The organism is Paraburkholderia suaedae (assembly GCF_040812055.1).
In the GTDB taxonomy this organism is placed as follows: domain Bacteria; phylum Pseudomonadota; class Gammaproteobacteria; order Burkholderiales; family Burkholderiaceae; genus Paraburkholderia.
Genome location: NZ_JBFOAH010000026.1, coordinates 1 through 57,671 on the forward strand (window position 1 = coordinate 1; position 57,671 = coordinate 57,671).

The window sequence follows — 57,671 nt, forward strand, 5'->3', positions numbered from 1 at the left end:
GATACTTTTGCCTGCAGGCAGATTCCTCGGAACCCGCCCACCGCATCGCGCATCAAGCGCCCACACTTATCGGCTGTTAGTTTTTAAAGATCGATCCGCCTCACGTGGCGCAGCACCTGCTTCAACTACCCGGCACTGCGTTCCGTTCTGCGTCGCTGCATCTGCAGCGGAGAAGCGAGATTATGGAGAACGGCCTGCGACCCGTCAACCCCTATCCGCGAATTTCTTTAGGAAACGAACGCCCCGTCTTGCAGCGGTGTGTCGCCGTCCCAACAGCACCCCAATCTAGTTAGACCTCCGAACTAACTTGGATGTTCGTCAGGAAATCGAAACGGAATCAACCAGGCAATCCACCGCCCTCGCGCGCAATTAAAGTTTGCGTCGCCCCGGCCGTCAACAGAGTTATCCCGCCACTCAAACAATTACCTGCCATGCATCATGATGTCGCGGACCACGTCGACGAAAACTCGCCTTCCGCGCTATCGCCGGCGCTCAGTCCGGTAGCGGTGCCCGTTGGCACGCCCCTCGACTGGCCGATCGTCGACAGCGACGGAACGTTGCTTTTCGCTAGTGGGACCATCCTCGCGACCACGCACGAGCGTGATTTCCTGTTCGGCAACTTCCATCCGCAGCGCGGCGATCTGCCGGACACGGCCGGCCAGGCGCCGACCAATAGCGCGCAGCCGACCGATTCGAGCAATTCGCCGACACTCAGGGACATGCATCTGGAAATAGGCGCATTGATCGGCATGCGTTCGCAGCTTGGCAGCGGCGCGCCAATGCAACCGTGCCGCATCATCGGCTACGCGCCGAATCAGGCGCTGTTCGTCACGCCGCCGATGCACGATGGCCGCACGCTGCCGCTCGCGCCGGGCGAAAACATCGAGATCGTCGCAATCGCGAGCCACGCGGTGTTTCGCTTCGTCTGCACGGTGGAAGCGCTCTGCCGCACGCCATTCGACTACGTCGTGCTGTCGAAGCCCGGCGCGATCCGCCGGCTACGCGAGCGCAAGTCGATCCGCGTTCGCGCACACCTGGCGGTGCGCTTCGCTCTCGGCGAGACGGGTGAATCGTACGAAGGGCTCGGCTGCGCGAAAGGCATCAGCGCACTCGGCATGTCGTTGAGCGCTTCGTGGACCGTGGGCGCGGTGGGTGAGCGGCTGCGGGTTGCCTTCCGCCTGAAGTCGGCGGACCTCGACATGGAAATAGAGACCAGCGCGATCATTCGCAATGTGCAAAAAGGCAGCGCGCCAGGCGAGCCTTCGCATCACGGGCTAGAATTCGATCGACTCGACGCGGCTCAGCAGATGGCGATGAAGGTCTACGTATTCGATCGCCAGGACGACGTGCTGTACTGGTCGAACGGCTCGAAATAGATGGCGCGGGAACGATCGGCGGCGCAGTCCACGCACCGCTCGGCTGCTCAACCAATCAGTTCTTCGGGAGCAAAGCACCGCGCGCCCCACTCGCCGGCGATCGCCGCACAGCGTCCTAGCGGGATCATCTCGCGTTCGAAATCGACGAATACGATCTCGTCCGCCGCGCGCGGGCGAGTTGGCTCGTCGCGTGTGCGGCCGTCGGTCAAGATCCACAACCAGCGCTGCTGGGCTGGCCTGAGTCTCGCACGACGTTCGAGCAACTGCGCCGCCCGGCCAATGCCGGCACCCAGCGGCGTGCCGCCGCCGCCGCCCACCGGTCTGAGCCACCGCTCGTTCCACCAGCGCGGTACAGCAGGGCCGAAGCGCACGTCCGCGCCGGCACCGCCGAAACAGATCAGCGCAGCCTCGTGGCGCGCGGCGCTCGCACGGTCGAACAGCGCGATCAGCAGACCCTTGGCGAGCGCGAGGCGCTGCTGCGCCAGCATGGAGCCGGAGCAGTCGAGCACGAAGCAATGCAACACACCGCCGCGCGGCGCCTCGCGCACGAAGCGCAAATGCTCGGCATGCAGTGTCTGCTGTCGCATGGCGGCGAGCGTCTGCGGCCATGCGATGCGTGTGCCTGGCTGGCCGCGCGAATCGACCCGCAAACGGCCGAGTGCATCTGCGCCTGCGCGTTGTTGCCATCGAAAACCGCTGCGCGAGTCAGCGGCGGCGCCCTTCCGATGGCTCAGCGTTTTTTTGCGTCGAGCGGCAACACGCGTTTGACGTGCGTGGTCGCGGCGGGTTCGGGTGGCAGGTAGCCCCAATCGTTCTCGCCCTCGACGGCGGGCGACCGCGCGGCTTCTAGCGCAGACGCAGCCGAATGGTCCGCGTTGGAAGCCGTTTGCCGATCTGCTGCGCCGTCACGCGCGTCGCTCTCCGCTGGCCCGTCATCCTGACGACGCTGCCGGCGCCGATGCATCAGCACGGCTTCAGCAACGCACTCCACGTGCCGCACCGTCACCGCCCCCGCCTGCTCCAGTGCGGCCAGCGCACGCGCGGCGCGCAGCATCACGAGATCGGCGCGCAAGCCATCCACGGCCGCGTCGATGCACAACGCGCTGACGTGCGCGTGCACCGCGTCGTCGAACGCGAGTTGCGGCAGCGCGTTGCGCGCCGCCCGAATCCGCTCAACGTATTGCGCCTGCTGCTGCGCGTAGCCGGTGCGAAACGCTCGCGGATCGAGATCGAACGCGAGCCGCGCTTTCACGATCGCCTGGCGCACCTGTGGCTCGAAGCAATTCTGCAACGCCACCATCAAGCCGAAGCGGTCGATCAATTGCGGCCGCAACTCGCCTTCCTCGGGATTCATCGTGCCGATTAGCACGAAGCGCGCGTCGTGGCTGTGCGACACGCCGTCGCGTTCGACGGTATTGACGCCACTGGCCGCGGCGTCGAGTAATGCATCGACGAGCGCGTCCGGTAGCAGGTTGACTTCATCGACATACAGCACGCCCTCGTGTGCTTTCGCAAGCAGGCCCGGCGAAAAACCCACGGCGCCATCGCGCAACACCGTTTCGATATCCAGCGTGCCGATCAGCCGATCCTCGCTTGCGCCGAGCGGCAGGTTCACCAGTTGCCCTTGCGGCAACAACTCGGCGAGCGCACGCGCCGCGGTCGACTTGGCCGTACCGCGCGGCCCGCTCACGAGCACGCCGCCCAGCCCGGGATCGATCGCGGCGAGCAGCAGCGCCTGTTGCAACGGCGCCTGACCGATCAGCGCGGCAAACGGAAAAGCGGGCCGCTGGCTGGGCCGCCCGTTCACCTGCTGGATTGCTGCCGGCTCTGCTGCATTCATGTCTGGCTTCCTTCCATATACTGCTCGCTAGCAAGCAGATGCTGTTCGACCTGCAACCGATAGTCGCCCGGCGCCTGCCACAAACCGCGCTGCATCGCTTCGAGCAAACGCTCGCAGATCGAATGCAACGCATGCGGGTTGTGCCGCTGCAAGAACTCGCGAGTATCGGCGTCGTTCAGGTAAGCATCCGTGACGAGCCCATATTGATGATCGGCGATCACGCGCGCGGTCGCGTCGTAACCATACAGATAGTCGACGGTCGCGGCGATCTCCGCCGCGCCCTTGTAGCCGTGACGCTTCGCGCCATCGAGCCATTTCGGGTTGACCACGCGCGAGCGGATCACCCGCGCGATCTCCTCATGCAGCGTGCGCACGCGCGGCGCGGCCGGGTTGCTGTGATCCGCGTGATAGACGCTCGGCTGACTGCCGGCCAGATGCCGCACCGCCGCGACCATGCCGCCCTGGAACTGGTAATAGTCGTTCGAATCGAGGACGTCGTGTTCGCGATTGTCCTGGTTCTGCAGCACTACGTCGAGCGCGGCGAGACGCGTGCCGAACGCATGGCGCGCCTCTTCGCCTGCGCTCTTTTGCGTGTACGCATAACCGCCCCACGCCTGGTACGCATTGGCCAGATCCGCATCGGTTTGCCATTGCCGGGTGTCGATGAGTTCCTGCAGACCCGCGCCATACGCGCCGGGCCTCGCGCTGAACACGCGCCAGCCGGCGCGCTTGCGCGCCTCCCCGGCGTCCATGCCACGCGCGACGAGCGCATCGCGCTCGCGCTGCACGCGTGCGCGGATCGGATTCAGCGCTTCGGGTTCGTCGAGTTCGGCGACGGCCTGCACGGCGGCGTCGAACAGGTGCATGACGTTCGCAAACGCGTCGCGAAAGAAGCCCGACACACGCAACGTGACGTCGATACGCGGGCGGTCGAACGCTTCGATCGGCATGATCTCGAAGTCGGTCACGCGATGACTGCCGGGCGCCCATTTCGGCCGCACGCCCAGCAGCGCGAGCGCCTGTGCGATGTCGTCGCCGCCGGTGCGCATCGTCGCGGTGCCCCACACGGAGAGCCCGATTGCACGCGGATAATCGCCGTGTTCCTGCAGATGCCGCTCGATCAACTGCTGCGCGGATTTCAGTCCAAGCGACCATGCGGCTTGCGTCGGAACCGCGCGCGTGTCGACCGAATAGAAATTGCGGCCGGTGGGCAGCACGTCGGGCCGCCCGCGCGATGGCGAACCGCTCGGCCCCGGCGGTACGAAGCGTCCTTCGAGCCCGCGCTTGAGCTGCAGCATCTCCTGCGGACCGCATGCATCGAGCCGTGGCAGTACATCGTCGCGCAAACGTGCGAGCACCGCTTGGGCTCGCGGCAGCGTTCCGGCTTGCGGTGTTTCGCGCGGTGTCGAGCACGGCGGCGTGTCGTCCCCATCGCGCCGCTCGCCGCAGACGCCGCTCAACATGCGCGCCGCGAGCAGTTCCAGCCGCTCGTGCGTATCGCCGCAGTGCCGCCACGGCGCATCGCTCACCTGCTGCAGCACTTGCGGCCTAGGCCCTTCCCACACTGCCGACCAATCCACCGACAACGGATCGAACAGATGATCGATGCGCAGATCGCGCGCGAGTGCGTCGATCAAGCCGGCTTTGCCGCCTTGTCCGTCGCCGACCGGAAAGCGCGCCAGCGCGAGCAGCGTATCGCGCCGCTGCACGCCGCCCGGCGACTGCCCGAACGTGTGCAAGCCGTCGCGAATCTGCGCTTCCTTCAGCTCGCACAGCCACGCATCGACGCGCGTGAGCAGCGCGTCCTCGTCGTCTTGCCCGTTCGGCGCAGCGAGGCTCAGCTCGTCGTGCAGCCTGTGCTCGACGATGGTCGCGAGAATCGTGCGTCGCAACAGCTTCGAGCGGCGCGGATCGACCATCATTGCTTCGTAGTACTCATCGACCTGGCGTTCGAGGTCCTGCAACGGCCCGTAGCTTTCCGCGCGCGTGAGCGGCGGCATCAGATGATCGATGATGACGGCCTGGGCGCGGCGTTTGGCCTGGCTGCCCTCGCCCGGATCGTTGACGATGAACGGATACAGATGCGGCATCGGTCCCAGAATGAGATCGGGCCAGCACGCATCGCTCAACGCGACGCTCTTGCCAGGCAGCCATTCGAGATTGCCGTGCTTGCCCACATGTACGACCGCGTCGATGCCGAACTGGTGACGCAGCCAGAAATAGAACGCAAGGTACGCATGCGGCGGTACGAGCTCCGCGTCGTGATAGCTCGCATAGTCGCCTTGCTCGCGCGAGCGCGACGGCTGGATGCCGACGAACACGTGCCCGCAGCGCCATCCCGCGATCATGAAACGGCCGCGCCGCAACGTCGGGTCGTGCTCAGGCGTGCCCCAGCGCGCGTTCAATGCCTGCCGCGCGGCGGCCGGCAACGCGTTGAAGTGCGTCAGATAGTCATCGAGCGCGAGGCTTTGCAAGGCGGGGCGCAGATCGCGGACCACGGGATCGTTGGTCACGCCCTCGGTGAGCTTTTTCAGCAGTGCGTCGCCGTGCGCGGGCAACGGCGCGAGACGATAGCCCTCGCCGCGCAACATCGACAGAATGCCGACCACCGAGGCCGGCGTATCGAGCCCCACGCCATTGCCGATGCGCCCTTCGCTCATCGGATAGTTCGCGAGGATCAACGCGAGTTTCTTGTCCGCGTTATCGAGCGAACGCAGACGGCACCAGCGGCGGCTCAGTTCCGCAAGAAAGCCGACGCGTTCGAGGTCCGGCTGATAACGGACCACGTCGACCTGGGTATGCGGGCAGCGATACGCGAGCCCTTTGAAGCTGATCGCGCGCGTAATGATGCGGCCGTCCACTTCCGGCAGCGCGATATGCATCGCGATGTCGCGCGAGTTGAGGCCGTGGTTGTCCTTGAGCCAGTCGTCGCGATTGCCGCCGCTCAGAATCACCTGAAACACCGGCGCATCGCCGGCAAGCGCGAGCGGCTCGGGGTCGTCGATTGCGGACGCGGCGAAGGCGGTCGTATTCAGCACCAGCGCGGCTTCGTGCTGCGCGCACAAGGTCTGCACGATTTCGCGGCTCATCGCGTCTTTGAGCGAGGTGATAGCGATGGGTAGCGGATTGAGACCTTGCGATTGGAGCGCGTCGATTAGCGCGTCGAACACCGCCGTATTGGCGGCCTGCAGATGCGCCTTATAGAACAGGATCGCCGCGACCGGCGCCCCCGGCTGCCAGCGCGCCTGCCAGTCGGCGATGGTCGGCGTGTCATGCCCGGGATGGTAGAGCGACGCGGCCGGCAACGCGCGCGGCGGCGCCGGCTCGGCCCCATAGCTGAAGACGCGGTATGCGATGCAGCGCAGAAAAGCTTCGGCATTCTGCGCGCCGCCTTCGCGCAGATAGCGCCATAGCTGATGGCACAACGCGGCGTCCGCCGTGCTGCGCGCGAGCAGGTTCGGATCTTCCTGCAAGTCGCCGGAAAACATCGCAAGGGTCTGCTGCTTGCGCTGCGCGAGCGCGACCACCTGTTCGATCCCATACGGCCAGTAGGCCTCGCCGCCGAGGTGATCGACCACCACCACGCGCGCGTGCTGCAGCACGTCCTCGACATAGAAGTCGACCGAGGCCGGTTGCCGCAGATACGTGACGTTCGCGAGCCGCACACTGGGAAAGCCCGCGCCCAGCCGCGGGACCACGCTGGCGAGCAATGACAGTGTGGTGTCGGCGGAACTCAGCACGACGATGTCGGCGGGCTGCTGATCGATACGGATCACGCCCTGCGTATCGTCGACAAAGCCGCCCGGCGTCGTGCGCAGCAGATGCATGAGCGCTCAGGCCTCGCGTGCTTCGACGTTCGACTGCATGGCAAGCGCCGTATCGAACGCACGCTGCAGCGCGGCTTGATCGAGGTCTTCGCCAATTAGCACGAAGCGGCTTTGCGCGCCTTCGCCTGCCTGCCAGCGCCGGTCGAAATAACTGTCGAAGCGCCGCCCCACGCCCTGGATCACGAGCCGCATCGCCGCGCCCGGCAATGCCGCGAAACCTTTGACGCGGCAAATCGTGTGGGTTTCCACCAGCGCTTGCAGCGCGGCGATCACCGTTTCGCGCGACGGCGCGTTCGCGTGCACGACCACGGAATCGAATTCGTCGTGGTGATGATCGGCGTCGTCGGCCGAGCCGTGATGATCGTGGCGCAGGTGGATGGTTTCTTCCGACGCCGCTTCGAGACCCAGCAGCGCATGCAGATCGAGCTGGCCCATGTGTGCGCGCACGATCTTCACCTGCGGCGGAATCTCTTCGCGAATGACGGCTTCGACCGCGCGTTGCTGCGCGTCGTCGAGCAGATCGGTCTTGTTCAGAATCACCAGGTCTGCCGCGGACAATTGATCCTCGAACAGCTCGTGCAGCGGCGACTCGTGATCCAGATTCGGATCGGCCTTGCGCTGGGCGTCCACGGCAACGGGGTTGTCGGCGAACTGGCCGCTTGCGGCAGCCGGTCCGTCGACTACGGTCACGACTGCATCGACGGTGAAGCTGTTCTTGATCTGCGGCCAGTTGAATGCTTTCACCAGCGGCTTGGGCAGCGCGAGCCCGGAGGTTTCGATCAGCACGTGATCGATCTGCTCGCGGCGCTCCACGAGCCTTTCCATCACCGGAAAGAACTCTTCCTGCACGGTGCAGCACAGGCAGCCGTTCGCGAGTTCATAGAGCTGGCCTTCGGTCTCGACGCCGTTCTCGTCGCAACCGACTCCGCAACCCTTGAGAATTTCCCCGTCGATGCCGAGCTCGCCGAACTCGTTGACGATCACTGCGATGCGCTTGCCGCCCGCATGCTGAAGAATGTGCCGCAGCAACGTGGTCTTGCCGCTGCCGAGAAAGCCGGTGACGATGGTGACAGGGATCTTGCGCATTTGCGTTTGCATCGTGAGGTCCATTCGTAGGCGTTGCGCTAGCGTGCCGGCGTGTGCACCCGTTTGTCTGCTGGAGTCGGAGCGGCGAAGCTGCGCGGGGCGCAAGCTCTGTGAGCCGGGACTATCACGACATACGGGGACGAACGACGGCGTTGCCGCGGCAACGTGGAAAACGCGTCACAGCGCGAACACGGCGCGCGGAAAACGGCAATGAGGTCATGGACGCGCCGTCGCATCCCCGCGACGTGCGTCCTGCTTATCTGGCTGATACCCGGGGTGGCGACCGCGCCGCTTCCCCTTCCCGGGCGAGTGATTTCTCGTCCAGTGGTCCTATGCCGACGCGGCCTTGCGCGTGGACATCGAAGCCGGCTTTGCGACGCCTGGCGGTGAAGCCGGCGCTGCTTTCCGCTTACCGTTGCGGGGTAGTCCGCATGCCGCGCATGGGTGGCATATGACAACGCATATCCTTTTGATTCAAAGGTTTAGCGGCGTAACGCACCGCAATGCAACGTATGACAACGCCCCGCGGCTTCGCCATGGCTTCCCATCGGGTTCCGTTAAAGCGACCAGAAGCAACAGCATTATGCAACGCATCGCATCACACGAGAACTGCCTGACTCCATCCGCCGGGCCGGGCGCCAAGTGCAAGCCCTTTCGAAATCCCGTCGCTACCGAAAGAAACGCTGCGCAATGCCCGCAATTTCGGAGCGGGGTTGGAGATACCTTGCGAGCGCGACCGGTCGGCTTGGGAAATCACAATTGTTGACACTCTCGTTTCAACCGGAACCCGCCAGGAACGGTCAGGCAATTGCAACACCCGGATCGCCGACCATTGACGTATGTGTTCCTCGACCTCGGACACTGGAGCATGAATCGGTCTCCTATAAAATGGCCTTGAACCCGAACACGGCGCTTGCGCGCGACCTCAGGCGAGCGCGGCCGTGAAGCGAAACATAATTGGGAAGATGGGGTTGTAGATGCAAAATAATCAGCAGGGAACACCGCACGCCGCTCCAGGCCGGGAGCTCTTCGCGCGGCGCCTCCTCATCGGCATTTTCCAAGGATTGGTACTGTATCTGCTCATCAACGCTGCGCATCATCGCAGCGGCATCGCAACTATCCCGCTTCTGTTGTTTCCCCTGCTCCTTGTTGCGCTATTCATCCCGCCAGTGCTTATCGTGGGCCTCCAACGAATGAGGGGCGCCCGGCTCGCGATGTGGGCCGCCGTGCTCGCCGCAGTTGTGGCAATCCTTGGCTTTCACGACGCGTGGCGATCGGCGGGCGCTGGAATTGTCGGCCTGCAACCATCCGACCACACCGGGGTCCCCCTGCCGTCAATGGCAGTGATCTTCTACAGCGGCGTAGTTGTATTTATCGCTTATTGCCTCGTTCTCGCCGGCGAGGCTGCAAGGTCGTGGTTTGCCCCCTACGAGTCGTACTTCGAATTCAGTTGGAAGCTCGGGCTCCAGGTCTGCCTGTCCGGGTTGTTTGTTGGTGCGCTGTTTCTGGTGCTCTTGCTCGGGGCAGCGCTTTTCCTGTTGCTGAAGTTGCATTTCCTCGAGCAACTCTTGCGCGAATCGTGGTTCAACATTCCCGTGAGCGCGATCGCGTTTGCGTCAGCCCTGCACATCACCGACGTGAGGCCAGACATCATCCGGGGCTCGCGCACCCTTGTCCTGTCGCTTCTCTCGTGGCTGCTCCTCGTCCTCGTTGTCATCGTTGGCGGATTCCTCGCATCCCTGCCGTTCACCGGACTCGGATTGCTATGGGCCACGCGATCCGCTACGCCAATCCTGCTCGGCGTCGCGGCGTTAAAAATAGTCTTCGTGAACGCTGTTTTCAAGGGCGGCCCAAGCTCCGATCCCGCACCGCGAGTGCTGCGTGTCTGTATGAGAATTTCCTGCCTGATACTTCCAGTGCTGGTGATACTTGCGACTTACGCGCTTGCGCTGCGGATCGAGCAATATGGGCTCACGCCGCACCGTATTCTGGCGTGTGCGGAAACGTTCGTGGCTTACTTCTATGCCATCGGCTATGCGTGGGCGGCCCTTGCCCGCACTGACACCCTTGCGAGGATCGCACCCGTGAACGTGATCACGGCCTGGGTATCAGTCGCTGTCCTCGTTGCTGTGTTCACGCCGTTGGCTGACCCGGCACGTCTGTCAGTGGACAGCCAGGTAGACCGTCTGCTCGCGGGTAGGGTTGAGCCCGACAAATTCGATTACGACTTCCTGCGGTACGAATCCGCGAAATACGGGCGGCAGGCGCTCGCGCGGCTGCAGGGGGAGACCCAGGCAACGAATGCCGCGGCCGTTCGCGAACTGAGCACGCAGGCTGCACGTCAGCCCGATCGCGGCCTTGTGGGCGCAGGCCGTCCGGATGCTGCGGCGCTGGCCCTCAACATCGTGTCGCGCACTCCGGGGCGGCCGGTTCCGGCGTCATTTCTCTCGAAGGACTGGCAGCGCGCCGCGCAAACGTCGATGCTCCCGGGCTGCCTGAACCTTGGCTCGGTGAAGTGTGACGCTTACCTCGTCGACGTGACCGGCGATCACAAGTCTAACGTGGTGCTCTTCCCGCACAGCGAAAGTATTGGTTTCGTGTTCGACGAGTCCAGCGATAGCGATTGGCAACTGGTGGGCAAATTTTCGATCGCACCGGACTGCGCTGCGGTTCGCGATGCGTTGGCGAAGGGGACTTTTCAACTCGTTGAACCGCGACTTCGAGACATTCAGGTCAATGGTCGACGCGTCGAAGTAGAGGCGACGCCGGCGCGCGGCACAGTGTGCTCGAGATAGCAGGTACTGGCATAAGAGCGGTAGAGTGGCCGAGTGGTTCGATCCGGTCGGGCGGGGCGTCGCGGGACGTCAGGCGTATTTTCTCGAAGCGGCGAGCACCGCCAGCGCGGCGGCGTTCTCAGTATCGGGCAGGCCGCCATGTGCTATCGTAAGCGCGCGTTTGGTGCCCGCACATGCATTCGCGTGTGCAGTTAAACGGGAAACAGGCCGCGCGTCGTGCGCTCAACCTGTGCTGTCCCCGCAACGGTAAGCGACCAGCGACGCCAGATTCATCTCTGTTGCGCCGCGCATGTGTTTTCAATGCCACTGTCCGACGAATCCGGACGGGAAGGCAAAGCGCATGAGGCCGCCAGCCCGGATACCGGCCAGACGCGGAGGCGGCGAATCTCACGCCGCCGGCCGCCGGAATCCGCGAGGGACGGATGTGAAGGCGCACAGCGCGACGTCGCGCGCAGGCTGGTGTTTTCCCGAGGGAAGCATTGAAGGCCGCATGTTCGTCGCGCCCGAATCCGTAGCACCGTATGACCTCGATATTCGCCGCCCTGCAGTTCTTCGCACCTTGCCTCTTCCCATCCATCACGCCGTGGCGCGCGCCATGCACGCCCCGATGACGCGCGCATGGCTGATCGGCGCAGGCCCGGGCGACGTCGAACTGATGACGCTCAAGGCAACCCGCGCGCTGGCGCAAGCCGACGTGGTGCTGGTCGACGATCTGGTGAACCGCGAGGTGCTGCAATTCGCGCGCGCCGATGCGCTGGTGCTTTACGTCGGCAAACGCGGCGGGCATCCGTCGACGCCGCAAGCCGGCATCGTCGCGCAGATGCTCGAGCATCTGCGTGCCGGGCGCAGTGTCGCGCGGCTGAAGGGCGGCGATCCGTTCGTGTTCGGCCGGGGTGGCGAGGAACTGCAAGCGCTGCACGCGGCAGGCATCGAGGTGGAAGTCATCAACGGCGTCACCGCGGGAATCGCGGCACCCGCCGCGATCGGCATTCCGGTCACGCACCGCGATTATGCGCAGGGCGTGGTGTTCGTCACAGGACATGGCGCGAGCAGCGGCGAGCCGGATTGGGCCGCGCTCGCCGCCACGCGCATGACACTGGTCATCTACATGGGGATGCGGCGGCTCGCAGCGATCGTCGGCGCGTTGCGCACGGCCGGCATGGCCGACGATACGCCGTGCGCGGCGATCGAATCGGCGACGCGTCCTGACCAACGTCACGTGCTTGCCCGCCTCGGCGACTTTGCCGACGCGGTCGCGCGTGCCGGGCTCGGCTCGCCGGCGATCGTGGTGATCGGCGGGGTGGCGTCGCTCGCGTTGGCGCGGGCAGCGGCGCAAGCCGAAGAGGCTCATCAAGCCGATGCGGCGGCCCCGCTGCCGACATCGGAAGCGGATAGCCCATGAAAACGCTAAGCGTCGGTATCGGTTGCCGCCTGCACAGTTCGGCCGAGCAGATCGAGGCGGCGGTGCGCATCGCGCTCGGCATGCGTGCATTCGATGAGATCCGCGTAGTCGCCTCGGTCGACACCAAAGCGAACGAAGCAGGTCTGCTCGCGTTTTGCGCACATCATTCGCTGCCGCTGCAATTGTTCAGCCGTGAGCAGATCGCGGCAATTACAGTGGAGAAGCCATCGTCGATGGTGCGCGAGCATCTCGGCGCGGATGGCGTCTGCGAACCGTGCGCACTGCTCGCCGCGTCGGCGCAACCTGGTGTTGCGTATGCCACGCCCGAGGCCCCCGACGCGCGAACGCCACCCCCGGCGCCACGCGCGCCCCGCTCCGCGCCCGCCCGCCTGCTCGTATGCAAGATGCCGCACGCCGGTGTAACGGTAGCGATCGCCACCAACAGCGTGCACGCGGGCCACACAACGCCAGCGAACCACGACACTCACCAAGAGGACCTTCGATGAAAACCGATCCCGAATCGCATCACCGCATGACCGAGCGCCGGCGCGAAGGCCATGAGAAGAAGCAGGCCAGCGCCACCGTCGAAAAGGGCCTGCTGATCGTCAACACCGGCACCGGCAAAGGCAAGACCACCGCCGCGTTCGGCATGGCCGTGCGCGTACTCGGCCACGGCATGCGCCTGGGCGTCGTGCAATTCATCAAGGGCGCGCTGCATACCTCGGAGCGCGACTTCCTCGGCGCGATCGCCAACTGCGATTTCGTCACGATGGGCGACGGCTACACCTGGAATACGCAGAACCGCGACGCCGACATGGCCACCGCGCGCAAAGGCTGGAACGAAGCGCGCCGGATGATCGAAAGCGGCGAGTACCAGATGGTCATTCTCGACGAGCTGAATACGGTGCTGAAGTACGAATACCTGCCGCTCGACGAAGTGCTGGCGGTGCTGAACGCGCGGCCCGCAATGCTGCACGTGGTCGTGACCGGCCGCCACGCGCCGGACGCGTTGATCGAAGCCGCCGACCTCGTCACCGAAATGCGCATCGTCAAGCATCCGTATCGCGAGCAAGGTGTGAAAGCGCAGCGCGGCGTGGAGTTCTGAGCGATGCCCGCGCCCCGCGATGAGACATCCGTCGGAGCGTCCCCCGAAGGGTCGTCGGCCGGAGCCTGCCCTGCGCTGTTCATCAGCGCCCCCGCTTCCGGGCAAGGCAAGACCACCATCACGGCCGGTCTGGCACGCTATCATCGACGGCTGGGACGGCGCGTGCGGGTCTTCAAGACCGGCCCGGACTTTCTCGACCCGATGATCCTCGAGCGCGCAAGCGGTGCGCCGGTGTTTTCGCTCGACTTGTGGATGGTCGGCCAGGCCGCCTGTCGCACTCTGCTCGCGCAGGCGGCGGCCGAGTCCGATCTGATTCTGATCGAAGGCGTGATGGGGCTGTTCGACGGCACCCCGAGCAGCGCGGATCTGGCCACGGTCTTCGGTGTGCCGGTGCTGGCGGTGATCTCCGCCACGGCGATGGCGCAGACCTTCGGGGCAGTCGCGTTCGGCCTCGCACGCTTTCGGCCGCAGGTGCCGTTTTACGGCGTGCTCGCGAATCGCGTCGGCTCCGCGCGCCATGCGCACATGCTCGAGGAAGCACTGCCACCCGACCTGCGCTGGTGCGGACACATCGCGGCGAGCGATGAAATCGCCTTGCCCGATCGCCATCTGGGCTTGCACCAGGCGGCCGAGATCGACGATCTGGACGCGCGCCTCGAGCGCGCCGCCGATACGCTCGAAGCGACCGCGCTGGCCACGTTGCCGCCGCCGGTCCACTTCGGCGCAGCGGTGCCGCAAGTGCTGCCGCGTCTGCTGGAAGGCGAGCGGATCGCGATTGCCCGCGATGCGGCGTTTTCGTTCGTCTATCCGGCGAACGTCGCGTTGCTGGAAGCGCTCGGCGCACACATCGACTACTTCTCGCCGCTCGCCGACGAAGCAGTGCCCGCCGACGCCCACGCGCTCTACCTGCCCGGCGGTTACCCCGAACTGCACGCGACGACCCTCGCCGCCAACACGCGCAGCGCCGCGTCGATCCGCGCGCACGCGGGCGCCGGCAAAACCATCGTCGCGGAATGCGGCGGCATGCTCTACCTGCTGGAGCGATTGACCGACACGCAGGGCGCCAGCACGCCGATGCTCGGCCTGCTGCCGGGCCACGCGACGATGCAAACGCGCTTCACCGCACTCGGCATGCAGCAGATCGACAGCCTGCACGGGCCGCTGACCGGGCACACGTTTCATTACTCGACGCTGAACACCTCGCTCGTGCCGCTGCGTTCGGCCACGCGGGCGCACAGCGACGCGCCCGGCGAGGCGCTCTACCGCGCGGGCTCGATCGTGGCGACATACATGCATGCTTATTGGCCCTCCAACCCGGCCTTCACGGCCGCACTCTTCCATGGCGAAGCCTTTTAACGACTTCGAGCGCGACGCGGTTTATCGCGCCATCTACGAGCGGCGCGACATGCGCCATTTCGTGCCCGGCGCGGTCGATTCCGTCGTGCTGCGGCGTCTGCTCGATGCCGCGCATCACGCCCCGAGCGTCGGCTATATGCAGCCGTGGCGAATCGCGCGCATCACGGACCCGGCGCTGCGCACGGCGTTGCACGCAACGGTCGAAAGCGAACGGCTCGCCACCGCCGACGCGCTCGGCAAACGCCGCGACGAGTTCATGAAGCTGAAAGTGGAAGGCATGCTGGAGTGCGGCGAACTTTTGGTGATCGCGCTGATGGACGGGCGCGAGCAGCATATCTTCGGGCGCCGCACCTTGCCGGAGATGGACCTCGCGTCGGTCGCGTGCGCGATCCAGAACATGTGGCTGGCTGCGCGCGCCGAAGGCCTCGGCATGGGCTGGGTGTCGCTGTTCGACGTCGACGCGGTGCGCGCGCTGCTGCACATGCCCGCAGGCGCGCGACCGGTGGCGATTCTGTGTCTCGGCCACGTGGAGAGGTTTTACAGCGAGCCGATGCTGGAAACCGAGCGCTGGGCGAGCCGCCTGCCGCTCGCCGATTGCGTGTTCGAGAACCGCTGGCCCGAAGCTCAAGCCGACACAAGCGCCGACGCCGAACCCGACACCGACGTCACCGCGCCATAGCGCCTGCTTGTCACGGTGCCAGCGGCTTCACCGACACCACCATCGGCACGCCGCTAGCCTTGTCCGGCTGGAGTTTCACGCGCCAGTCGTGCGGCGCGTCGAACGGAAACCTGGCGAGCGCGCTTTTCACGAGCATCGGCATGGCATGCGACGGATCAGCATCGCGATCGGCGATGACCGCGCTGACCTTGTAGCGCTCCTCGCCGCCCGGGCGCTCGAAAAACCGCAGCGTCAACGAATGCCGGTACGCGGGTCCTCCGAACAGCGAGACCGGCACATCCGGCTTCGGACACTCGCGCGGCGCGCAATCGCCCGCGCTCACGCCGACCGCAAGCGGCCGCGTGTCGTAAGCGATCGATAGCAAAAAGTGCGCGGGCTGGCCCGCCGCATCGACGAAGCCGCGCCTCGCCAGCTCGTCGCGCAGCAGCGCCTCGAACCGCGGATGCTCCGCGCTCGCGTCCTGCGACGGCAAGCGCGCGATCGTGTAGGTCGGCTCGCCTTGCAGCGCGGCTGCGGGCGTCGCGGTGTGCACGTCCGCGTTCAAACCCGCGCAACCGGCGAGACTCGCCGCAACCAGCGCGGCAGACAGGAGGGCGACTTTTGGCATCTTCTCGCTTCGATTAGCTACGTGTTGACAGGTCATGAACGCAATGCGCGCGATGCGTAGGAGTGCGCGTCCTCCAGCGCCGGCAGCCAGACCGTGAACGCAGTGCCCTCGCCGGGCGCGCTGATGACATCGACATCGCCGCCGTGGCGCGTGACTACGGTCTTGACGAACGCCATGCCTAAGCCCGCCCCGCCCACCTCCGGCCGCTGCGTCGTATGAAAGCGGCGAAAGCGCTCGAACAGCCCCGCCTGCTGCTCCTTCGGAATCCCGTAGCCCTGGTCGCGGATCGTGCATGACACGCGCCGCGCGGCGCCGGGCACGGTGGCCGGGCTCGGGCTCGAGCTTGCGAGGCTGCACACGATGTGCGTATCCGGCGGACTGTACTTGACCGCGTTGTTCAGGATGTTGACGAGCGCGCGCGTCATCAGCGAGCGGTCGGCGCAGACCCAGTGGCCGTCGTCGGCATCGGCATCGCCAAGAGGGTGCGTCTGCAGCGAGATGCGCTTGGCGTGCGCTTGCGGCCAGACTTCGTCGCTGGCGTCCATGAGGAGCAGGCTCAGGCTCACCGGTTCGAGCACATAAGCCTGCGATTCTGCGCGCGCCAGTTGCACGAAGTCGTCGGCGAGCGTCAGCGCGCGTTGCGCATAGCGTTCGATGCGGCCCAGCAGATCGCGCGCCAGCGCCGGTTCGGCGCGGCCGCGCTCCATTTCGACGAGCGCCAGAATCGACGCCTGCGGCGAACGCATGTCGTGCGACAGCAGCCGCAACGCATCTTCCCGTTGACGCTCGGCCGCATGCAAGGCCGACACGTCGACGAGACCCGCGATCCAGCCGGTGGTCTCGCCTTGAGCATTGGTGCACGTTGCGTAGCGCAGCAGATGATCGCGCTCGTCGGCGTCGCGTACCTCGACGCCGTGCGCCATGAGCGCGGCAAATTCGCCGCGCGCCGGATCGAGCAGCGCCGGCCAGTGGGCATGCGCGTAGACGTTGCGTTCGGCATCCGATGCCGCGACCGGGTCTGTCGCGGCCAGGTCTATGGTCTTGACGAGCGTCAGACCGGCGAGCACCGTCTGCATGGGCCGCCCTTCCGGCGACGGCGCGCGCAGCCGTGCGAAATGCGCCTTCGCGGCATGATTGGCGATCAGCACCACGCCTCGCACGTCGCTCACGAGGATCGGCTCGGGCACGCTGTCGAGGCTATCCCAGACGAAGCGCTTCATGTCCTGCACGCGCTGCGCGGCTTGCGCCATCAGCGCCATATGCTGTTCCAGCACATCGCCGCCGAACTCGCGGCGGCGCTGCGGCGTTTCCGGCAACAGACGCGGCTCGTCGGCGAGACGCTGGAGTTCTTCGCGCAGATACGCCATCGTCATTTCGAGGCGCCGCCAGTTCCAGATCGGATAGACGACCACCAGCCCGGCGAGCGCCGGCACCGGCGACATCCAAAGCCGCGCGCCGTAGAGCGCCGCGGCGCTGGCGGCCGCCGCCAAAAGCGCCAGCGCGCCGGTCAGCAGCAGCGAACGGCGCGGCGACAACACCAGGAACCCGGCCAGCAGCGCGGCGAGCGGCGCGAGCGACGCCGCCAACACCAGCCCGCGGGCGGCCGGCTCGATCTCGCGGCCGCTGATCAACGCGTCCAGCACGTTTGCGTGGATATACACGCCGGGCAGCGGGCCCAAGCGGCCGGACACGGGGGTCGCGAAACGATCGTACAAGCCGGACGCACTGACGCCGATCACGACGATGCGGCCGTGCAACTGGTCGGCCGGCACATCCCCCGCGAGCACGCGCGCGAAGCTAAGCCTCGGGTAGGTCTGGGCGTTGCGCCCGAACGGAATCAGAAAGCGGCCTTCGCCACCGTCGTCGCGGACGGCCTGGCGCGCCGCCTGGCCGCCGGGGATCTGCCGCTGTGGCGGCGCATTGGTGTGAAGCGCGCCACGTTCGACCGCATCGGCGACCGGCACCATCAACTGCGGCCAGCGCGAACCGTCGTCGCCCTCGAACCTGGCGACGCTGCGAACAATGCCGTCGCTATCCACCTCGAAATTGATGTGACCGAGAGCCGCTGCAGCGCGCGCAAGCGGCGCGACCGGTTCGACCAGGACGCGGCGGCCTGCATTGTCGGGCGGAGTGAGCAGCACCGGCAGATAGGTCGGGCTCAGCGCGACCGCGTGCGCGAGTTGGGCGTCGTCGGCATTGGGTTCGGTGAACAGCACGTCATAGATCACCGCGGCGGGCCTCGCCTTCGCGAGCTGTTCGAGCAGCTTCGCATGGACGCTGCGCGGCCAGGGCCAGCGCCCGAGCTGGGCGATGCTCGCGTTGTCAATTTCGACCACCACGATATCGGGCAGCAGGGACGGCGCGCGCAGACTCAGAAAACGGTCGTACACCAGTTGATCGACGCTCGCGCTCAGACGGCCCAGCGACGCGAGCAGAATCACTACCACGCCCAGCCCGCCGATGCCGATCCATTCGATCACGAAGCGCCGGCCGGCGCGTCGGCCGAGACGGGCTCGCGGATCGAGACTCAGGCGCGTAGACATGATCGGCAAGAGAATGTGGGGTTCAGGGTCAGGGAGCGGGCCGGCTGGTGCGCCGGCCACGTGAATCTACCAGCGTCAGCGCGCCAGCGTAAATGAGCGGACCGCACTGTTCGTCTGGTAGAAGCGGCCGTTTTCGAATTGCTCCGCGACGATCGTCCAGTAGTAGACGCCGGCCGGCAGGTCGGTGAGCACGAGCTGGCCGCCCGACAGATCGGTGCGGTCGACGATCGGATCACGCAGATCGGATGCCGTGGCCAGCACGAAACGCAAACGCGTCTCGACGTTGCGGCGGCTGCTGACGAGCCAGCGGAATTCGTAGTCGCGGCTGCCGGCGCGCGGTGCGGCCGACGCCTCCACCCCGAGCTGGCGCCGCTCGAACGCGTATACCTGCGGCAGACCGTCGAGTCCGTTTGCGGCGGTCGCGGCGATCCGCACAAAGTAGGTGCCGTCGGGCAGATCGCCGAAATCGGCATGCGGCGCGGCGACCCGCTGGTCGTGGATCAGGTCGAGCTGATCGGCGTCGCGCGAGATCTGCACGCGGTAGCCGAGCGCGTGTTCGGCTGGCACGAGATCGAACGCGACCGTTTTGCCGTCCTGCACCCTGGCCGGCTGCGAAAGCGCGGGCGCGGCAAGCAGCTCGACCGGATCGCCGATTGCGCCACCCGAGCGCGTGACATTGCCGAAGCTCGCCTTGACGAGCCGCTCGGATGCTTGCAGCGGCACACCGGGTAGCGGCCCCGGCTCGCGGCCGCGCTGCCCGAGCGGGTCCACGCCGACCGCGCCGTCGAGCACCGCGACCGCGGTGGTCTGCGCGTCGCCGCTATAAGCGACCTTGAAACGCGTGCCGCGCACGCCCGCCACCACCGACGGCGAGCGGATCTGGAAGCGGTCGTCCGGCCTGACAGCATGCGTGACCTGGCTTTCTACCTCGCCCTGGCGCAATGTGAACACACGATCACTGGCCCCGGTCAGCGCGGTGCGCCGCAGTTTGCCGATGTCGAGCGCGCCGTCCTGCGTGACGGTCACATGCGAGCCGTCCGGCAGCTCGAGTGTGATGAAGCCGTTCGGCCCGGTGCGGATGCGGTCGCCTTCGACGAGCATCGTGGACGCCATCACCGGCACATAGGCGTTCTTGCCGAACGCGTGCTCGGCCGGACCGCTGGTCGCCACCACGCGAGCCGCCTGTGGGTCTTGCCGGAGTTTGCGGGCCGGCAGACGCAGCACGATGCCGGCCGGCATGCGGCGCGGCGCGCACACGTGGTTCAGGCGGCTCAATAACGCCCAGTCGGCTGCATCGTCGAGATAACGGCTGGCGATGTCGTACAGCGAGTCGCCCTCGCGCGTGGTGTACGCAACGTAGGCGGGCGCACTGGCTTTATCGCGTGGCTTGAGCGCGCCTGACGCCGGCGGCTGGGCCAGCGCGGCACCGCACCAGCTCATCGTGACGAGGCCGGCCATCGCCAGCCAGCCGGCCGCACGCCGGAGCTGCATGACGCCGGCGCACACTGCTACCTGCGGGGAGCGGTTCACGCCGGTCCCGCTTGCGAAGCGTCGTCGGCGGCTGCCGGCGGCTCGGCGGCCTCGATGCGTTCAAGCCGGTAGCCATAACCGTAGATCGGCGTGAGACGATAGCCGTGCTCGGGCCGCAGCCCGAGCTTGCTGCGCAGCATCGACATGTGGGTGTCCATCGTGCGTGAGGGAATGTCGGTCGCCTGCTTCCAGATCACGTCGAGAATGTGTGCGCGAGACAAGGGCCGGCTCAGGTGCTGGAACAGCAGCAGTGCCAGCTCGAACTCCTTCTGCGTGACGGCGACTTTCTTGCCATGCACGAGCACGTGCTTGGTGCCCAGATCGAACTCGAATTCGCCGAACACTTCTTTCGACGCGGGCGACTTGAGGTAATAAGCGCGGCGCAACAGCGAACCGACGCGCGCGAGCAGCACCGGGGCCGACACGGGCTTGACCAGATAGTCGTCGGCGCCGGTGTTGAGGATGGACGTCATATCGGTTTCGCGGGCGCGGCTGGTCATGAACAGAACCGGTAAGCGCAGCGAAAGGCTGTCGCGCACCCAGCGCAGCACCTCTTCGCCTGACATGTCGGGGACGTTCCAGTCGAGCACGAGCAAATCGAAAGTCTGGCGCCGCAGCTGCCGCACGAGCTCGCGCCCCGCGTCGTAAGCGTGACAGACATGACCCGCTGCCGACAACGTTTGGCAAACCAGATCGGCCTGAGCCGAATCGTCATCCAGAACCGCAATTCTCATAAAACCCCGCAACGCGACATCGTAATTCGTAACTGGTGGCCGGCGTGCCGGCAAACGACCGCGGTGGCAGCGCCAACACCCACGATCGAGCTTCAGATTCCAACTCCAACTGACGCTCTTTTGCCTTGTGGCCGTCTTGCCGTGCCCTTCCCTCATGGCTCTTTAGCGCTCTCTTTGCGGTATCTCGAAATGACCGCACCGGCGCACTTTGCCAGTTCAACTATTCGGGTCAGCTAATCATAGTCGAAATCGGCTGCCATTTTCCGGGCCCTCGGCAGCGACTACACCCTCTCGGGCGCCGCTTGCAGCATTCTCGTTGCGATCGTCCAAGCTTGGTCCGCAGTTGAATCCGACGTAAAGGTCGTCGCTCTTGCCGTGCGGCCTCGCGCTCGCGCGGTAATTCGCCCGACTGCTCATCTCAATTCAGGCGTTTCCCATTTGCAGCACTTCGATTTAACAATTGGCACGCCAGTATAAGAATAGTCCCAAGATAAATCGTTTAAACATTGTTAAATTTGCAGAGGCGATTGTCTAACCAGGTACATCTCGTAATAGACGTTTATTCAGGATAAGGAAGTCGATGACGTAACGGCAGCCCCCCGAATGGGTTGGTCTCACAGTAGAGGCTTTTTAGAAGCGGACAGGAGAGCGCCGCGGCGCTCTGCGAAGCCTTCGAAAACGCTGCGCGCGGCCGCCTGGCGACGGCGCGCGCGCAGACCTTGAGTCGCTCAGCGGCCGCCTTCGATTTCCGGCATCGGTGCGAACAATGCGTCGAGGTCGTCGTCGGAGAACTTCGCGGCGCCCGCGGCATCTTCGGAGAGAATGCTGTCCGCGAGCCCGGCCTTCTGTTCCTGCAATGCCACGATCTTTTCTTCAATACTGCCCGCGGCAATCAGCTTGTAGACGAACACCGGCTTGTCCTGCCCCAGCCGATGCGCGCGGTCCGTCGCCTGGTTCTCGGCAGCCGGGTTCCACCATGGGTCGTAGTGAATCACCGTATCGGCCGCGGTCAGGTTGAGGCCCACGCCGCCCGCCTTGAGGCTGATCAGGAACAGGGGCACGTCGCCCTTCTGGAAACGCTGCACGGGCGTGATGCGATCGGCCGTGTCGCCGGTCAGCGTCAGGTAGGGAATCGCGGCCTGGTCGAGCGCTTCGGCGATCAGCGACAACATGCCGGTGAACTGCGAAAACAGCAGGACGCGGCGCCCTTCCTCGATCAGCTCCGGCAGCATCGACAGCAACAGATCGAGCTTGGCCGAACGCATCGTGCGGGCGCTCCTGTCGAGCTTGTCCGTCCTGTCGCGCATGGTGGCGGGCACCTCGGCCGGCGGGTTGGCCGCACAGTCCGATGACGCATTCGTCGCGCAAGTCTGCGCCGCCGTGCCGGCCTGTGCGCCTGGTTTCAGCGTTCTCACCAGCCGTGGATCGCAACACACCTGGCGCAGCTTCAGCAACGCGTCGAGCACGATGATATGGCTGCGCGCGAGCCCTTGCGCGCTGACCGCCGCGCGCACCCTCTCCTGCATCGCCGTGCGTACGGTTTCGTAAAGATCGCGCTGCGCACCCTCCAGATCGACGGAACAGACGATAGTCGTTTTAGCCGGCAATTCCTTCGCGACCTCGTCCTTGCGACGCCGCAGCATGAACGGCCGGATGCGGCGCGCGAGCAGCGCGCGGCGCACGCCATCGCCGTTCTTTTCGATGGGACTGCGCCAGCGCCGCGTGAAGTCTTTCTGGCTACCGAGAAACCCCGGCAACAGAAAGTCGAACTGCGACCACAACTCGCCAAGGTGATTCTCCAGCGGCGTGCCCGTCAAACACAGCCGATGCCGCGCGCGCAAGCCGCGGATTGCCTGTGCGGCCTTGGTGGTCGCATTCTTCACGTACTGCGCCTCGTCGAGAATCAGCAGGTGATACTCATGTTCCGCGAGGACTTTCTGGTCGCGCCACAGCAGCGCGTAGGTCGTCAGAATCAGCTCATGTTCGCCGATTAGCTCGAAACGCTCCTTGCGCTGCGGGCCGTTCAGCACCAGCACTGTCAGCTCGGGAGCGAAGCGCCGCGCTTCCTCGCGCCAGTTGTGCACGAGCGTGGTCGGCACGACGATCAGCGCCGGGCGGGTCAGGCGCCCCGCTTCCTTCTCCGCGAGAATGTGCGCGAGCGTCTGCACGGTCTTGCCCAGACCCATGTCGTCGGCGAGCACGCCGGCCAGGTTTTGTTCGCGCAGAAACTGCATCCAGTTCAGGCCCTGGTGCTGATACACGCGCAGTTCGGCTTTCAGACCGCGTGGCACGGGCACTTCGCGCAGACCCGGACCGGCTTGCAGGCGCTGCGCGAGCTGCCGGATCGAATCGTCGCCGCGAAATTGCCAGCGACCGGTCTCGCCGAGCGCGTCGAGCCGGCCGGCGTCGACCGACGGCACGCGCAGCGGCGCGCCTTCGGCCAGCGTGCCCCCGAGCGAGTCGAACAGGTCGACCAGCACCCGCACTACCGGCTTCAGACGATCGGCGCGCAAGCGCAGCCGCTTGTTTTCCTCGGTCTTGAGTTCGATCGGTTCGTGATCGGCGATGCTCTCAAGCGCGCCGCTCAGCCAGCGGCGGTCGCGCCGGAACAGGTCGGCGAGCAGCGGTTCGAGCCGCACGTTGCGCTCGCCGACGCGAATGCCCATCTCCAGATCGAACCAGCCGTCGCCGGCCTGATGCGCAGTGCCGTCGATCGCATCGATCTCGATCACGTTGTAGCGGAACTCGGGCGCCATCGTCACGCGCCAGCCCTTCGCGATCAGGTCCGGCACCGCGTCGTTGACGAAGCCGGACCACGCATCGGTGTCGGGCAGACCGAGCATCGCGTCGGGCAACAGGCGCGACGCGCGCAGGTTGCGAGTCGGCACCTTCTGCAGACCAGTCTTGCGCAGTTCCAGCAGGCGCTTCTTCTCGGCGTCGTAGCGCCGACGGATGTGGATGACGTCGCCGCCTGGCATCGGCACCAGCGTAACGCTACTGTCGACGTTGATGCTCACACCGTCGTAGTCGAAGCTCACGCCGGCCAACTCTACCGCGTCGGTCTTGCGCTGCCCTGCTCTCGCGGCCGACGGGACCACGTGACTGTCGAGCGTCAAGACCGGCACCGGCTCGACGTCGATCACCCGAATCGCGGACGCTTCGTGAGTTGGCGGCAGCGGCAAGCCGGGCGCGATTTCGCGCAATACCGATGCGACGAGCGGCGCCTCGGCAAGCGAGATCGGCGGCATGGCGAGGTAATCGGGCAACTGCTGGAACGGCAGCGTCGACTGCACGATGCCGGCTTCGTTCGCGACGCCGTCGACGTACCAGACGGGCTCGGTCGGCAGAACCATCGTCGCGCGCGGTTCCGTGCGCAGCACCGGCCGCAGGCGCTGGTCGGCGAGCGGCTCCCACTCGATGCGCCCCGGCCGGTCGGCGGCGCGCGACAGCGGCGTCGGGCCGTCAAGACCGCGCGCGGGCGTGAACTCGAAGAACAGGCGGCCCGTGGCAATCAGCTTTTGCAGCATCTCCGCGCCGCTCGTGCCGCGCAGGATGAACTGGCCGAAGTCCTCGCGCGAGCGGCCGAGCCATAGGCCGCGCAGGATCGACAGGTCCTCGTCGGACACGAATTTCGGTTGCTTGAGCAGCGCCGCTTCGACGTTGCTCCACGGCTCGTCGACTTCGACGATCGCGCCTTCGGCATTGCAGCGCGCACGGTACAGCACGACCTCGTGGCGCTTGTGAAAGTCGGACCAGTTCAGCCGGTACGCCAGCGTGTGGGCGCGCGCGGCCTGCGAATGATGCGCGAGCGCATCGGCGGCTTCGGCGCGCGCGCGAAAACGCTCGAGCCAGCTCACCAGTTCAGGGCGCACACCCGACGGTGGGTCCAGCGCCGCGCCAGGCCTGTTCGAGCGAGCCGGCCGGCTCTCTGCCTCGCGATGCTCGCGATTCTCCTGATTCTCTTGATCCACACCGATGATGTGGTCCATCTCGTCGTGATACTCGAGTTCGGCGAGCAGGAGCGCCGCGACATGCTTGCAGTTGCGCCCGACCGGGCACGTGCAGTCGCTTTGCGCCCATGGCGAGCCGCCATCGGTACGGAAGCGGACCCTCGTGCGGTAGGGCCGCGCTTGCGTGCCCTGCACGTCGCCGCTAAGCATGGCGCCGTGCCATTCCACATGGGTCACGGCGCCCACCGAGCGCGCCTTGGCGACGGTGTGGTCGCCCAGCCATTGGGCAATCCGTTCGCGATCAAAGAAAACTGACGACATCAGCGTCCATTCCTATTCAAGCCGGCGAAGGCAATCGTGCGCGGACCGGACGGGCGCGGCATTCGCGCGGACGCGACGGGCCACGCAATTCTGTGCGCGTGCGATTGCCTGTGATAGCCGGCCATTTTACGCGTTGGACGGGATCGGGTTTGGGGGTGGGTTCGGGGGTCGGTTCGGGATCGAAACGAACTGATGCGGGTTGTCTGGACCGGGACGGGCGTTGGACCGCGCGAGGCCAGTCGTCCATTCGATGTTTGCGACAGGGCGAACTGCCCTACCGCGTCAGGGCTCGCTGGGCCGGGCGTGCCACACTTTTGCGCTGCGCACGACGCAGGCGGAGCAAGTGATTTTGTTGCCCGATGCGCGTGGCAAGGTACGCGACATTGAGCGGGCCTATTTCCAATGCCACGTTAGTCCTTCTGCCATTCTGGCCGGTCGCGGCTTTTTCATTAGTTCTACGAAGTACGGGACCATCACCGCGCTCGCCTGTCTCTCGATAGTGGCCGTGCTCAGATTACGTGCACGTTCGAGGTTCACGCGTGCCCATTACCGCTCGTTGCCAGTCCAAAGCGGAAACAGCCTCCCCCGCGCTCGGGTCGAAAGTTCGACAGCCAAAGGCGCGCGTTCCGCTCGCACACCCGGTCCGGATGCTTCAATTGGCGTTGCCCGCTGGCGCCCTGCCGCTCGCGACGCGGCTCGCAGCCGCTGCCTGCGCGGCGAGCGCCATCTTGTGCTTTGCGACTTGTTGCGCAAAGACCGGGTTGACATCCGGATACGATGCGTCGGTGATGTAATCGAGTCCGTTCTGTTGCGCCTCGATCAATTCCTGGTAGACCTGGGCACGTGTCTTGCCTTGAGCAAACGCGCTCGCCGAACCGGCGACAAAGACAACGGACAACGCGGCAATTGCGAGCTTCTTCATGATCGACTCCTGAGAGTGTTGTGCGGGATCGCATCACGAAGAACCAGGGACTGGCGGCTTTTATTCCGGCTTAAGCGGCATGAAAAAACATAGCTGGAAAGCGGAATAAAAGCGTCCGCGCGATGGTTTGACGCGATAAGCGGCCAACGTGTGTCGATCAGCGAACATGAGTTGCAGGCGTAGGTGGACGTCAGGCTGCCCGACGAACGCGTTTCGACGTGGAACACGCGATCGGACACAAGCCGGAATGGCGGGCAACTTCATGCGGGCGACTACAGCGAGTCATTTCGGCCCGCTTGCGGCGATCGGCTGCGAAATCGCGCTCGCCGATCCGAACGACGCTGCTTCGGTGGCGCGCGCGATGGACGGTGCCCGCGCGGTGCAGATTGTGTGTCCGGTGCCGCGTGCGCACGACGTGCTTCGGCGCGCGGGGCTCAGCGAGCAGCACGCGCGGCTGATCGCGGATCGGTATGACGCGCACAACGCGGGCCGTATCGACGTCGACCCGGAGGCCGGCGAGCGGCGCTTCTGCGCCCACGCTTGCCTAGGGGCTTCGCGGGTTGTTGGCGTCCCACGGCAGTGCAGCGTCAAGTCGCTGACCGGCAACCGTCACGGAGACAACGCATGCAGAACTCTTCACTGCCGCGGTCATTGACCAAAGCCGAAGCGCCACCCGCACGACCGCGAGGCACGGAAGTGCGCCGGCACACGTGAACGACGACGTGCGCAGTTGGCCGGTAGTTTAATCTGCAGTACTACTGGAATGGATTAGCTAGCGCGCGCTTCACGACATGCTCAACACGATGCCCGACAGCAACGACGACTTCAACGTATTCTGAAGGCATCCCAGGCGCTGCGGGCGCTATACCCCCGGCGCCAGTTCGATGGTCACCTCTTCGCGTTCGCGAAACGGAGCGAGCGTGGTGTCGTCCGCCAATGACGACGTTATAAGGAGCCATTCACGCTGTAGCGGCGTCCAGTGCTGCTGACGCGCGCGGCCGAGCTTGGACGAATCGGCGAGTACGATGACTTCCGCGGCGCGCGCAGCGATACATTCTTTCAGATACGCCTGCTGTACCGACGCCTCGCACAGACCGAATCCCGCTACGACGCCATCTGCACCGAGGAACGCGATATCGACGGTCAGCCGGCCGAGCACAAGCTCGGCAAGCGGTCCGAGCGTGCTCATGCTCGAACTGCGCAATTCTCCGCCGATCAGCGTGAGCCGCACGCCCGGCGCATTCGCGAGCGACATCATCGCGAGCAGGTTGTTCGTCACTACATGCAGGTCTTTGCGCGTGCCCAGATGCCGCGCGAGCGCGGCGCAGGTCGTACCCCCGTCGAGCAGCACCGTATCGCCCTCACGAACGTGTGCCGCCGCCGCCTGCGCGATCGCTTCTTTCTGTTCGCGCTGCGTCGCCTTGCGTTCTTCGAGCGATGCTTCCGGCTCGTGCATACCGAGCAGCGCAGTGGCGCCCCCAAACGTGCGCACGAGCCGCCGCTGCCCCGCGAGCGTGGTCAAGTCCCGCCGGATGGTCGCTTCCGATACACCCAGCGCGGCGCACAACTCTTCGACGTTGGCGTCGCGGGTACGGACGAACTCGAGAATGGCCTGATGGCGGTCAGTCGTTTTTTTCACTTCCAGAGCAGCGTCAAAAAGGGGGCCTCAATCTTACATGACCCTCGCGCGCCTGGCGGCGGCGTCAGTGACGGCGCGTCGCCAGTTCCGCGCCCTGGCGCAACGCTTCGAGCATGCTGCCTTCGTCGACGACACCCTTGCCGGCGATGTCGAAGGCGGTCCCGTGATCGACGGAAGTACGGATTACTTGCAGTCCCACGGTCACGTTCACGCCCGCTTCGAGGCCAAGCACCTTGACAGGACCGTGCCCCTGGTCGTGATACATCGCCACCACCAGATCGAAGTCGCCCCGGCCTGCCCGGAAGAACAGCGTATCGGCAGGCAGCGGGCCGGTGACGTCGAGTCCGCGCTCCTGTAGCAGCTTGACGGCGGGAATGATCTTCTCCTCTTCCTCGCCATAACCGAACAGGCCGTTTTCGCCCGCATGCGGATTGATGCCGCACACACCGATGCGCGGCTTCTCGATGCCCGCCTTCACGAGCGTCGCATGGCCACGTTCGATGGTCCGTTGCACGAGCCCTGGCTCGATCTTGCGGATTGCGTCGATGATGCCGATATGCGTCGTCACATGAATCACACGTAGTTGCGGCGCGACGAGCATCATGGACACTTCGTCGACGCCCGTCAGATGCGCAAGCATTTCGGTGTGGCCCGGATACTTGTGGCCCCCCGCATGCAGCGCCTCCTTGTTGAGCGGCGCGGTGCAGATCGCGTCGATCTTGCCCGCCTGCGCAAGCTCCGCGGCTCGCCTGACGTACTGGTACGCCGCATCGCCCGCCACAGCCGACAGTTGTCCGAACGGCAGGTCATCGGGAATCAGGCCGAGGTCGATGCAGTCGATGACGCCCTGCTCGTAGCGCGCTTGTGCGGCGTCCTCTATGCGGCGAACGTTCATCGCACCGCCGACAATCGCGTTGGCGCGTTCGAGCCGCCTTGCGTCGCCGATCACGAGCGGACGGCATTGCGCATAGACCGACGGATGCGCCAGGCTCTTGACGATGACTTCCGCGCCCACGCCGGCTGCATCGCCCATCGTGATGCCGATTACAGGAAGATAGTTGCTCATGATGTGATCTCGTTAACGGTCAGGGTGTGCTTCTGTTCATTCATAGGCGTCAGTGTGGTGCGGCACTTGGCCCGGCTTCATTGCGCAGGGTTCGCCACGCCGCATACAGCGCGTGGTCCGAACCGAAGGCGCCTGCCTTCGTCACGATACCGGGCAGATGTGCGCGCGTTGCGTCGAGCGGTCGCGCGACGGCCACGCCGGCTTCGACTTCGGCCAACAGATGCAGGTTACTGATGCGCGCGGCAGCAAGCATCGCACGTGCGGTCTCGCCCCCGGTCGCGATCAGGCCGCCCGTCTTCGTGAAGTGCGGCTCGACGAGTCGAGCGAGCGCGGTCGATAGGTGCATGCCTTCCGCGGGATCGAACGCGTCGTCGCGGCCAATGCGCAGCAGCAGATCGGCGCGCGCCCGCAAAGAGGCGGCAATCTGTTCCTGCCACGTGCACCAGTCAGGATGGCTCGCACCTTCGCGAAGTACGACCGGCGGCACGACCAGTTCTTCGACGCCACCGCGCTCGCGCAGCATTGCACACTGACGCTCGCTCACCGCCGACAGGCTGCCGACGACAATCAGGATGGGTCCACCGGGAAATGGGGCGTTGTCGTTGCGGCTCGCGTCGCCTGTGTGTTTGCGCGGATCGAGTGCCGCGATCTCACGCGCGAGCCCTCCCGAGCCGACCCAGAACAACTTCGCGTTGCTTGGCAGTGTGGCGCGGGCAAGCGCGCGCAGCGCCTCTTCCGTCTGCGCGTCGACAATCAGCGCCTGCACGCCGCGTTCGGCCATTGCGTCGATGCGCGCGGCGAGCGTTTCCGGTTCATCACGCAAAGCGTCGGCGTCTAACCGCTGCGACGTCAGGCCCGCTGCGCTGAGCTGCACGGCGATGTCCGCGCAGCGCTCGGCGTGCTCGAGCTGCCACGTCATAGTCTGTTCGAGCGGCTCACCATGCACATAGACGCGGCCGTCCCGCACCGTGCGTCCCGCGGCGGGAAACGCGGGCGCGACGATCGCCATGCCCGCCAGCGCCTGAAGCCCCGCCACTTCCGCGGCCCAGTTGCCTCGCAACGTCGAATCGATCTTCTTGTAAAGCCGCTGGCCCGGCGCGCTCATCTGCGCGTACGCCGCCGCAGTGTGTCTTGACGCTTGCTCGGGCGTGAGACGGCGCGTATCGGTGTCGACGGCGATCGTGTCAGCGCCTTCATGCGCACTCGCGCGCGACGCTTGCAGCGTGACGACAGTACGGTGCCCGGCGCCCGCGAATCCGATCGCGCAGTCCGCGGCACCTGACAGGTCGTCCGCGATGATCAGCAACTTCATCATGCCAGCTCCCGGCGATTCTCCGTGCGCGCGGCTTCCTGCCGCCGCTGATAGCGCCTGGCGATGGCCGAGGTAAGGATCGGCGCCAGGATCGCCGTCACGACGACGCTCGCCGCGACCAGCAGCGTCGCGCTTTGCGCAGCTGCCTTGTAGACCGGATTGGCCGCGGCAACGAGCGCCGGTACGGCCGCGGCGTTACCCGCCGTACTGGCCGCGGCCACCCCGGCGACGCCCGTGCCGCCCGTCACGCGATCTGCGAAATACAACGGAATGCCGGTGACGATCACGACCGCGATCCCCAGCCCGATCCCCAGCAGCCCCGCCTGCCACACCTTGTGCAGATCGAGACTCGCGCCGAGCGCCAGCGCAAAAAACGGAATCATCACAGGGACCGCCTTGGCGAGAAACGCGCGCATGTCGCGATCCAGATTGCCCAGCAGCATGCCCAATGCGAGCGGCAGAATGCTGCCGACAAGCGTCTGCCAGGGAAATGCCGACAGGCCTGCGACGCCCAGCGTCACCATCGTCAGGAACGGGCCCGATTCGAGCGACATCAGCGTGTACGCGCCGGCGTCTTCCGATCGGCCGTACTGGCCCATCAGCGCCATGTACAGGCCACCGTTGGTGTCGTTCATCGCGGCGACGACGGCCAGCGTCGAGATCCCGGCAAAGAGTCCGGAAGCAACCGGCTGCTCGCCGAGGAAATGCCCAAGAATCACGCCGACGGCCACGGCCGCGCCCACTTTGGTAAGCAGCAGCGCGCCGCCCTTTTTCACCAGATAGGGGGTTGCTTTCACATCGATGCTCGCGCCCATGCATACGTAGAAGACGGCGAGGATCGGCAGCGCGCCCGTGAACAACGCGCTGGTGAACGATCCGAAGAATTTCGGCATACCCGGAAGGAAGGTCGCCACCAGCGAGCCGACAAGCAGAGGCACGATCATCATGCCGCCGGGAACGCGCTCGATCGAGCGTTTGATGGGAATCTGGACCATGCATGTCTCCTGTTTTATTCATCAAGGCGATTGCACAAGGCCCTACCCGCGCGATCGCCGCAAAATGATCGTTTCAATCAGCGTTAAGTGTAGTACTGCAGCTTTGATTGCGCAAGTCGATCATTTAAGTGATCGATTCGATCATATGGACGAACACGGCGACACATAGGTAACCATGGAAGGCACGGCACAGGACCGGCAACCTGAGCGCAAAAAATGACCGTCTCGCGCAATCTGATACCGACCCCGGCGCGTTTCTGGAACGTTCGGATGGAGGGGTCAGAACGGCGTGACGACGGCCAGCGAGTTCGCGCTTGCATCGACGATCGAGGTCCGTGCGCAAGTCTTCACATCCTTCATCCGGCCGTATTACCTGGTAGTCCGAACCGTCGCCATGTGCGCACACGGACAGCGGGTTCGAACTACTGCAGCTTTTCTTATCAGGAATGATTGGTTGGATTCCAGCCCACGCAACCCTAACGTGGTGCCAGTGATCACCTCACTGCACCGTTGGTGTCCCCCTTTCATTCGACCGGTATTGCCGCATGCCCTATTCTCGTCTGCTGAAATCTTTCTTCGCCGTGGCGACGCTGTCGCTTGCCGCGGTTCACGCGTATGCCGACAAGCCGGCGGTGATTCGCATCGGCATCGCGCAACAAGGCAACGGCGATCCACCGACCTTCGGTGGGTCGCCGGCAGCCACCGTCCAGTTGCAGCAGTCGCTCGAAAAAGAATTCGCCGCTGACGGCATCAAGGTGCAATGGCTGTTCTTCAAAGGAGCCGGCCCCGCGGTCAACGAAGCGATCGCCAACAAGTCGCTCGACTTCGCCTACCAGGGCGATTTGCCTTCGGTACTCGGCCGCGCCAACGGCCTGAAGACGCACCTGCTGCTCGCCTCGGGCGTGCGCGGTGGCATCAAGATCGCCGTGCCAGCGGATTCGGACGTGCGGTCAATAAAAGACCTTAAAGGCCGGCGCGTGTCGATCTTTCGCGGCACCAATCTCCAACTGGTCGCGGACAATGCGCTCGCCGCCAATCAGCTCGACGAGCGCGATCTGCGCGTGATCAATCTCGATTCCGCGAGTTCGCTCGCCGCATTGGCGTCCAAAGGGATCGATGCGGCAGTCAACGACTACCATTTGTACAAGCTGCGCGACGAGGGCCTCGCGAAAATCGTCTACGAGTCGCAGAACGATGGGCCGCAATTCACCCGCCAGGCGCATCTGCTCGTACTCGACGACTTCGATCATGAGCATCCGGATATCGTGCAACGCGTCGTCGACGTGGTCGTCAAAGGCGCGCAATGGTCGTCCGACGAAGCCAACCGCGACGCGCTCTTCAAGCTGTGGGCGAAAAGCGGCGTGCCCTATTCGTCCTGGCAGGCCGAGTTCGCGAATCAAAGCCTGAAAGTGCGCAACTCGCCGTTGATCGACCCGTTCATCGTCGCGCGCTATAAAGCGGTCGCCGCCGATGCGCTGAAACTCAAGCTGATCCGTCAACCGGTCCAGGTCGACGGCTGGTTCGAGACCAGGTATCTCGACAACGCACTGCGCGCGCAGAAACTCGACCACTACTGGACGCGTTACGACGCCGCCGGTAAGCCGCTCAGCTAATCCGGAAGCCTTCACGATGAGCGAAACCCTACTCCATGTCGAGCGCGAAGGGCTCGGCCACGCTGCCGCGGCGCCGCGCGTGCCGCTCTATGGCAAGGCACGCTTGCGCGCTCTCGCCTGGCGGCTCGCGCCGGGCGTATTGCCCGCCGTGCTGCTCGGCCTGTGGGCAGTGGGCTGTGCGAGCGGCTGGATCGCGCCGCAGATCCTGCCGCCGCCCGAGCGCGTCTTCGACACGTTCGTCGGGCTCGCGAGAAGCGGCGACCTGCTCAGCAATACGCTGATCAGTGTGCAACGCGTTTTGATCGGCTTTGCCGCCGGCACGCTGCTCGGTTTTGCGCTCGGCGCGGCGCTCGGTCTGTCGCGCACCCTCGAAGCCTACGTGTTGCCAGCTTTCAATGCGCTCGTGCAGATTCCGGTACTGGGCTGGCTGCCGTTTCTGCTGCTGCTCGTCGGCGTGGGTGAGCCGCTCAAATACATGCTCATCGCGCATGCCGCACTCGTTCCTGTGACGTTGAGCACGCTACAAGGATTCCGCCAGACACCTGCCTCGCTCGATGAAGTCGCTCGCGTCTTCCAATACAACGGCTGGCAACGCATCTTCTATCTCGTCGTGCCTGCTGCGGTGCCGACACTCGCCACCGGCTTGCGGCTCGCGTTGACCAAGGCCTGGCTCACGCTGGTGGTCGTCGAACTGATGGCCTCTTCTGAAGGGCTCGGCTATCTGATCGTCTATGGGCGGCAGCTCTTTCAGCTCGACCTGGTGATGGCGTCGGTGGTGGTGGTCGGCGCGATCGGTTACGCGATGAACCGTTCGCTCGACGCACTCGAAGCCCGTTTGCGGCGCGGTCAACCGTCGGCGTTTCGCGGGTAGTGGTGCAAAACGCCGACATGCACGGCCTATGAGGTATCTACGATGAGTCTTGCCATTTTCAGGCGCAGCGCCGGCTCAAAGCCGGCAAGCGCTACGTCGTGCGACTGCGGCAACGCGCCCGCTTCTTTCCAGCGCGCGGTCGGGCCGCGTCGGCCGCGGCTTGCACGCGTCGACTGGCGCGGCGCCGTGTTGCCCATCGTCGCCATCGCGATCTGGTGGGCCGTCTCGGAAGCGCACCTGATCAAAAGCGGCCTGCTGGTCAGCCCCGCGCAGGTGCTGGCCACCGCCTGGCAGCAGATCGTCAGCGGCGCTCTGTTGAGGGCGCTCTGCGCGTCGCTCGCACGCGAAGCAAGCGGCTTCCTGATCGGCACGCTGGGCGGCCTGCTGCTCGGCAGCGTGCTCGGCTTCTCGCGGCTCGCGACCCGCATGATCGGCCCGAGTTTCGACACGTTCAAGCAGGTCTCGCTGTTTGCATGGATTCCGCTGATTTCCGTATGGTTCGGTCTCGGCGACGCGGCGAAGGTGGTGTTCCTGTCGCTCGCGGCCTTGCTGCCGGTTGCCGCCCATACGTGCGACGGCATTCATGCGGTGCCGCACGCCTACATCGAAGTCGCACGCGCGTTGCGCTATTCGCGCTGGCAATTGATCCGCGCCGTCATTGTGCCGGCCGCGCTGCCGTCGATTTTCACCGGCCTTTATCTCGCGCTGATCTACTCGTGGCTCGCCACGCTCGGCGCAGAGTACCTGCTGGTGGCGGGCAGCGGGATCGGCAATACGTTGATCGACGGCAGCGAGCAGTTCCGCATGGATCTGGTGCTGTTCGGCGTGATCGTGGTCGGCATCACCGGCTGGGCGCTGAACGCGTTGGCACGCGCGGCAGAACGGGCGATCTTTGCGCGCCGCTTGCAGGTGCCGGCGCGATAAACACACCACAGCCCACATCCACGCATTCGCCCTCAAAACCGCCAAAGGTTCACCCATGACTTCTTCCACGCTTGCCGAAAGCATCGACATTCTTCACGTGAGCAAGCGCTATGCGCAGCAGGACGGCACAGCGCTCGCGGTGCTCGACGACATCAGCCTGCGGGTGCGCCCCGGCGAATTCGTCAGCGTGCTCGGATCGAGCGGTTGCGGCAAGTCGACCTTGCTGCGGCTAATCGCTGGACTGGATACCGATTACACCGGCGATATCGTGGTGGCCGGAGAAAAGGTGGGCGATACGTCGCTCGAGCGCGGCATCGTGTTTCAGGATCACCGGCTGTTTCCGTGGCTCACGGCGTCTCAAAACATTCTCGCCGCGTTGCGTAACGCGCCGCTGTCGGCGCGCGAAAAACGCGATGCGGTCGCACAGCACATCGAACTCGTCGGCCTGAACGGCTTCGAGAATGCGTTTCCACATCAGTTATCGGGCGGCATGGCGCAACGCGTGGCGATCGCGCGCGGCCTCGTCAACCGCCCGCGCGTGCTGCTGCTGGACGAACCCTTCGGCGCGTTGGATGCGCTCACGCGCAGTCGTTTGCAAAACGAGTTGCAACGCATCTGGGAACACGAGCGCATCACGATGATTCTCGTCACGCACGATGTCGACGAAGCGCTTTACCTCGGCGATCGCGTCGTCACGATGGCGCCGCGGCCCGGCCGCATCAAACGGATCGTCGATGTCGCGTTGCCGCGCCCACGCGAGCGTAACGACCCCCGGTTCATTCGTTTGCGCGACGAAGTGCTGGCCGATTTTGCCGAGCACGATGGCGAGCGCCGCGAAGCTAACGAGGACGACGCGCCACACGGCGGCAAGCGCATTGCGCCGGCGAGCCGCCGGATCACCGAATGGCGGCTCGCATGGTGACGCGCACGACATTCCACCCCAGACCATTTCTCAACGGAGCAAACGATGCGCGGTGACAATCGCCAGAAGCGGCAAATCAGACTGGGCGCCTTCCTGATGGAAACGGGCCACCATATCGCCGCATGGCGGCATCCGGATGCACACGCGGGCGGCGGCCTCGATTTCGCGCATTACGCGCAACTCGCGCAGATCGCCGAGCGCGCCAGATTCGACGCGGTGTTTTTCGCCGACAGCGTAAGCGTACGCGACACGTACCTGCCCGCGCTATCGCGCACCGCGCGCGCCGATCATTTCGAACCGTTGACGCTGTTGTCGGCGCTTTCCGTCGTGACGGAAAGCATCGGCCTGATCGCGACCGTGTCGACCACGTTCAACGAACCGTACAACCTCGCACGCAAATTTGCGTCGCTCGATCATCTGAGCGGCGGCCGCTCGGGCTGGAATCTCGTCACGTCGAGCACCGAATCGGAGGCGCTCAATTTCGGTTTCGAGCGCCATCCGGAGCACGCGCTCCGCTATGAACGCGCGCGCGAGTTCTACGACGTGGTGGCAGGTCTCTGGGACAGCTGGGAAGACGACGCATTTATCCGCGACAAGGAGAGCGGCGTCTATTTCGACGCGGACAAGCTCCATGTGCTCGATCACGCCGGCAAGCATTTCAATGTGCGCGGCCCGCTGAACGTTGCGCGCTCGCCGCAGGGATGGCCGGTCGTCGTGCAGGCCGGCGCGTCGGAAGCGGGACGGGAGCTCGCCGCGCAAACCGCGGAGGTGATCTTCGTCGCCCACCAGACGCTCGATGAAGCGCAATCGTTCTATCGCGACGTCAAAGGCCGCCTCGCGAAGTACGGCCGCGCGCCGGATCATCTGAAGATCATGCCTGGCATTTTTCCGATCATCGGCCGCACGCAGGAAGAGGCCGACGCGAAATTCGCCGCGCTGCAAGACCTGATTCATCCGACCGTCGGTTTGTCGCTGCTGTCGAATATGTCGGGCGGCGTCGACCTGTCTCAGTACCCGGTCGACGGGCCGCTGCCGGAGTTGCCGGAAACTAACGGCGGCAAGAGCCGTCAACGCCTGCTATTCGATCTGGCCCGGCGCGAAAACCTGACCATTCGCGATCTGTACCTGCGTATTGCCGGCGCGCGCGGGCACCATCAAGTCGTCGGCACGCCGCACAGCATCGCCGACCAGTTGCAACAATGGTTCGAAGAAGAAGGCGCCGATGGCTTCAACATCATGTCGCCGTGGTTGCCGGGCGGCTTGACGGAGTTCGCCGAACGGGTGGTGCCCGAGCTACAACGGCGCGGACTTTTTCGCACTGAATACGAGGGGCGCACGCTGCGCGAAAATCTCGGGCTTCCGCGACCTGCGAACCGCTATACCGACGCGGCAAAACAGGGGCCCGCCCCATCCTCTTTCGCCAGGAGCCTCGCATGAGCGCAGCCGCATTGCAGGAAACGCAGTCGATTCAGGTCAACCCGCTTTCCGCGCATATCGGCGCTGAGATTCGCGGTGTCGATCTCACGCGCAAGCTCGACGCGCGCCAGATCGCGGAGATTCGCGCGGCGCTGCTTGAATGGCGCGTCGTGTTCTTTCGAGAGCAGTTCCTGACTCACGAACAACATGTCGCGTTCTCGGCGCAGTTCGGCGAGCTGACCTTGGGGCATCTGGTGTTCGGGCATGTCGAGGGTCACCCGGAGGTCTATTCGATCTCCAGGCACCGCCAGGCCACGCGTTTCGAAGGGCAAGCGCTGCTGCGACCGTGGACGGGCTGGCATACGGACGTGACCGCCGCAGTCAATCCGCCCTGGGCGTCGATCCTGCGCGGTGTGACGATTCCACCTTACGGCGGCGATACGCAGTGGACCAACCTGGTGGCCGCCTATCAGAAGCTTTCCGCGCCGTTGCGCGCATTCGTCGACGGCCTGCGGGGACTGCATCGCTTTACGCCCCCGGTCGGCGCGAGTGGCACCGAAGCGTTTGTGAAAGCCGTCGAACAACGCATTCTCGTCACCGAACATCCGCTCGTCAGAGCGCATCCGGAAACCGGCGAAAGGGCGCTCTATGTGAGCCCGAGCTTCCTGAAGTCGATCGTGGGCGTGACGCCGCGCGAGAGCCAGGTGCTGCTCGAACTGCTCTGGGAACACGTGACGCGGCCCGAGTTCACGGTCCGCTTCAAATGGGAGGCGGGCAGCGTCGCCTTCTGGGACAACCGCACGACGGCTCACCTTGCACCCACCGACATCTTCGATCTCGACTTCGACCGGCAGTTGTATCGCACCACGCTAGTCGGCGACGTGCCGCTCGGACCGGACGGTGCGCGGTCCGTGGCGATCGAGGGTTCGCCGGTGAGCGCGGCAGCCGCAGTCGCGCTGAACTGAGTACGACGCCTCCTGCCCTCTACCTGTTGGCCACCGGCTCGTCCTGAGCTAATGATCGCTGTGCGCGCTTCACCCGTTGCGGCCGCCGAAGACACGGCGGTCGCACGGTATCGCGTCGGACCAACTGGAGCCGGCGCTCCGGCGCATCGCCGCGCGCAGTGGCCGGACTCTGGAGAACCTGCGTTCCGATCAAAGCCAGCCATTCGGCTCCGTTGCGAGTCTGCTGGGAAGATCGGCCATGCGGGCATCACGCACGTCGCCGTGGCAACGGCGAACGTCGAGCCGCGCAATCGATGTGGTGCGGTCCAGCGGGCCGCAGCGCCAGGCGCGCTGTTTGCGCCTGGCTCGTTCAACGCGGCCGCGCCGATGCTCAAGCAGTCGGGCCCGCGCTTGCGTGGTTTGTTTCGATGAACGAGGCCATCTTTGGCTCAAGCATGTTCGCCCCCGTTGCCCTTGATGGCCGCAGGCAAGCCGATCACGCGACCCGCAAACGCGGCAGGCGGCAACGCGGCATGCGCGTCGGCCAATGCGCGCACATGCGCCGCGACATCCGGGTCGAATGCGGCGCTGCGTGGGCCACTGGTGTCGACATGCAGCAGCATCTGCTCGCCGGCGGCCACGAGTTCCTTTGCGTCACCGGCAAACATTTCGAGGTACAGATGCAGCCGTTTGGCATCGTGCCCGAGGACCCGCATGTCGACGCGCACTTGTGTGCCTTCCTTGATCTCATGCAGATAGTTGATGTGCGCTTCGAGGGTATACATGGAGCGCTGGCGCGCTTTGCGTACCGCGTCCGGCAAACCGATCCGCTCGATCAGCGCGTCGCTCGCGAAGCTGAAAATCAGCATGTAGAATGCGTCGCGCAAATGGCCGTTGTAATCGACCCATTCGCGTCGCACCGTATCGCGGTAGTCCGGCAGGGCAGCGGGTTGCGGCATGGGGAAATCGTCTCCTGTTGATTGTTAAAGCGGGCTGCGCGCCGGCCTATGCGCGGCAGCGTCACTCCGCCGCACGCAAGCCGTGCCGCGCCTTCGCCTGCGCAATTGCCGCCAGTACGCTCGTAATGCAATCGTCGCGATAGCGTTCGAGTTGCTTGATCGAGCGCGGCCCGACTTGTTCGGCGGTGCCATCCACGACGCGCTCGATCAGTTCATCCGTCAGTTGCGGCGCGACCAGTTTAGTCCAGGGCAATTCCAGCGCCGGGCCGAACTGCTGCATGAAATGACGCATGCCCGCGTCGCCGCCCGCCAGCGTGTACGTCAGGAACGTGCCCATGAACGACCAGCGGATGCCCGCGCCGAAACGGATCGCGTCGTCGATTTCCCCGGTGGTCGCCACCCCTTCGTTGACCAGATGCAAGGCCTCGCGCCACAGCGCTTCGAGTAGTCGGTCGGCGATGAAGCCGGGTACTTCCTTGCGAACGTGCAGCGGCCGCATCGAGAGGGCGCCATACACGCGCAGCGCGGCGTCGATCGTTTCCGGCGCGGTACTTTCGCCGCCCACCACCTCGACGAGCGGCAGCAGGTACACCGGATTGAACGGATGCCCGACGATGCAACGCTGCGGATTGATTGCCCGCGCGTAAAAGTCGCTCGGCAGCAGACCCGACGTCGACGAAGCGATGATCGCGTCCGGCTTCGCCGCATGGCTGATCTGTTCGTGCAGGGCAAGCTTCAATTCCTCGCGCTCGGGCGCGCTTTCCTGAATGAAATCCGCTTGCCCGACGCAGGCCTCGATCGTCTGAACGAAGCGCAATCGCTCAAGGGAAGCGCCCGCTGCAAGACCCACGCGTTCCAGCGCCGGCCATGCGTTCGCGATGTTCTCGCGCAGTTGCTTCTCCGCGCCTGGCGCCGGGTCCCACGCGATGACGTCGAGCCCGTGCGCTAGCGCGCGCGCCACCCAGCCGCTGCCGATGACGCCCACGCCGATTGCCGCGAATGTTTTGATATCGACGATCACTGTCATTAATAAGGTTTCCTTAGTACCGGTTGCTAATTGCGTCGCGCACGCCTTGCCTGGAATCAGGCGTACTGTCCCGCGCGACGTCGCTCGAGTTGACGCTCGCCGCGCGCGGGAAGACCCAGCTTGCGGCGTCCTTCGGCTGGTGTCAACGCGCGTGCGCCGAGTCGTTCGATGATTTCGACCGCGCGTTGCACCAGCGTGCCGTTCGTAGCAGGCACTCCTTTGTCGAGCCAGATGTTGTCTTCGAGGCCGACGCGCACGTGGCCGCCGAGCAGCATCGCCTGCGCGACCATCGGCATCTGCATCCGGCCGATGCCAAAGCCTGCCCATTGCGCGCCGGGCGGTAGGTTATCGGCCATCGCTTTCATCGTCGTGGTGTCGGCGGGCGCGCCCCACGGAATGCCGAGGCAAATCTGGAAGAGCGGCGGCGCATCGAGCAAACCTTCCTTGAGCAATTGCTTGGCGAACCACAAGTGGCCGGTATCGAAGATCTCCAGTTCCGGTTTCACACCCAGTTCCTGGATGCGCTGCGCGCCGGCTCGTAATTGGGCGGGCGTCGATACATAGATGTAGTCGCCGTCGCCGAAATTGAGCGTGCCGCAATCGAGCGTGCAGATTTCCGGCAGCAACTCCTCCACGTGCGCGAGACGTGTCAGTCCACCGACCAGGTCCGTGCCCGCGCCGAAGCGCATGGGGTCTTCACCGGGACCGATCTCGAGATCGCCGCCCATGCCGGCCGTGAGATTGATGATGACGTCCGTGCCCGAGGAGCGAATGCGGTCGACCACCTCGCGATACAGCTGCGGATCGCGGCTGCCACGTCCGGTTTTCGGATCGCGCACGTGGCAATGTGCAACGGTCGCGCCGGCCTTCGCGGCTTCTATGGCGGCCTCGGCGATCTGCTTCGGCGTGACCGGAATGGCCGGATGCCTGCCGACGGTATCGCCTGCGCCGGTGACCGCGCAGGTCACGATGACTTCATGATTCATGCGAGCTGATTCCTGTGGATTGAATGGGCGGGCGGACATTAAAGACCCAAATAGGCCTTCACCGCGGGCAAGCCGTCTTTGCCGTCAAAAGTCTTGACGCCGGCAAGCCATGCATCCAGCACTTGCGGGTTTTTCTTCAGATATGCTTTGGCGGCATCGGCGGGCTTTTCCTTGTTCATCACCGATTGCATGACCACGTTTTCGAGCTGCGTCGAAAAGCGCAGATTGCTCACGAGCTTGCCTGCGTTCGGGCATCGCGTCAGAAAGTCGGGGGACGTCAGCGTATAAACGCGTGCTTCGCCGTCGTTCGGACCGAACACGCCGTCGCTGCCGGTGAGGTATTTCATATCGATCTGGATGTTCATCGGATGAGGCTCCCAGCCGAGAAAGACCACCCACTTCTTCTCGCGGATCGCCCGGTCGACCGAGACCAGCATGCCCGCTTCGCTCGATTCAACCAGCTTGAAACCGCCAAGGCCGAACTGATTATTGGCGATCATCTTCTGGATTGCCGCGTTCGCGCTGCTGCCCGGCTCGATGCCGTAGATCTTTCCATCGAGCTGATCGCGATATCTGGCGATGTCGGCGAAAGTCTTCAGGCCCGCATCGTACTCGTAGCTCGGCACGGCGAACGTGGCTTTGGCGCCGGTCAGGTTAGGCGGCTGCAACACCTGGATCGATTTCGATTCGACGAACGGCGCGATCGCTTTTTCCTGCACGGGCCACCAGTAGCCGAGCGACACGTCCAGTTGCTTACTCTTTAGCCCCGCGAACGAAATGGGCACGGACGCGACGGTCGTCACCGGCCGATAGCCAAGTCCCTCGAAGACGGTCGACGCAAGCGCGGTGGTCGACGTGATGTCGGTCCAGCCGATGTCGGCGAAATGCACCGCGCGGCATGCAGCCGGGTCCTGCGCGAGGACTGGGAGTGAGATAACGGCGGCCGCGAGGCACGCAAGGCGGGCAAGCGCGGCGTTAATACTTGGCTTCATGACCTTTCCTCTCTGACACGATGGACAGCGTGTTGCGAACCCAGCCGCGCCTGCGCACAAGCAAATTAACCGCAAGCGGCCCCGGACATGCGATACGGCTCATGTAATGCCTGAACTGCACAATGACGTAACGTTACTGCCCCATATCCCGGCCAAAGCGACTGGCGGCGACCCGTTCTTGCTTCCACGCGACACTGAGAGTAAAGCTGCGTCGTTCGGCGTGCGGCGCCGCGTGGTCGGCCGGTGATTTTGGCGCGCCTTGCCGGCTAGCGTACTGCTTGCTACGCTGCGCGAGGCATCCGCATCCGCAGGTGTTCCCGTGGTCTGAGCGAGTCTTTGCACAATGCCTGAAGATATATCGTTCCTCTTGCTGCCCGGCTTTTCGGCGATCGGCTTCATGTCTGCGGTCGAGCCGTTGCGAGTGGCGAACCGCTTTCGCGGCGACCTGTACCGCTGGCGCATTGTGAGCCTCGACGGCGCGCCGGTGGCTGCCAGCAACGGCATTTCCATCAACGCGGATGTCGCGATCGGCGGCCTCGATGCGGTGCGGACGCTTTTCGTCGTCGCGGGCTTCGAGCCGCTCGCCTGCTACACACGCTCGCTGGGCGATTGTCTGAAGCGCTTCGAGCGCGCGGGCGCCACACTCGGCGGCATCGACACCGGTAGTTTCGTGCTGTCGGAAGCGGGACTGCTCGGCGGCGCGCACAGCGTGACGGTGCACTGGGAAGCGCTGTCGGCATTCCGCGAGCGCTATCCGTCGCTGCACGCAACCCAGGAGCTATTCGAAATCGGCGCGCGACGCATTACGTGTGCGGGCGGTACGGCGTCGATCGATATGATGCTCGATCTGATCGGCCGCGCGCATGGCGCGGCGCTGGCCTCGGCGGTCTCCGAGCAATTCGTGGTGAGCCGTATCCGGCAGCGCTCGGACCATCAGCGCATGGAGATTGCGGCACGCTACGGCGTGCACAATCGCAAACTGATTCAGGTGATCGGCGCAATGGAAAGGCATATGGAAGAACCGCTCGCACCCGATCAGCTCGCCCTGGAGATCGGCGTGACGCGGCGGCAACTGGAGCGGCTCTTCTGCGCGTCACTGAAGGACACGCCGACGCATTTCTATCTGCAACTGCGCCTCACGCGTGCGCGCGAGTTGCTGCAGCAGACCGACATGTCCATTACGGCGATCTGCGTGGCGTGCGGATTCGAGTCGCCCTCGCATTTTTCGCGGACCTATCGCGCGCGTTTCGGCGCGAGTCCGCGCAGCGACCGGCAAGCATCGAGCGGTCGAAACGCCGATGAATTTGCGCCTTCGCAGGTGCGCAATCCGTCGTCCGCTGTCCGCCTATCCGGCTTAGGTCAGCAGTGAATGTGCTGATCGGCGGTTCAGATTAGTCGCCCTGTTTTGACGTCGCCGCCGTATGCGGGCCCGAACTGATCCTGGCCCATACCTTCGCCTTTCACACGCCGCACCGTCCGTGGATCGCAGTTTACCGGGCGATCCGTCGGTCGTCCACGACCAATGGAACAGCGCCATACCAAGGGAAAACACCTGGACGCAATGCGAACGGCGCCCTTGACATGCCTATTCACCGGTGTGAATATAAATTCTTGGACACGAATTAGCCCGGCGTCATGCTTGCCGGCAGTACCCGTGCCCGTTTCATCGCGCCCGGTCGGTGGACGCATGTATTGCGTACGGGCCATGCACACGACGTCTGAACCGCAAAACGCGTGAGGAAACAGTGGGGCATGTCGCCAATGCCTGCGAGCGGCGTCGGTTAGCAGAAAGCTCCGGGATGAGCGGTCAGCTGTCTTCATTGTGATTAGTACTACGTATCTTCGAAGTACCGGCGTGAAACACCGCGCAGGACGAGAAAATCCCTCGATCAAATTCCGGCGCCTATTACCGGAAACAGGAGAATGAATGTGTCGCCGAACTTTGGATCATTAAGCGGCTTGCGCGTGGTCGACCTGTCGCGTGTGCTGGGCGGACCGTATTGCACGCAGATCCTGGCCGATCACGGCGCCGAGGTCATCAAGATCGAACCACCGTCAGGAGACGAAACACGCACATGGGGGCCGCCGTTCGACGGCGATACGGCGTCTTATTTTCTGGGCGTCAACCGCAACAAACTGGGCGTGACGCTCGACCTCACGCAGCGCGATGAACAGGAGAAGCTGCTCACCCTCCTTCAGACGGCCGACGTGCTCGTCGAGAACTTCAAGGTCGGCACGCTCGAACGCTGGGGTCTGGGCTACGAACAGACTTTGCATGTGCGCTTTCCCCGACTGGTGCATTGTCGCGTGTCGGGCTTTGGCGCAGATGGACCATTGGGTGCGCTGCCGGGCTACGACGCTGCGGTACAGGCTTTGACCGGTTTGATGAGCGTCAACGGCGAAGCCGGTGGAGCGCCCCTACGCGTGGGTGTTCCGGTCGTGGACATGGTGAGCGGACTCAACGCGGCGCTCGGCATCCTGATGGCGTTGCGTGAGCGGGAGACCAGCGGACGCGGACAGTTCGTCGAATCGACGCTGTTCGATAGCGCGCTGTCGATCCTGCACCCGCATACACCCAACTACTTCTATTCCGGTAAAGAGCCTCGGCGTACCGGCAACGCCCATCCGAATATCACGCCGTACGACCTGTTTCATACCGCCGGCGCTGACATCTTTCTCGCGGTCGGCAACAACTCGCAGTTCGCCGCTATGTGTGCGGTCATCGACGCGCCCCACCTCGCTAGCGATCCGCGTTTTACCGACAACAGCATGCGCAGCACGCATCGTCGCGAGCTGCGTGCGGAACTCGAAAAGCACCTCGCCTGCCGGGACGGAGAAGCGCTCGCCGACACGTTGATCCGCAAGGGGGTACCGTGCGCGCCGGTGCTTGCGCTGGGCGCGGCGCTCGATCATCCACACACCGCCCATCGTGGCATGCGCGTGGAGATCGGAAGCTATCGCGGCATCGCCTCACCGATCAAGCTGAGCCGTACACCTGCGACGTACCGCACCAGGCCGCCCGGATTGAACGAGCACATGGAGCAGGTGTTTGGTTGCCAGGGTCGCACTGATGACCCGCCCGCCTGATCCGTCTTCAAAAACCAGATCACAACAGGCGGCCCCGGGTCGCCCAGGAGACAAAGATGTACAAGATCGAACTGCCCGGATGGGGTGATTGGGCGCCAGCGCTCCCGACGTCGCAGCGAGGCGCTACCGCACGCGTTGCTTCATTCGCTAATGCCGTGTTCGCGCCGTGCGCGATGCACTTGCTGACCTGCCAGGGAGCGGCCCCATGCTTGCGCTGATCGGGACCATTGCTATCGTCGCACTGTTCGGGCTGATCATCACGAAACGCCTTTCGCCATTGGTCGCGCTGATTCTCGTGCCGGTTCTGGCGGCACTCGTCGCCGGTTTCGGGCTGTCGACCGGCAAATACATCGTGCATGGCGTGCAGAACATCGGCCCGATCGCAGGGATGTTTGTCTTCGCCATCCTGTTCTTCGGAATCTTGACCGACGCGGGAATGCTCGACCCGGTCATCAACGGTGTGTTGCGTGTGGTGGGTCGCAACCCGACACGCATCGTCATGGGCTCGGCGTTGCTCGCGCTGCTGATTCACCTGGACGGCTCCGGCGCAGTCACGTTTCTTGTCACGCTGCCCGCGATGATGCCGATCTACACACGCCTCGGACTCGACCGCCGGATACTGGCTTGTGTGACTTCGATGGCCGCCGGCGTGAACTTTCTGCCCTGGGTAGGACCGATGCTGCGCGCGTCGGCGGCGCTTCATATTCCTGGCACCGTGATTTTCTATCCGATGATTCCGGTGCAGATCGTCGGTCTGTGCTTTGTCTTTGGCACCGCGTTCATGCTCGGCAAGCGCGAGGAAAAGCGCCTCGGTTTCGACCGCGCGAGCGCCACGATGGCGGCGATCACGCTACGCGAGCTGACGCCGGAGGAACAGGCGCTGCGCCGTCCGGGACGTTTCTGGATCAACTGCGCGTTGACGCTGGTGGTATTGGCGACACTCGTGTCCGGCATCGCCGACCCGATGGTGATGTTCATGATAGGCACGGTGGCGGCGCTCATCATCAACTACCCCAATGTGCAGCAGCAGCGCGAGCGTATCGACGCGCATGCGAAGGCTGCGCTGATGATGGCGAGCGTGCTGCTTGCGGCCGGTGCGTTCACCGGCATCATGTCCGGCACCGGCATGCTGACCGCGATGGCGCAGGTCGTGGTCCACCATGTGCCGGTCGAGCATGCACACCACATGCCGTTTGTGCTGGGTCTCGTATCCATGCCGCTCAGCCTCCTCTTCGATCCCGATTCGTTCTACTTCGGCATCCTGCCCGTGCTGGCCGAAAGCGGCAAACTGCTTGGCGTACCGCCTGTGCAGATGGCGCAGGCTGCGCTGCTCGGGCAGATGACGACCGGCTTCCCGATTAGTCCGCTCACCCCTGCAACTTTTCTGATAGTCGGCTTGACCGGCGTGGAACTGGCCGAACATCAAAAGTTCACGATTCCATTTCTCTTTGCCGCTACCGTTCTGATGGTGTTTGCCGCGGTAGTGGTCAGTGTGTTTCCGCTTTGATTGCGCGCAGTTGCAGGTACAACATAGGACACCTCACATGAATTTCGACTTCACCGATGATCAGCAATCCATCCAGTCGGCAATCGAAAAGATCTGCGAAAAATATGACGACGAATACTGGCTGGAGCGCGACCGTGAAGGTGGCTTTCCGCACGAGTTCCACCGCACGCTGGCGGATGCGGGCTGGCTCGGTATTGCGATGTCACCGGAGTATGGTGGCGCGGGTCTTGGCATGACCGAGGCCGCGCTGATGATGCGCACGATCAGCGGCTCGGGCGCGGGCCTCTCGGGTGCCTCGGCAGTACACATGAACATCTTCGGGTTGAATCCCGTGCAGGTGTTCGGCAGCGAGGAGCAGAAGCAGCGCTTTCTGCCGCCACTGATCGATGGACGCGATAAAGCCTGCTTCGCAGTGACCGAGCCCGACGCCGGACTCGATACGACGCACCTGAAAACCCAGGCGATTCGCGATGGCGATCACTACGTGGTGACCGGCCGCAAGATCTGGATTTCAACCGCTCAGGTCGCTAGCCGGATGTTGATCATCGCGCGCACTACGCCACTGGAACAGGTCGCCAAACCGACCGACGGCCTGAGCCTCTTTTACACAGAGCTTGACCGCTCGCGCGTCGAAGTACGCGAAATAGAAAAGATGGGCCGCAAGGCGGTCGATTCAAACATGCTTTTCATCGATAACCTGCGGGTGCCGGTGGCGGACCGCATCGGTGAGGAAGGAGAGGGCTTCCGCTATTTGCTGCACGGACTGAACCCTGAGCGCATCCTGATTGCAGCCGAGGCGATCGGGCTCGGCCAGGCGGCGTTGCGGCGGGCGACCCAGTATGCGAAGGAGCGTGTCGTGTTCGGCCGGCCGATCGGGCAGAACCAGGGCATCCAGCATCCGCTCGCGCAGGCCTGGATGCAACTCGAAGCGGCCAACCTGATGGTGCTGAAAGCAGCGACACTGTACGACGCCGGCAAGCCCTGCGGCGCTGAAGCGAACGCGGCAAAGTATCTGGCGGCCGAGGCCGCGTTCCAGTCTTGCCAGACGGCGATTGCGACGCTCGGCGGGATGGGCTACGCGAAGGAATACCACGTGGAGCGGTACCTGCGCGAGTGTATGATTCCAAGGCTCGCCCCCGTTAGCCCTCAACTGATCCTCTGTTTCATCGCAGAAAAGGTGCTGGGGTTGCCGAAGTCGTACTAGAGGCGCGCGCGACAGCGCATCTGCAGTGCGCGCAACCATCCGTCAATGAATCGACCACTGCCCATGGACGTCAAACTTGTCGCCCGCACGCTCGACCTGTTCGAGCTGTTTGCCACCGAACAGCGGCCGCTTTCGCTGACCGAACTCGCGCGCCTGATGGATGTGCCGATGTCGAGCTGTCTGGCGCTGGCGCGCACGCTCGTGAGCCGCGGCTATCTGTATGAGATGAGAAAGCGCGGCGGCTACTATCCGACACGTCGACTGCAATTACTGGCGAACGCCATTGGTGCAGTCGATCCGGTCGTCGCGATGGTGCATCCGCAATTAGTCGAATTGCGCGATGCGAGTGGCGAGACTGCGGTTCTGGGCAAGATTCACGGCACGGCGGTCGTATATCTCGACGTCGTCGAGTCGACCAAGGCCATCCGTTACTCGCGCGAGCCTGGCGAACTGCGGCCACTGTATGCGAATTCGATTGGCAAAGCGATTTTTGGCGAGCTGCCCGCGCAGGAGCAGCAGGCACTCGGCAGCCAGTTGAGCTTTGAACGCTTCACCGAAGCGACGATCGCGGATTTGCCGGCGCTTGTTTGCGAGGCGTCGCTCGCAAAGGACCGTGGCTGGAGCGTGAACTTCGGGGAAAGCGCCCCGGAACTGTCAGCGGTTGCGATCGCGCTGAAGATTGGGGACGACCTCTATGGCTTGTCCGTCGTTGGGCCGACGGAGCGAATCCGAAGGGACCACGAAATGCACACGAATACACTTCAGGCGGTTAAACAGGAGATTCTCGCGCTAGAACAGGGGTCAACGGTTTCGACGGACTAGCGTTGCAGGCGTGGACTGTCTCTGACCGCGGTTCGACTTCAGAAGGGAGTCGCCGGTCACGATGTTCGCCCGAAGTGCGTGCAGATACCGTCACGGCATGCCAGCTTGGTTAAAAAACGCACGGTCTGCCTTAACCAGCCAGACCGTGCAACTTCACCTTCGGGCAGCTTGTGCTGCCCGATTTGCCGTTCGGATTTCCTCGATCAGAACTCGTAGCCAACCTGGGCACGCATGCCAGCATCACCTGTCGACGTGACCGAGACGGCGCCGTTCACCAGCCACTTGCCGTTCTGGGAGCGGTACGTTGCGCCCACTGCCGCAGCGCTGCCGCCCTTGTAGGTCGCTCCGCCCGCCGCGACGATCGTGCGGCCGGGGCCAGACGGCGTCATGTTCGGCATCGCCATGGCCGCGGCGATACCGGCGTAGGCGTTCCTGGCAACGTCGTTGATGGCCTGGTTCGCCTGGTTGAACAGCTGGTCGCTGTAGCTGCTGGCCTGCTGCACGCCTTGCGACACCGAGCTGTTCAGCTGGCCCACGTTGACCGCATCCGTGTCCTGCGTACCGGCCGCTACGTTGGTGATCTGACGCTGCTGGGTGCCCGAACCTACAGACACCGAGTTGTCACGGTCAGTCGTCGAACCTTGGCCCAGCGCGACCGAGTTGGTGTTGCTTGCCTGCGCTCCCGTACCAATCGCCGTCGAGTTGGCGCCCGTCGCCGCCGCATTGGCGCCGACTGCCACGGCGTTGTCTGCTGCCGCACTGGCGTTCGCACCCATCACCGTCGTGTAGTTCCCCGAAGCAGCCGCGCCGGCGCCGGCGGCCGTGCTGCCCGCGCCAGTACCTGGCATCGCTGCATTGACCTGCGAGCCATCGCTGCCGCTCGCCGACGGAACATCCGTTGCGTTGAAGTACGGGCTTCCCGGCTTGCTACCCGACACCTGCCCGGTGAGACTCGACACCTGACCATTGAGATCCGTCACTTGGTCTTGCAGCGCCGACAGCTGGCCGAAGTTCACCGCGTCGTACTGGCTTTTGCCGTTTGCAATATTGGTCAGGACCACCGGACCTGCGCTCAGGCCGCCGCCCAGCGTCACCGAATTGAAGTTCACCGAACCGTCGGTGTTGCGGTCGTACTGCACCGCGCCCGACAATTGCGTCCCGACATCACCCATCTGGTCCTGCAGCTTCGTGATGTCCGTCGTGTTCTCCGTCACACGGCCATCGATGTTGGTAATTGCATCGCCCACATTGCTGACCGTCTTGCCGCCCACGCTGTAGCTCGGGGCCGACACGGTAGCGTTCGAACCCGACCCGGATGCGGTCGCCTGAATGCCAAGCGCCGTAGCGTTCTGCGCATTTGCCAGGGAAGCCGCTCCAATCGCTGTTGTTCCTTGGGCCGATGCAGTCGCTGACGCCCCAACCGCTGTCGCATCCCCCCCGGTAGCGGATGCGGAAGTCGCCCCCGTTCCCGAGTAGGTCCCGTTTGTCGCCTGAGCCGGCGTGCCGATTACGCCGGCTGATGCTGCACCCGACATCCCGGCCAGCACAACGAAAGTGGCGACTGCTCCGGCCACTACACGTGACTTGCTGCGCTTGCCGCGAGCCGACGCGAATTCCGGTGCCGCCACCCATGTTCCGAGTGCTTCACTCCAGATGCTGATATAGGACTTGTTGTTCATATAATGTCGATGTTGGTGTTAATGAAATTAATTCAGAATAATCAGATATGGGAAACGTATAGACTTCGATATGTATCGCAGTCCTAAGCAAGTCCTCGCGAGAGGCGAGATAGGTCGTTTCGAGGCGCTGCGCGGAGAATCCGGTACCATCCAGTTGGTGATATAGGACATGTTCATTGCGCCTCTTTGTATACGAATTCCAAGTCGTGACGTTATTAAGTTATGCGAATCATCTTGGAGAAATCATGTTCACGCCATGCTCCACCACAGCTCCTTCAAAAATTTCTGGAATGGACGATTCGAGGTAACGCCTGGCCAGATGCACTGGCATCAGGGAGATCAGATTCTTCGCCTTTCGGGTACATGTCGTTCGTCATGCAAACTAATTTCATTGTATTTTTTTTTGATAGCTTTGAAACACGATAAGTTGCAAAAGGTCCCATGGTCGAGCCGACTAGTCCGAACGAGGGCACGAGGTACCGCGGCACCAAAAGGCGGCGAGTCAGTCCACAACGCTTAGTATTTAGCTTTGCGGCATGCCATTACTATTAGGCTACCTAACTTTACGTGTGATTACATCAATGAAATCGGGGGCGATTCCCTCACGCTTTGACCTTGCCCTCGAAAAACGTATCCGTTGCTGAGAGTGTGTAAAACATTCAGCAACGGAGGATTTAGCAATGGGTAACCCAAGGGCGCAGTACACGCTGGAATTCAAGATTGAAGCGGTGCGCATGGTGCGTAACGGCCAGAGCCAGGCGGCGACGGCGAAGATTCCGGGCATCAGTAGGCAGACGCTGAATGCGTGGATCAAGGCCGACGATGCGGGCAAGCTCAATGGGGCGGGCAAACAGGTGTCAGCCGAACAGATGGAAATTGCCCGGCTGCGCGCCGAACTGGCCCACGTGAAGATGGAGCGCAGAGCCAGTATTGCAGCGCCGAGTTCCAGGACGTGCTCAAGAGTTACGGCATGCACAGTTCGATGAGCCGCCCAGCAAATTGTTGGGACACTCAATCTAACTCCGGCGACAACGTATCCCACTCGTCGTGCCATGCACAGCTGAACGGCGTGCCGGCGAACCCACTAATGCCAAAGGCGTGGTCGACGTCGAAACCGATGGCGCCAGCGGCCTCCAGAACCGCTGCCGGCGCCGGAGAGCCGCCGGTCAGGACCCGCAACACGACGAGGCAACGGCTGCCGTTCCGACCGGGGCAAGCTCGCGAGGGCTGCGAGAACAATCGGTGCCGCACAAAAATGATCGACGCCGTGTTCGGCGATGGCGGAGAGAATATTCGCGGCATTCACCAGCGATCACAACGACGAAGAAGCGCCGATCTTCGGATCGCACCAGCGGCGGTTCGTCTTGTAGCTCACGATCACGCCGCGCTCGAACAGCAACTCCGCGACGTCGCGCAGGCTGAGCCGCAACGGGACGTACCGCCGCACGGCTCGCTGATGATCGACGCCGCGAACGGGTGGCCGCGATAGAGCGATTGGGTCTTGTTGGATCGCACCATCCGAACCGACCCGGGTGTCAACGCGGCAGTGCCGCCGCGCGAAGTGGCGTGGCGTGCCGATTACTCGCTGTAGTCGTACACCCCACGCCCCGTCTTGCGCCCCAGCCGTCCGGCCGACACCATTTCGCGCAGCAGCGGGCATGCGCGATACTTGGTGTCGCCGAAGTCCTTCAGGAACACGTCCATCACGGCGAGGCACACGTCGAGCCCGACGAGGTCGGCCAGCGCGAGCGGCCCGATCGGATGGCTCGCACCGAGCTTCATCCCCGCGTCGACTTCCTCGGCCGACGCGATGCCGTCGGCCAGCACGAAGAACGCTTCGTTGATCATCGGCACGAGGATCCGGTTCACGACAAAGCCCGGCGCGTTGCGCACGCCGATCGGCGACTTGTCGAAACGCTCGGTCAGCGCACGCACGGCTGACGCAGCCGCATCGCTCGTCTGGAGCCCGCGGATGATCTCGACGAGCGGCATCAGCGGCACCGGGTTAAAGAAGTGCATGCCGACGAAGCGCGAGGGATCGGCAAGCAGCGCCGCGAGCGCGGTGATCGAGATCGACGACGTGTTGGTCGCGATGATCGCGTCGGGCCGTGCGACGGACTCGATCTGTTTCAGGATCCGGCTCTTCAGCTCGACGTTTTCGGTCGCGGCTTCGATCACGATATCGACCGCCGCGAGCTTCGCGTAATCGGTCGACGTCGTGATGCGCGCAAGCGCGGCGTCGCGCGTGGCAGCGTCGAGCTTGTCCTTCGACACGAGCCGCTCGAGGCTACCCTTCAGCGTGGCGACGCCCTTGTCGATCGCGGCATCGCTGACGTCGATCATCACGACGTTGAGTCCCGCAACGGCGGCGGTTTGCGCAATGCCGTTGCCCATGGTTCCGGCGCCTACGACGCCGACGGTTTCTATGGTCATGAACGATTCCTGTGTGTTCGGGTGTGGAGCGCTCGATTATCAGATGTTCTCGAAGATCGCGGCAATCCCCTGGCCGCCGCCGATACACATCGTCACGAGCGCATACCGCCCGCCGATGCGCTTGAGCTCGTACAGCGCCTTGACGGTGATCAATGCGCCGGTCGCGCCGATCGGGTGGCCGAGCGAAATACCGGACCCGTTCGGGTTGACCTTCGCCGGATCGAGGCCGAGCTCCTGGGTGACCGCGCATGCCTGCGCGGCGAACGCCTCGTTGGCCTCGATCACGTCTAGATCGGCGATCGTCAGGCCCGCGCGCTGGAGCGCCTTCTGCGTCGCCGGCACCGGGCCGATGCCCATGTAGGCCGGATCGACGCCCGCATGCGCATACGCAACGAGACGCGCGAGCGGCTTCACGCGCTGCGCGCGCGCGGCATCCGCGCTCATCATCAGCACCGCGGCGGCCGCATCGTTGATCCCCGATGCGTTGCCGGCCGTCACCGTGCCGTCCTCCTTCGCGAACACCGGCTTCAGCTTCGTGAAATCGTCGGGGCCGGCGTCGTGACGCACATGCTCGTCGGTGTCGAACGCGACCTCGCCCTTCTTCGTGCGAATCGAGATGGGCAGGATCTGGTCCTTGAAGCGCCCTTCCGCGATCGCGCGCGCGGCGCGACGATGCGACTCGAGGGCGAGCGCGTCCTGCGCGTCGCGCGAAATCCCGTACTTGCGCGCGACGTTCTCGGCCGTCACGCCCATGTGGATCGACTGGAACGGGTCGTGCAGCGCGCCGAGCATCATGTCGACGAGCTTCGCATCGCCCATGCGCTGGCCGAAGCGCGCGGACGGCACGCTGTACGGCGCGCGGCTCATGCTCTCCGAACCGCCGCCGATCGCGACGTCGGCGTCGCCGAGCATGATCGTCTGCGCGGCTGACACGATCGCCTGCAGCCCCGAGCCGCACAGGCGGTTCACGCTCAGCGCGGGCGTGTGCTGCGCGACGCCGCCGTCGATCGCCGCGACGCGCGCGAGATACATGTCCTTCGGTTCCGTGTTCACGACATGGCCGAACACGACATGCCCGACCGCGTCGCCCGGCACGCTCGCCCGCGACAGCACTTCGCGCACGACCTTCGCACCGAGGTCGGTCGGCGAGAAATCCTTCAGGCTGCCGCCGAAATCACCGATCGCGGTACGCACCCCGCTCACGACCACGACTTCTTTCGCTGCATTGCTCATCGTCTGCTCCGGTTCGTTCGCGCACGAAGGCGCGTTAATGCGTTACATGTTCGAAAAATTCGGCCCGCCGCCGCCTTCGGGCGTGACCCACACGATGCTTTGCGTCGGGTCCTTGATATCGCAGGTCTTGCAGTGCACGCAGTTCTGCGCGTTGATCACGAGGCGCTCGCTGCCGTCGTCGTTCTTCACGAAGAAGCGCCACTGCGGCCCCGCATACGTGCGCAGGTTCAGGTTCACCAGCCCGCTCGCATCTTTCAGCGTCAGGTGCGCCGGCTGGTTCTCCTCGTGGTTCCTGTTTGAGATGAACACCGACGACAGCCGGTCCAACGTCAACTCGCCGTCCGGCTTCAGATACGCGATCGGCTCGCGCTGCGACGCCGGCTTCGGCATCTCGTGGTCCGCGTGCAGGTGATGCAGCGTCCACCGCACGTTGCCGCCCATCACCTTCTGCTCGATCCCGACCGTTCAGCGGCGCCAGCACCTCGCCGCAGAACTTCGCGGACTCGTCGAGCACGGCCTGCGCGGTGTCGTAGCCGGCTTCCTCGAAGCCCGGCAACTGCGCAACGGTGTCGATGCCCGCGAGTTCCTTCAGCACGAACAGCATGTCCTTGACGGGGGCGTTATAGCTCATGGGCGAGGTTCCAATCAGGCGGTGAATGAGGCACGCGGCCCGGGCGGCTGCGGCAAAGCCGGCCAGCGCCGGGCAACGTCGTGGCCCATCGTAATGCCGCGGTGGCGGATTCCCATTGTCATATTCGGCCCAACTGGTGACAAAACCGGCCACGGGATGCGCCGGCGCTGCGGGAAACGGCCGGCCCGAGAAGCGTTTGGCGTGAGCCGGTTTCGACGAAACGGCGGGCAACCAGTGTGCCGGCCGATGCGGCGGAGCATGCCGGCGGCCGAGGGTCCCAACGGTAGCCGCTCATGGGAATTGCCCATGCGAGCCTGCCAGGGGAGCGAACCAAGGGAGCCGGTTATGGGAACGGGTTAAAAAAACACTACGCGCGCCGCCGATACGTCCCCGGCGTACTCCCCGTCCAGTGCCGGAACGCGCGATGAAACGCGCTCGGATCGTCGAAGCCGATATCGGCGCCGATCGCTGCGATCGTATCCGGCGTATCGGTCAGCCGCTGGATCGCGATATCGCGCCGCAGTTCGTCCTTGAGCGCCTGAAAGGTCGTGCCTTCGGCGGCAAGGTGGCGGCTCAGCGTGCGCACCGAGCAATGCAGGTGCTCGGCTGCCTGGTCGATCACGGGCAGGTCGGGCAGCGCCTCCGACAGATATTGCCGCACGCGATGACACACGAGCTGTTCGCTGAACGATTCGAAGATCCAGTCGCCCGGCGCGCGTGCGAGGAACCGCCGCAGGTTGCGCTTGCTCTGCCGAATCGGCCCGTCGAGGCAGTCCGCGCTGAAGCGCATCAGTCGCCGCGGCTTGCGCGACCTGCGGCGCAAGCAGGCCTTGTTCCGATGCTTTGGCCTGATTCGCCGAGCTTTTTCGCTCAGGCGACAGTTGCTGCACGCCTCGTTCTATCTCCGATGTCGACGAGCACCGCGCCAAGGATCTTGCGGCCTCCGTTGCGGCTAAAACGGCTTGTACTGCGCGTTCGGGACCAGCAGGCCCGCAAAATTTCGAAGTCCTGATTAACGCTACGCCGCTCGGCAGGAAAGCGAACGATGCGATGCCAGTTGGATGCCATCAGCCCTGATCGTGACGAGCGGCATCCGCGATCGTTTTAACTAGCGAACGCGCGACCTCAACCAGCCGGCCGGATAGACACGCGGCACAGGCGTGACACTCGCCTCACGCGGCGAGTGCTCCATCGACCGCGGCCAGGTAGTGCCTGAAGCCTGCCTGCAGCAGAACGGTTCGCACGCGCTCAAGCTCGCATCGCACGGCTTCGTCCGCGGGCTCCCGCAGGGTGTGCGCGAGCGCGCGGCCGCGCGCCGCGAACAATTCGGCCCAAGGCAGCGGTTCGCGCCGCGTGTAGTCCTCCAGCGCCGTCACGTAGAGCAGCGCGCCGACTGGATCGGCGGCAGACAGCATCGCTTCGATGGCGTCGCGGTAGAACCAAAGGTGATTGTGGCCGACCGCGCCGAGGCGCAGGAGGGCCTCGCCTTCTGCCAGGAGCCGCGCACGCTCGTCGTTCCCGTCGACCGCTCGGGACAGGGCGCTCAGGACCTTCGGCGCGCAGAACTGCGTGCCCACTTCGCGCGAGATCGCGTGCGCCTCGCGAAGCGCTTGCACCGCTTTGCCGCGGCATCCCTCTTCCAGCCAGACACGTCCCTGCATTTCCAGATTCTGCGCTTCGAAGCGGCGCGCGCCCAACTGCCGGATCAACCGCATTTCCCGCTCCAGATGGGCTCGCGCAGCCTGCGCATCACCGAGCTCGTAGCACGCGAACACGCCGAGCGTCTCGCCCAGCAATTGCGCGCGCGGTTGCCCGATCAGCTCGGCGGCGTGCGCGGCGGCAAGCGCGTCTTCGCGCGCCTGCCACGCGTCGTTCAGATAAATGCGGCTGAAGCCCTGCATCGAACGATTCGCGACTTCGATGCGGCCGAACCCGTGCTCGTGGCTCAACGCCACGCAATCGCTGAAATGGCGAAACGCGGTCCGCATGCGTCCCTGCGCGTACGCGGCATCGGCGAGGCCGCCGAGCGCGCGGGCCTCCGCCTCCGGCAGGCCGAGGCGCCGCGCATAGGCGAGTCCAAGTTCGTGCTCGGCGTTGCAGGCATCGATCTTCCCGAGCGGAAAGAGGATGTTGCCGCGCAAATGGTGAACGCTGGCGAGCTCGGCCAACCGCTCGTCGCGCTCTGCGATCCGCTGGGCGGCTGCGAGCAGGTCTAGCGCTTCTTCGAGACCTTCGCTGACACGTAGGTCTTCCGCAAGCCCGAGCTGGCAGCGGCACAGACTGGCGTCGTCGGGGGCGGCCGCCAGCGCCGCGCGATAGGTGGCGATCGATCCCGCGATGTCGCCGAGGTCGCGCTGGAGCTCGCCCTTGCAACAGCTCAGGGCGTGCCGGTCCGCGTCGGTCTGCGCGATCTCGAGGCCGCGCTCGGCGAGGCGTAGCGCGGCCTCGACCAGGTGGGCCGCGCGCTGCGCCTGCGCGGCGGCAAGATAGGCCCGCGGCGCGCAGTCGTCCTCGGCGCGGTCGAGATGCTGGGCGTGCAGCGTGGGGTCGCCGTGCGCGAACCAGTCGGCCGCACAGCGGTGCAGCGCGCGCCGGCGCGCGCGCAATAGCGTCGAGTACGCGCCCTCCTGAATCAGCGCATGGGCGAACAGGAAGTCCTCGCCCTCCGGCAGCACGAGCGCATTGGCGAGCAGGCCGGCGCAGGCGTAGCCGGGATCGTCGATGAGCCGCCGCAGCAACGCGAGGTCGAAACGCTGGCCGATCACAGCGGCCGCCTGGAAGGCGAGGCGGTCGCGCGGCGCGAGGCGGTCCATGCGCGCGAGCACAAGGCTGCGGATCGAGGCCGGCACGGTGCTGCCGCTGCCTTCCTCGGCGTTGCGCAGCAGTTGCTCGAGGAACAGCGGGTTGCCGCCCGCGCGCTCGACGAAGGCGAGCGCGACACGCTGCGTGGCGTCGATGAAGTTGCCAGCAAGGCTCAGCGCTTCGTCCTTTCGCAGCGGCCCGAGATCGATCGTCGCAAAGGGGGTGTCCCGGCAGCGCGCGCGCCAGGTCGCGTCGATCGGATCGCCTTCCACGCGCGAGGTCGTCACGAGCAGGCCGGGCCCGTTCGCGATGCCCGAGGCGAAGGCCGCGAGATAGTCGAGCACTTCGGGGTCAGCCCAATGCAGGTCTTCGACGACGATCAGGGTTGCCGTTTGCGTGCAGGCGTCGTCGGTCAGTCTCGTCACGAGCGCCTGCTTGCCGCGCTTGCGCGCGCCGTGGTCCATCGCATCGTAGAGGGCTCGCCATTCGGCCGCGAGCGGCAGATCGAGAAGGTCATGGAGAAACGCGTGCTGC

General features: G+C 64.6%; 41 protein-coding genes, 6 pseudogenes and 1 riboswitch (1 of these 48 running past the window's edge). Of the genes and pseudogenes, 20 read left to right on the top strand and 27 right to left on the bottom strand.

What is annotated here, in order from left to right; translation table 11 throughout:
• The first annotated feature begins 431 nt into the window (after window positions 1-431).
• Window positions 432-1,376, top strand: coding sequence for a flagellar brake protein (locus ABQJ48_RS28485; RefSeq protein ID WP_367841298.1), 945 nt, complete (start codon window positions 432-434; stop codon window positions 1,374-1,376).
• 47 nt (window positions 1,377-1,423) lie between these two features.
• Here ABQJ48_RS28485 and ABQJ48_RS28490 read toward each other — a convergent pair whose 3' ends face one another.
• From ABQJ48_RS28490 to cobW, 4 genes are all read right to left on the bottom strand, one after another.
• A complete protein-coding gene (locus ABQJ48_RS28490) occupies window positions 1,424-1,963 on the bottom strand; it encodes a vWA domain-containing protein (RefSeq protein WP_367841299.1) in 540 nt (179 codons plus the stop codon).
• A gap of 143 nt (window positions 1,964-2,106) precedes the next feature.
• Window positions 2,107-3,216, bottom strand: coding sequence for a magnesium chelatase ATPase subunit I (locus ABQJ48_RS28495; protein ID WP_367841300.1), 1,110 nt, complete (start codon window positions 3,214-3,216; stop codon window positions 2,107-2,109).
• Window positions 3,213-7,043 (bottom strand): cobaltochelatase subunit CobN, encoded by a 3,831-nt coding sequence (gene cobN / locus ABQJ48_RS28500; protein WP_367841301.1) that lies wholly within the window; start codon window positions 7,041-7,043, stop codon window positions 3,213-3,215. The genes ABQJ48_RS28495 and cobN overlap by 4 nt, the downstream gene beginning before the upstream one ends.
• 6 nt (window positions 7,044-7,049) lie before the next feature.
• Window positions 7,050-8,141: a cobalamin biosynthesis protein CobW gene (gene cobW / locus ABQJ48_RS28505; RefSeq protein WP_367841302.1), complete on the bottom strand. Its 1,092-nt coding sequence runs from the start codon at window positions 8,139-8,141 to the stop codon at window positions 7,050-7,052.
• A 965-nt stretch (window positions 8,142-9,106) separates the two neighbouring features.
• On the opposite strand from cobW, the gene ABQJ48_RS28510 reads away from it, so the two are divergent.
• The 6 genes from ABQJ48_RS28510 (at window position 9,107) to bluB (ending at window position 15,466) form a co-directional block, all read left to right on the top strand.
• Entirely contained in the window at window positions 9,107-10,924 is a 1,818-nt protein-coding gene (locus ABQJ48_RS28510) for a DUF4153 domain-containing protein (protein ID WP_367841303.1), read from the top strand.
• Between the two features lie 144 nt (window positions 10,925-11,068).
• Window positions 11,069-11,308: riboswitch (cobalamin riboswitch) on the top strand.
• Between the two features lie 223 nt (window positions 11,309-11,531).
• Window positions 11,532-12,326, top strand: a complete 795-nt coding sequence (cobA, locus tag ABQJ48_RS28515) for a uroporphyrinogen-III C-methyltransferase (protein WP_367841390.1) — start codon at window positions 11,532-11,534, stop codon at window positions 12,324-12,326.
• A complete protein-coding gene (locus tag ABQJ48_RS28520; RefSeq protein ID WP_367841304.1) occupies window positions 12,323-12,832 on the top strand; it encodes a cobalamin biosynthesis protein in 510 nt (169 codons plus the stop codon). Before cobA ends, ABQJ48_RS28520 begins: the two co-directional genes overlap by 4 nt.
• A complete protein-coding gene (gene cobO, locus ABQJ48_RS28525) occupies window positions 12,829-13,431 on the top strand; it encodes a cob(I)yrinic acid a,c-diamide adenosyltransferase (protein ID WP_367841305.1) in 603 nt (200 codons plus the stop codon). The genes ABQJ48_RS28520 and cobO overlap by 4 nt, the downstream gene beginning before the upstream one ends.
• Window positions 13,432-13,434: 3 nt before the next feature.
• Window positions 13,435-14,787 (top strand): cobyrinic acid a,c-diamide synthase CobB, encoded by a 1,353-nt coding sequence (locus tag ABQJ48_RS28530; RefSeq protein ID WP_367841306.1) that lies wholly within the window; start codon window positions 13,435-13,437, stop codon window positions 14,785-14,787.
• Complete coding sequence (gene bluB, locus ABQJ48_RS28535) at window positions 14,771-15,466, top strand: 5,6-dimethylbenzimidazole synthase (RefSeq protein ID WP_367841307.1); 696 nt, start codon at window positions 14,771-14,773, stop codon at window positions 15,464-15,466. Before ABQJ48_RS28530 ends, bluB begins: the two co-directional genes overlap by 17 nt.
• 10 nt (window positions 15,467-15,476) lie before the next feature.
• Here bluB and ABQJ48_RS28540 read toward each other — a convergent pair whose 3' ends face one another.
• The 6 genes from ABQJ48_RS28540 to ABQJ48_RS28565 form a co-directional block, all read right to left on the bottom strand.
• Complete coding sequence (locus ABQJ48_RS28540; protein ID WP_367841308.1) at window positions 15,477-16,073, bottom strand: DUF4136 domain-containing protein; 597 nt, start codon at window positions 16,071-16,073, stop codon at window positions 15,477-15,479.
• A gap of 32 nt (window positions 16,074-16,105) precedes the next feature.
• A complete protein-coding gene (locus ABQJ48_RS28545; RefSeq protein WP_367841309.1) occupies window positions 16,106-18,625 on the bottom strand; it encodes a CHASE2 domain-containing protein in 2,520 nt (839 codons plus the stop codon).
• Window positions 18,626-18,691: 66 nt separating this feature from the next.
• On the bottom strand, window positions 18,692-20,107 hold the full coding sequence (locus ABQJ48_RS28550; protein ID WP_473094204.1) for a FecR family protein: 1,416 nt from the start codon (window positions 20,105-20,107) through the stop codon (window positions 18,692-18,694).
• Window positions 20,108-20,142: 35 nt separating this feature from the next.
• Complete coding sequence (locus ABQJ48_RS28555) at window positions 20,143-20,880, bottom strand: response regulator transcription factor (protein ID WP_367841310.1); 738 nt, start codon at window positions 20,878-20,880, stop codon at window positions 20,143-20,145.
• A 728-nt stretch (window positions 20,881-21,608) separates the two neighbouring features.
• The gene (locus ABQJ48_RS28560; RefSeq protein ID WP_367841311.1) at window positions 21,609-25,151 is read right to left on the bottom strand and encodes a DEAD/DEAH box helicase; all 3,543 of its coding nucleotides are present in this window, start codon (window positions 25,149-25,151) and stop codon (window positions 21,609-21,611) included.
• A 652-nt stretch (window positions 25,152-25,803) separates the two neighbouring features.
• On the bottom strand, window positions 25,804-26,073 hold the full coding sequence (locus ABQJ48_RS28565; RefSeq protein ID WP_367841312.1) for a DUF4148 domain-containing protein: 270 nt from the start codon (window positions 26,071-26,073) through the stop codon (window positions 25,804-25,806).
• 262 nt (window positions 26,074-26,335) lie between these two features.
• Between ABQJ48_RS28565 and ABQJ48_RS37905 the strand changes: the two genes are divergently transcribed.
• Window positions 26,336-26,728 carry a hypothetical protein gene (locus ABQJ48_RS37905; protein ID WP_473094202.1) on the top strand — a complete coding sequence of 131 codons (393 nt, stop codon included), beginning with the start codon at window positions 26,336-26,338 and terminating at the stop codon, window positions 26,726-26,728.
• A gap of 207 nt (window positions 26,729-26,935) precedes the next feature.
• On the opposite strand, the gene ABQJ48_RS28575 is transcribed toward ABQJ48_RS37905, so the two are convergent.
• The 4 genes from ABQJ48_RS28575 to ABQJ48_RS28590 all read right to left on the bottom strand — a co-directional run bounded on the left by ABQJ48_RS28575 (window position 26,936) and on the right by ABQJ48_RS28590 (window position 31,085).
• Window positions 26,936-27,712 (bottom strand): DeoR/GlpR family DNA-binding transcription regulator, encoded by a 777-nt coding sequence (locus ABQJ48_RS28575; RefSeq protein ID WP_367841313.1) that lies wholly within the window; start codon window positions 27,710-27,712, stop codon window positions 26,936-26,938.
• Between the two features lie 64 nt (window positions 27,713-27,776).
• Window positions 27,777-28,778: a 4-hydroxythreonine-4-phosphate dehydrogenase PdxA gene (gene pdxA, locus ABQJ48_RS28580; protein ID WP_367841314.1), complete on the bottom strand. Its 1,002-nt coding sequence runs from the start codon at window positions 28,776-28,778 to the stop codon at window positions 27,777-27,779.
• A gap of 49 nt (window positions 28,779-28,827) precedes the next feature.
• The gene (locus ABQJ48_RS28585; protein ID WP_367841392.1) at window positions 28,828-30,090 is read right to left on the bottom strand and encodes a four-carbon acid sugar kinase family protein; all 1,263 of its coding nucleotides are present in this window, start codon (window positions 30,088-30,090) and stop codon (window positions 28,828-28,830) included.
• The gene (locus ABQJ48_RS28590; protein WP_367841315.1) at window positions 30,090-31,085 is read right to left on the bottom strand and encodes a 2-keto-3-deoxygluconate permease; all 996 of its coding nucleotides are present in this window, start codon (window positions 31,083-31,085) and stop codon (window positions 30,090-30,092) included. Before ABQJ48_RS28590 ends, ABQJ48_RS28585 begins: the two co-directional genes overlap by 1 nt.
• Window positions 31,086-31,630: 545 nt before the next feature.
• Here ABQJ48_RS28590 and ABQJ48_RS28595 point away from each other — a divergent pair.
• Genes ABQJ48_RS28595 through ABQJ48_RS28620 form a run of 6 tightly spaced genes read left to right on the top strand, consistent with a single transcriptional unit; the run spans window position 31,631 to window position 37,796 of the window.
• Window positions 31,631-32,698, top strand: a complete 1,068-nt coding sequence (locus tag ABQJ48_RS28595) for an ABC transporter substrate-binding protein (RefSeq protein WP_367841316.1) — start codon at window positions 31,631-31,633, stop codon at window positions 32,696-32,698.
• A 16-nt stretch (window positions 32,699-32,714) separates the two neighbouring features.
• On the top strand, window positions 32,715-33,569 hold the full coding sequence (locus ABQJ48_RS28600) for an ABC transporter permease (protein WP_367841317.1): 855 nt from the start codon (window positions 32,715-32,717) through the stop codon (window positions 33,567-33,569).
• Window positions 33,570-33,611: 42 nt separating this feature from the next.
• Window positions 33,612-34,493: an ABC transporter permease gene (locus ABQJ48_RS28605; protein ID WP_367841318.1), complete on the top strand. Its 882-nt coding sequence runs from the start codon at window positions 33,612-33,614 to the stop codon at window positions 34,491-34,493.
• A 55-nt stretch (window positions 34,494-34,548) separates the two neighbouring features.
• A complete protein-coding gene (locus ABQJ48_RS28610; protein WP_367841319.1) occupies window positions 34,549-35,415 on the top strand; it encodes an ABC transporter ATP-binding protein in 867 nt (288 codons plus the stop codon).
• A 45-nt stretch (window positions 35,416-35,460) separates the two neighbouring features.
• On the top strand, window positions 35,461-36,852 hold the full coding sequence (locus ABQJ48_RS28615; protein WP_367841320.1) for an LLM class flavin-dependent oxidoreductase: 1,392 nt from the start codon (window positions 35,461-35,463) through the stop codon (window positions 36,850-36,852).
• Window positions 36,849-37,796 (top strand): TauD/TfdA dioxygenase family protein, encoded by a 948-nt coding sequence (locus tag ABQJ48_RS28620; protein ID WP_367841321.1) that lies wholly within the window; start codon window positions 36,849-36,851, stop codon window positions 37,794-37,796. Before ABQJ48_RS28615 ends, ABQJ48_RS28620 begins: the two co-directional genes overlap by 4 nt.
• Before the next feature lie 428 nt (window positions 37,797-38,224).
• Here the strand turns inward: ABQJ48_RS28620 and ABQJ48_RS28625 are convergent, their stop codons facing one another.
• The 4 genes from ABQJ48_RS28625 to ABQJ48_RS28640 all read right to left on the bottom strand — a co-directional run bounded on the left by ABQJ48_RS28625 (window position 38,225) and on the right by ABQJ48_RS28640 (window position 41,739).
• Entirely contained in the window at window positions 38,225-38,734 is a 510-nt protein-coding gene (locus ABQJ48_RS28625) for a thioesterase family protein (protein WP_367841322.1), read from the bottom strand.
• 61 nt (window positions 38,735-38,795) lie between these two features.
• Entirely contained in the window at window positions 38,796-39,761 is a 966-nt protein-coding gene (locus ABQJ48_RS28630) for an L-carnitine dehydrogenase (protein WP_367841323.1), read from the bottom strand.
• 56 nt (window positions 39,762-39,817) lie between these two features.
• Complete coding sequence (gene cdhC, locus ABQJ48_RS28635) at window positions 39,818-40,747, bottom strand: 3-dehydrocarnitine:acetyl-CoA trimethylamine transferase CdhC (protein WP_367841324.1); 930 nt, start codon at window positions 40,745-40,747, stop codon at window positions 39,818-39,820.
• A 38-nt stretch (window positions 40,748-40,785) separates the two neighbouring features.
• Window positions 40,786-41,739: a choline ABC transporter substrate-binding protein gene (locus ABQJ48_RS28640; RefSeq protein ID WP_367841325.1), complete on the bottom strand. Its 954-nt coding sequence runs from the start codon at window positions 41,737-41,739 to the stop codon at window positions 40,786-40,788.
• Between the two features lie 343 nt (window positions 41,740-42,082).
• Between ABQJ48_RS28640 and ABQJ48_RS28645 the strand changes: the two genes are divergently transcribed.
• The 5 genes from ABQJ48_RS28645 to ABQJ48_RS28665 all read left to right on the top strand — a co-directional run bounded on the left by ABQJ48_RS28645 (window position 42,083) and on the right by ABQJ48_RS28665 (window position 48,359).
• Entirely contained in the window at window positions 42,083-43,108 is a 1,026-nt protein-coding gene (locus ABQJ48_RS28645; protein ID WP_367841326.1) for a GlxA family transcriptional regulator, read from the top strand.
• Between the two features lie 560 nt (window positions 43,109-43,668).
• Window positions 43,669-44,826: a CaiB/BaiF CoA transferase family protein gene (locus tag ABQJ48_RS28650; protein WP_367841327.1), complete on the top strand. Its 1,158-nt coding sequence runs from the start codon at window positions 43,669-43,671 to the stop codon at window positions 44,824-44,826.
• A 205-nt stretch (window positions 44,827-45,031) separates the two neighbouring features.
• The gene (locus tag ABQJ48_RS28655; RefSeq protein ID WP_367841328.1) at window positions 45,032-46,333 is read left to right on the top strand and encodes a CitMHS family transporter; all 1,302 of its coding nucleotides are present in this window, start codon (window positions 45,032-45,034) and stop codon (window positions 46,331-46,333) included.
• A gap of 37 nt (window positions 46,334-46,370) precedes the next feature.
• Complete coding sequence (locus ABQJ48_RS28660) at window positions 46,371-47,537, top strand: acyl-CoA dehydrogenase family protein (RefSeq protein WP_367841329.1); 1,167 nt, start codon at window positions 46,371-46,373, stop codon at window positions 47,535-47,537.
• A 63-nt stretch (window positions 47,538-47,600) separates the two neighbouring features.
• Complete coding sequence (locus ABQJ48_RS28665) at window positions 47,601-48,359, top strand: IclR family transcriptional regulator (protein WP_367841330.1); 759 nt, start codon at window positions 47,601-47,603, stop codon at window positions 48,357-48,359.
• 203 nt (window positions 48,360-48,562) lie between these two features.
• Here ABQJ48_RS28665 and ABQJ48_RS28670 read toward each other — a convergent pair whose 3' ends face one another.
• Window positions 48,563-50,038, bottom strand: coding sequence for a YadA family autotransporter adhesin (locus ABQJ48_RS28670; RefSeq protein WP_367841331.1), 1,476 nt, complete (start codon window positions 50,036-50,038; stop codon window positions 48,563-48,565).
• Between the two features lie 680 nt (window positions 50,039-50,718).
• Here ABQJ48_RS28670 and ABQJ48_RS28675 point away from each other — a divergent pair.
• Window positions 50,719-50,958, top strand: a pseudogene (locus ABQJ48_RS28675) (transposase); the annotation flags it as partial.
• Window positions 50,959-51,058: 100 nt separating this feature from the next.
• Here the strand turns inward: ABQJ48_RS28675 and ABQJ48_RS28680 are convergent.
• The 8 genes and pseudogenes from ABQJ48_RS28680 to ABQJ48_RS28715 form a co-directional block, all read right to left on the bottom strand.
• Window positions 51,059-51,344 (bottom strand): annotated as a pseudogene (locus ABQJ48_RS28680) (acyl-CoA synthetase); the annotation flags it as partial.
• A 21-nt stretch (window positions 51,345-51,365) separates the two neighbouring features.
• Window positions 51,366-51,556: pseudogene (locus ABQJ48_RS28685) on the bottom strand (IS6 family transposase); the annotation flags it as partial.
• 60 nt (window positions 51,557-51,616) lie between these two features.
• Window positions 51,617-52,471: a 3-hydroxybutyryl-CoA dehydrogenase gene (locus ABQJ48_RS28690; RefSeq protein WP_367841332.1), complete on the bottom strand. Its 855-nt coding sequence runs from the start codon at window positions 52,469-52,471 to the stop codon at window positions 51,617-51,619.
• A 39-nt stretch (window positions 52,472-52,510) separates the two neighbouring features.
• Window positions 52,511-53,704 carry a beta-ketothiolase BktB gene (bktB, locus tag ABQJ48_RS28695; RefSeq protein WP_367841333.1) on the bottom strand — a complete coding sequence of 398 codons (1,194 nt, stop codon included), beginning with the start codon at window positions 53,702-53,704 and terminating at the stop codon, window positions 52,511-52,513.
• Window positions 53,705-53,746: 42 nt separating this feature from the next.
• Window positions 53,747-54,166 (bottom strand): annotated as a pseudogene (locus tag ABQJ48_RS28700) (4Fe-4S dicluster domain-containing protein); the annotation flags it as partial.
• A pseudogene (locus ABQJ48_RS28705) lies at window positions 54,144-54,335 on the bottom strand (acyl-CoA dehydrogenase N-terminal domain-containing protein); the annotation flags it as partial. The pseudogenes ABQJ48_RS28705 and ABQJ48_RS28700, both read right to left, overlap by 23 nt.
• A 367-nt stretch (window positions 54,336-54,702) precedes the next feature.
• Window positions 54,703-55,134 (bottom strand): annotated as a pseudogene (locus tag ABQJ48_RS28710) (helix-turn-helix transcriptional regulator); the annotation flags it as partial.
• Between the two features lie 373 nt (window positions 55,135-55,507).
• A protein-coding gene (locus tag ABQJ48_RS28715; RefSeq protein ID WP_367841334.1) for an adenylate/guanylate cyclase domain-containing protein crosses the window boundary here: on the bottom strand, window positions 55,508-57,671 show its 3' portion. Its footprint extends 1,130 nt past the window's final position; 2,164 of the gene's 3,294 nt are visible here — the last part of the coding sequence; the start codon falls outside the window, past its right edge — the gene reads right to left on this strand; the stop codon is at window positions 55,508-55,510.

Bases quoted from the DNA above. Each gene is read 5' to 3' on its own strand.
- ABQJ48_RS28485 (WP_367841298.1), top strand. From the start codon at position 432: ATGCATCATGATGTCGCGGACCACGTCGACGAAAACTCGCCTTCCGCG.
- ABQJ48_RS28490 (WP_367841299.1), bottom strand. From the start codon at position 1,963: ATGCGACAGCAGACACTGCATGCCGAGCATTTGCGCTTCGTGCGCGAG.
- ABQJ48_RS28495 (WP_367841300.1), bottom strand. From the start codon at position 3,216: ATGAATGCAGCAGAGCCGGCAGCAATCCAGCAGGTGAACGGGCGGCCC.
- cobN (WP_367841301.1), bottom strand. From the start codon at position 7,043: ATGCATCTGCTGCGCACGACGCCGGGCGGCTTTGTCGACGATACGCAG.
- cobW (WP_367841302.1), bottom strand. From the start codon at position 8,141: ATGCAAACGCAAATGCGCAAGATCCCTGTCACCATCGTCACCGGCTTT.
- ABQJ48_RS28510 (WP_367841303.1), top strand. From the start codon at position 9,107: ATGCAAAATAATCAGCAGGGAACACCGCACGCCGCTCCAGGCCGGGAG.
- cobA (WP_367841390.1), top strand. From the start codon at position 11,532: ATGACGCGCGCATGGCTGATCGGCGCAGGCCCGGGCGACGTCGAACTG.
- ABQJ48_RS28520 (WP_367841304.1), top strand. From the start codon at position 12,323: ATGAAAACGCTAAGCGTCGGTATCGGTTGCCGCCTGCACAGTTCGGCC.
- cobO (WP_367841305.1), top strand. From the start codon at position 12,829: ATGAAAACCGATCCCGAATCGCATCACCGCATGACCGAGCGCCGGCGC.
- ABQJ48_RS28530 (WP_367841306.1), top strand. From the start codon at position 13,435: ATGCCCGCGCCCCGCGATGAGACATCCGTCGGAGCGTCCCCCGAAGGG.
- bluB (WP_367841307.1), top strand. From the start codon at position 14,771: ATGGCGAAGCCTTTTAACGACTTCGAGCGCGACGCGGTTTATCGCGCC.
- ABQJ48_RS28540 (WP_367841308.1), bottom strand. From the start codon at position 16,073: ATGCCAAAAGTCGCCCTCCTGTCTGCCGCGCTGGTTGCGGCGAGTCTC.
- ABQJ48_RS28550 (WP_473094204.1), bottom strand. From the start codon at position 20,107: ATGCAGCTCCGGCGTGCGGCCGGCTGGCTGGCGATGGCCGGCCTCGTC.
- ABQJ48_RS28555 (WP_367841310.1), bottom strand. From the start codon at position 20,880: ATGAGAATTGCGGTTCTGGATGACGATTCGGCTCAGGCCGATCTGGTT.
- ABQJ48_RS28560 (WP_367841311.1), bottom strand. From the start codon at position 25,151: ATGTCGTCAGTTTTCTTTGATCGCGAACGGATTGCCCAATGGCTGGGC.
- ABQJ48_RS28565 (WP_367841312.1), bottom strand. From the start codon at position 26,073: ATGAAGAAGCTCGCAATTGCCGCGTTGTCCGTTGTCTTTGTCGCCGGT.
- ABQJ48_RS37905 (WP_473094202.1), top strand. From the start codon at position 26,336: ATGCGGGCGACTACAGCGAGTCATTTCGGCCCGCTTGCGGCGATCGGC.
- pdxA (WP_367841314.1), bottom strand. From the start codon at position 28,778: ATGAGCAACTATCTTCCTGTAATCGGCATCACGATGGGCGATGCAGCC.
- ABQJ48_RS28585 (WP_367841392.1), bottom strand. From the start codon at position 30,090: ATGAAGTTGCTGATCATCGCGGACGACCTGTCAGGTGCCGCGGACTGC.
- ABQJ48_RS28590 (WP_367841315.1), bottom strand. From the start codon at position 31,085: ATGGTCCAGATTCCCATCAAACGCTCGATCGAGCGCGTTCCCGGCGGC.
- ABQJ48_RS28595 (WP_367841316.1), top strand. From the start codon at position 31,631: ATGCCCTATTCTCGTCTGCTGAAATCTTTCTTCGCCGTGGCGACGCTG.
- ABQJ48_RS28600 (WP_367841317.1), top strand. From the start codon at position 32,715: ATGAGCGAAACCCTACTCCATGTCGAGCGCGAAGGGCTCGGCCACGCT.
- ABQJ48_RS28605 (WP_367841318.1), top strand. From the start codon at position 33,612: ATGAGTCTTGCCATTTTCAGGCGCAGCGCCGGCTCAAAGCCGGCAAGC.
- ABQJ48_RS28610 (WP_367841319.1), top strand. From the start codon at position 34,549: ATGACTTCTTCCACGCTTGCCGAAAGCATCGACATTCTTCACGTGAGC.
- ABQJ48_RS28615 (WP_367841320.1), top strand. From the start codon at position 35,461: ATGCGCGGTGACAATCGCCAGAAGCGGCAAATCAGACTGGGCGCCTTC.
- ABQJ48_RS28620 (WP_367841321.1), top strand. From the start codon at position 36,849: ATGAGCGCAGCCGCATTGCAGGAAACGCAGTCGATTCAGGTCAACCCG.
- ABQJ48_RS28625 (WP_367841322.1), bottom strand. From the start codon at position 38,734: ATGCCGCAACCCGCTGCCCTGCCGGACTACCGCGATACGGTGCGACGC.
- ABQJ48_RS28630 (WP_367841323.1), bottom strand. From the start codon at position 39,761: ATGACAGTGATCGTCGATATCAAAACATTCGCGGCAATCGGCGTGGGC.
- cdhC (WP_367841324.1), bottom strand. From the start codon at position 40,747: ATGAATCATGAAGTCATCGTGACCTGCGCGGTCACCGGCGCAGGCGAT.
- ABQJ48_RS28640 (WP_367841325.1), bottom strand. From the start codon at position 41,739: ATGAAGCCAAGTATTAACGCCGCGCTTGCCCGCCTTGCGTGCCTCGCG.
- ABQJ48_RS28645 (WP_367841326.1), top strand. From the start codon at position 42,083: ATGCCTGAAGATATATCGTTCCTCTTGCTGCCCGGCTTTTCGGCGATC.
- ABQJ48_RS28655 (WP_367841328.1), top strand. From the start codon at position 45,032: ATGCTTGCGCTGATCGGGACCATTGCTATCGTCGCACTGTTCGGGCTG.
- ABQJ48_RS28660 (WP_367841329.1), top strand. From the start codon at position 46,371: ATGAATTTCGACTTCACCGATGATCAGCAATCCATCCAGTCGGCAATC.
- ABQJ48_RS28665 (WP_367841330.1), top strand. From the start codon at position 47,601: ATGGACGTCAAACTTGTCGCCCGCACGCTCGACCTGTTCGAGCTGTTT.
- ABQJ48_RS28670 (WP_367841331.1), bottom strand. From the start codon at position 50,038: ATGAACAACAAGTCCTATATCAGCATCTGGAGTGAAGCACTCGGAACA.
- ABQJ48_RS28690 (WP_367841332.1), bottom strand. From the start codon at position 52,471: ATGACCATAGAAACCGTCGGCGTCGTAGGCGCCGGAACCATGGGCAAC.
- bktB (WP_367841333.1), bottom strand. From the start codon at position 53,704: ATGAGCAATGCAGCGAAAGAAGTCGTGGTCGTGAGCGGGGTGCGTACC.